A 44,762-nucleotide genomic window follows, 5' to 3' on the forward strand; every position below is an offset into this window, starting at 1 on the left:
CGCCGAGCAACGCGTCGTCGCCGCACCCGCTCGTACCGCCGCGCCCGACGAGACCGAGGCCACCGACCCCCACGACCCGTCGGCCCTGCCGGGCCCCCGTACCGCCACGCCCGCGCCCGCTCGTGGGACGGTCACGGCAGCACCGCCCCGAGCACGTACCGCCGCCCCCGGGGCTCGACCGACGGCCAGGGCCCCGCCGCTCTCCCGGTGAGTCCACCGACCACGTCCTCGTCCGCGCCCACGTGCCGCGCGGCAGGGGGCCGCCACGAGGCCACTGGAGAGAACCACCGATGTCACGTCCCACCGAACCGACCACCGAGGGGAACCTGCGCAAACCCCTCGTCATCCGAGCCGTCCTGTCCCTCGTCGTCCTCGTCGGGGCGACCATCGCGGTCCTGACGACCGCCCCCACCCTGGGGCTGGACCTGCGCGGGGGCACCCAGATCGTCCTGGAGACCCAGGACTCCCCCACCGTCGAGGCCGACGCCGAGGCGACCGACCGGGCCCTGGAGGTCCTGCGCCGACGGATCGACGCCCTCGGCGTGGCCGAACCCACGGTGGTGCGCTCCGGGGAGCAGCGCATCGTCGTGGAGCTGCCGGGCCTGCAGGATCCCTCCCAGGCGCTGGACGTGATCGGGCGCACCGCCCAGCTGACGTTCCACCCCGTGCTCGGCCCCGGGACCCAGGCGGACGTGGAAGGCGACGTCACCGACGACATCGACACCACCGACACCAGCCTGGACGAGATCGTCCTGCAGACCGAGGACGGTGAGGTCCTGCGCCTGGGACCGTCGCGGCTGACGGGTGAGGGCGTGGACAACGCCTCCGCCCAGCTCGACACCCAGATGGCCGGCGGGTGGTTCGTGACGATCGACTTCCGGGGGGATGCGGGTCGCGCCTGGGCCACCCTCACCGGCGAGGCCGCCTGCATGCCCGTCGGTGACCCGCAGCGGCGGGTCGCGATCGTCCTGGACGGCGAGATCATCACCTCCCCGCAGGTCAACCAGGGTGTGCCCTGCAACGTCGGCATCACCGGCGGCAGCACGCAGATCACCGGGAACTTCGGTCAGGAGGAGGCGCGCGAGCTGTCCGCCCTCATCCAGGGTGGCGCCCTGCCGGTGCCCGTCGAGGTCATCGAGCAGCGCACCGTCGGCCCCACGCTCGGCGCCAGCGCCATCGAGGCCAGCGTCCAGGCCATCATCCTCGGCATCATCGCCACCGGGATCTTCATCATCGTCGTGTACCGCCTCATGGGCCTGCTGTCGGTGGTGGCGCTGCTGTGCTACGCCATGATCGCCTACGCCGCCCTCATCACGCTGGGAGCCACGATCACCCTGCCCGGCCTCGCCGGGTTCGTCCTCGCGGTCGGGATGGCCGTGGACGCCAACGTCCTGGTCTACGAACGGGCGCGGGAGGAGTGCGCGATCCGGGGCCGGACCCCACGAACCGCCGTCCGCGAAGGTTTCCGCCGGGCCCTGCCCGCCATCGTCGACTCGAACGTCACGACACTGATCTCCGCGGGTCTGCTGTTCATGCTCGCGTCCGGGCCCGTGCGGGGCTTCGGCGTCACGCTGACCATCGGTGTGCTGGCCTCGTTCTTCTCAGCGCTCGTCATCACGCGGGTCCTGGCAGAGATGGCTGCCGCGAACCGGGCCGTCGCCGCGCGCCCCGGGATCACCTCGCTCAACACGCTGGGGCGCCTGCGCGAACGGCTCAGCGCCACCGAGCCGCGGTTCATGGACGCACCGAGACGCTGGCTGATCGTGTCGCTCGTCGTCGTCCTGGTCGCAGGTGCCGGCGTGGTCGTCCGCGGCCTGGAGCTGGGTGTGGAGTTCACCGGCGGACGAAGCATCACGTACACCACGCAGGCTCAGGACGTCGACGTGGACGCCGCGCGTGATGCCGTCGGCGCCGCCGGCTACCCGACCGCGGTCGTGCAGGAGTCCAGCGACGGGATCACGGTCCGCACCAGCCCGATCGGTGAGGAGGACCAGCGGAGCATCCGGGACGCGATCGCGTCCGTGGCCGGTGACGCCGAGGTGCTGAACGACGAGCTGATCGGGCCCAGCCTCGGTGCCGAGCTGCGGCGCAACGCCCTGATCGCGCTGGGCATCGCGTTGCTGGCACAGCTCACCTACCTGGCGATCCGGTTCCGGTGGACGTTCTCCTCCGGCGCGGTGGCAGCCCTGGCGACCAACGTGGCTGTCGTCATCGGCGTGTTCGCGTGGGCGGGCAAGCCCCTGGGTGGGGTGTTCCTCGCCGCGCTGCTCACCGTCATCGGTTACTCCGTGAACGACTCTGTCATCACCTTCGACCGGATCCGAGAACTCAGACGCACCAGCGGCGACGAGCCGTTCTACCGGACGGCCGCGCAAGCGGTACTGCAGACGCTCCCCCGGACCGTCAACACCAGCGTGAGCACGCTGTTCGTGCTCGTGGCGCTGCTGGTGCTCGGTGGCGACTCGCTGGGTGACTTCGCGCTCGCGCTCGTCCTGGGTGTGATCGTGGGGACGGTCTCGACGGTGGCGGTCGCAGTGCCGCTCACCACAGGTCTGGAGCGCCGCTACCCTGCTCCCCCGCCCCGGCCCAAGGTCCCCGCCGGGGAGCGTCGGGACGACGGGGCTGTCGTCTAGCCCTGCACCGAGCAGGTCGTCGGGTGCCCCGAACGCCTGGGCACCCGACGACGGGGCCGGTCCTGGACGGTCACCGGGTTGCACGCGCACGGGCCTGGGCGCACGGTGAGCAGATGAGCGCGCACCCTCCTCGCGGCAGACCGGACCACCACGACCCGACATCCGGGTGGGGTGGTGCCCCACCCGCGTACAGCGCACTGACCCTCAGGATCGTCCTCGCAGGCTTCGGTGTGGTCCTGGGCGCAGGGCTGGTGGCGTGGGCGCTGCTGACGACCGCGCCGGTGGCGTTCGCCCTGCTGGGGGTCGCCGTGCTGCTCCTGGCCCTGGTCAACCTGGTGGTCGTGGTGCGCCGCAAGACCCGCGGGGAGCCCGGGTGAGCACGCAGGCCGACGTCGACGTCCTGGTGGTGGGCGCCGGACCAGCCGGACTCAACGGTGCGCTGGTGCTCGCCCGGTCACGCCGGACGGTCCTGGTGGTCGACGCCGGTGCCCCACGGAACGCGCCGGCCCCCCACATGCACGGCTACCTGGGCCTGGAGGGCGCTTCACCCGCGGACCTCATCGAGCGCGGGCGGGCCGAGGTCACCGGGTACGGGGCCGAGGTCCGCTCCGGGACCGTGTGCACGCTGACGCTCGACGACGGCGGCGGCCACGTCAGGGCGACCCTCGCGGACGGGGACGTGCTCACGGCGCGCAGGGCCCTGGTGACCACGGGCCTCACCGACGTCCTCCCCACGGTCCCCGGGCTCACCGACCGATGGGGGCTCGACGTCCTGCACTGCCCCTACTGCCACGGGTGGGAGGCCCGCGACCAGGCCGTCGCGGTGCTCGCCACCACCGCGGCCGAGGCGGACAAGGCGCTGGTCATGCACCAGTGGTCCGACGACGTGGTCCTGGTCCTGCACGGCCCTGGACCCTCCGATCTCACCGAGCGGACCAGGGCAGCGCTCGAGGCGCTGGGTGTCCGCCTGGACACCGGTCCGGTCGAGAGGCTCCAGGTGGAGGGCGGGCGCCTGACAGGCGTGCGCATGCGGGACGGGCGGTCACTCCCCTGCGACATCCTCGTGGTCCAGCCCACGGTCCGGGCCCGGGACGACCTGCTCACCGCACTTGGCGCCCAGGTGCGCTCGGGTCCGTACGGCGAGCTCGTGGTGACCGAGACCGACGGCTTCACCGGCCTGCCCGGGGTGTGGGCCGCGGGGAACGTGACAGACCCGGCCGCACAGGTCGTCACCTCCGCAGCCGACGGGTACCGCGCGGCGCTCAGCATCGACGCGAGTCTCATGACCGAGGACGTCGACGCGGCGATAGCCGCCTCGTCACGCACGTGAGGCGCCGCTGACGCACGACAGCCCCGGGGCGCGAACCCCGGGGCTGTCGTGTGACGTCGCGGTGGTCGGTGGACCAGCCGGTCAGCGGTTGGAGAGCTCGGTGCCGATCTTGTGGACCAGCAGCGAGTTGGTCGTGCCCGGGACACCCACCGGCGCACCGCACACGATCACCACGCGGTCACCTTCCTCGGCGAGGCCGTTGGCGCGGAGCATCTGGTCGACCTGCATGACCATCGCGTCGGTGTGCTCGACCTTCGGCACCTCGTAGGTGCTGACGCCCCAGGAGAGCGCCAGAGTGTTACGGACCGCCGTCTCGGGTGTGAACGCGATCAGAGGGATCGACGCCCGCAGGCGGGACATGCGGCGCGCGGAGTCACCGGTCTGGGTGAAGGTGACCAGGTACTTCACCCCGAGGGTCTCACCGACCTCAGCGGCGGCACGCGTGATCGCGCCACCGCGGGTCTGCGGGCTCCAGCCGAGGGGCGCGATGCGGTCGCTCCCGTGCTCCTCGGTGTTCTCGATGATCCGGGCCATGGTGCGGACGGCCTCGATCGGGTAGTCGCCCACGCTCGTCTCGCCGGAGAGCATGACCGCGTCAGCACCGTCGAGGACCGCGTTCGCGCAGTCAGAGGCCTCGGCGCGGGTGGGCCGCGGCGCGGAGATCATCGACTCCAGAACCTGGGTCGCGACGATGACCGGCTTGGCGGACCGACGGCACAGCTCGATCGCGCGCTTCTGGACCAGGGGGACCTGCTCGAGCGGCAGCTCCACACCGAGGTCGCCACGAGCGACCATGACACCGTCGAACGCGTCGACGATCTCGGCCAGGTTGTCGACCGCCTGCGGCTTCTCGACCTTCGCGATGACCGGGACGGTGCGCCCCTCCTCGGCCATGATCGCAGCGACGTCGTCGTAGTCCACGGCGCTGCGGACGAACGACAGCGCGATGAGGTCTGCACCGAGGCGCAGCGCCCACCGCAGGTCCGTCTCGTCCTTGTCCGACATGGCGGGCACGCTCACGGCCACGCCCGGGAGGTTCAGGCCCTTGTTGTTCGAGACCGGGCCCGGGACCTCGACACGCGTGACGACCCGCTCGCCCTCGACGGCCGTGATGCGGACAGCCACCCGGCCGTCGTCGATGAGGATCCGGTCCCCGACCTTCGCGTCACCGGGCAGGCCCTTGTACGTGGTGGAGACGAGCTCCTTGGTGCCGGGGACGTCCTCGGTCGTGATGGTGAAGATGTCACCGACGGCGAGCTCGTGCTTGCCCTCCACGAAGCGACCCAGGCGGATCTTGGGGCCCTGCAGGTCGACGAGGACCGCCACGGCCTTGCCGGACGCCTTCGCCGCAGCGCGCACCCGGTTGATGACTGCCTCGTGCTCGGAGGCGTCACCGTGGCTGCGGTTGATCCGCGCCACGTCCATCCCCGCGTCCACGAGGGCTTGGATCTGCTCGGGCGACTCGGTAGCCGGTCCGATGGTGCACACAATCTTGGCTCTACGCATGTCTCCAGCCTATGTCCTCGAAGCCGGGACCTTCAGGTCCACGGCGGTCGTTGTCGTGCGGTACACCCCCGGAAGAGCGACGAACCGCCGGGCTTGGGGGGTTTCTCCCGACGGGTCGTGGGGTTGTGGTTCAGGGGCGCATCGCGCGGGTGCTCGGCGACACCGGCACCGGGAGCTCGGTGCTGCCGCGCAGGTAGGAGTCCACGTGGGCGGCCGCCGCGCGTCCCTCGGCGATCGCCCAGACGATCAGCGACTGGCCGCGACCGGCGTCCCCGGCGACGAACACGCCGGGCAACGACGTGGAGTAGTCCTCGGCGCGGGCGATCGATCCTCGACCGGTCAGCGCCGCGCCGGTCTGCTCCACGAGGGTGAACGTGTCCGGACCGGTGAATCCCATGGCCACCAGCACGAGGTCGGCCCGGATCAGGTTCTCGCTCCCGGGCTCCGGCACACGGCGCCCGTCGGGCAGGTACCGGGTGCGCGCGACGCGGAGGTGGCGCACGTTCCCGTGCTCGTCCCCCTCGAACCCGACGGTCGAGGCCAGGTAGGCGCGCTCCCCGCCCTCCTCGTGGGAGGTGGACACCTCGTAGAGCACCGGGTCGGTGGGCCACGGCTGGTTCGGCGGGCGGTCGACCGGCGGCTGGATGCCGATCGCCAGGGTGGTGACGGATGCCGCCCCCTGGCGCAGCGCCGTACCCAGGCAGTCCGACCCGGTGTCACCGCCACCGATGACGACCACGTGCTTGCCGGCGGCGCTGATCTGGTCGGGGACGTCCGTCCCCGCGACGACGGCGTTCGCCTGCCGCAGGTAGTCCATGGCCGGGTGAATTCCGTGCAGATCGGCACCGGGCACGTCGAGGACGCGGGGTACCGGCGCGCCGGTCGCGACCAGGACCGCGTCGTAACGGGCGCGGAGCTCCTTCCACGTGATGTCCGTGCCGATCTCCACGCCCGGGCGGAACCGGGTCCCCTCGGCCTCCATCTGGTCGATCCGGCGGTCGATGTGGGACTTCTCGAGCTTGAAGTCGGGCACTCCGTACCGGAGCAGACCCCCGATGCGGTCGTCCCTCTCGAAGACGGCGACGGTGTGGCCGGCACGCGTCAGCTGCTGGGCCGCGGCGAGCCCGGCGGGCCCGGAACCCACGACAGCGACGGTGCTCCCGGTGAGGAAGTACGGCACCTGCGGCGTGACCAGGCCACGTGCGAACGCCTCGTCGATGATCGAGACCTCGACGTTCTTGATGGTCACCGGCGGTTCGGAGATCCCGAGCACGCACGACGTCTCGCACGGTGCCGGGCAGATCCGGCCCGTGAACTCCGGGAAGTTGTTGGTCGCGTGCAGCCTGTCCGCTGCCTCGGCCCACTGCCCCTTCCACACCAGGTCGTTCCACTCGGGGATGAGGTTCCCCAGGGGGCAGCCGGTGTGGCAGAACGGGATCCCGCAGTCCATGCACCGTCCGGCCTGCCGGTGGAGCATCGCACCGTGCCCGGGGTCCGACGACGCGGCACGGTGCTCCACGACCTCCCGCCAGTCCATGAGCCGGACCGGCACGGGCCGGACCGGCGGGAGCTCGCGGTCACGGACCTTGAGGAACCCACGTGGATCAGCCACGCGAGCCCTCCAGGATCTTGTCCCAGACCCCGGGCGCGGCAGGGTCGAGCCCGTCAGCCTGGGCCTTGGCCAGGGTGGCACGCATGCGCTGGTACTCGACCGGCATGATCCGCGTGAACCTGGCGAGGGCTGCAGGGAGGTCCTGCAGCAGCTCGGCCGCACGGGGGGACGCCGTCTCCTCGTGGTGGGCACGCAGGAGCCGCTCGATCAGGGCCGCGTCCTCGTCGTCCGGTGCCGTGAGCAGGACGTCGCCCTGGGCGAGCGCGGGGCCGTTCAGGGCCTCACGTCGCAGGTCCAGGACGTACGCCTGCCCGCCGGACATGCCGGCTGCGACGTTCCGGCCGGTGCGACCGAGGACCAGGACGGTGCCACCGGTCATGTACTCGAAGCCGTGGTCGCCCACGCCCTCCACCACGAGCGTCGCACCGGAGTTGCGCACCGCGAAGCGCTCCCCCACCACACCGCGCAGGAAGATCTCGCCGGACGTCGCGCCGTAACCGATCACGTTGCCCGCGATCACGTCGCGGTCCCCGGCCAGGACGGAGGCGTGGTCCGGTCGGACCACGACACGACCACCGGACAGGCCCTTGCCGACGTAGTCGTTCGCGTCGCCGAACAGACGGAGCGTCACGCCCCGCGGGAGGAACGCGCCGAGGGACTGCCCGGCAGACCCGGTGAGGGTCACGTCGATGGTGTCGTCCGGGAGGCCGTCCGTGCCGTGGGCCTTGGTGACCTCGTGCCCCAGCATCGTGCCGACGGTGCGGTTCACGTTCCGGATGGGCAGGGAGATCCGTACCGGCTCACGGTCGGTCAGGGCCGCGGCCGACATCGCGATCAGCTGGTTGTCGAGCGCCTTGTCCAGGCCGTGGTCCTGGGACTGGGTGTGCCGCAGCGAGGAGCCCTCGAGCGGCTCGGGGCGTGCCAGGACGGGCCCGAGGTCAAGGCCCTCGGCCTTCCAGTGCGCGACCGCGGCACGGGTGTCGAGGGACTCTACGTGCCCGACGGCCTCGTCGATGGACCGGAACCCGAGCGCCGCGAGGTACTCACGCACCTCCGTGGCGATGAACTCGAAGAACGTCTCGACGAACTCGGGCTTGCCGTTGAACCGGGCACGGAGCTCGGGGTTCTGGGTCGCGACCCCGACGGGGCACGTGTCCAGGTGGCACACACGCATCATCACGCAACCGCTGACCACGAGGGGTGCGGTCGCGAACCCGAACTCCTCCGCGCCCAGGAGCGCGCTGACGACCACGTCCCGGCCGGTCTTCAGCTGACCGTCGACCTGGAGGACGATCCGGTCGCGCAGGTCGTTCAGGACCAGGGTCTGCTGGGCCTCGGCCAGGCCGATCTCCCACGGCGTCCCGGCGTGCTTGAGGGAGGTCAGCGGGCTCGCGCCGGTGCCCCCGTCGTGACCGGAGATGAGGACCACGTCGGCGTGCGCCTTGGACACGCCCGCCGCGACCGTCCCGACGCCGAACTCACTGACCAGCTTCACGTGCACCCGGGCGGACGGGTTCGCGTTCTTGAGGTCGTGGATCAGCTGGGCCAGGTCCTCGATCGAGTAGATGTCGTGGTGGGGCGGTGGCGAGATGAGGCCGACGCCGGGCGTCGAGTGCCGTGTCGACGCGACCCACGGGTAGACCTTGGTACCGGGGAGCTGTCCACCTTCGCCGGGCTTGGCCCCCTGGGCCATCTTGATCTGGAGGTCGTCCGCGTTGGTGAGGTAGTCCGACGTCACACCGAAACGCCCCGACGCGATCTGCTTGATCGCGCTGCGGCGCTCAGGGTCGCGCAGACGGTCGGTGTCCTCGCCGCCCTCGCCGGTGTTGGAACGGCCACCCAACCGGTTCATCGCGATCGCGAGCGTCTCGTGGGCCTCCGCGGAGATCGACCCATACGACATCGCCCCGGTGTTGAACCGCTTGACGATCTCGCTGACGGGCTCGACCTCCTCCAGCGGGACGGGGGTCCGGACGCCCTCGGCGAAGGTCAGGAGGCCACGCAGCGTCATGAGGCGCGAGGCCTGGTCGTCGACCCTCCTGGTGTACTGACGGAAGACGTCGAGCTGGCGGGTCCGCGTGGAGTGCTGGAGCCGGAAGACCGTCTCGGGGTCGAACAGGTGCTCCTCGCCGTCACGACGCCAGAGGTACTCACCACCGACGTTCAGGCGCCGGTGCGCCTGCGGGTTCCCGCTCTTGGGGTAGGCGTCCTGATGGCGTGCAGCAGCTTCGGCCGCCAGGACGTCGAGGCCGACCCCGCCGAGCCGGCTGGTCGTCCCGGTGAAGTACTTCTCGACCAGCTCGTGCGACAGCCCGAGCGCCTCGAAGACCTGCGCGCCGCGGTAGGAGGCGATGGTCGAGATGCCCATCTTGCTCATGACCTTCAGCACACCCTTGCCGAGGGCCTTGATGAGGTTGGCCACCGCCTGCTCGGGGGTGACGTCGCCGAGCGAACCGTCCCGGGCAAGACCCTCGACGGACTCCATCGCGAGGTAGGGGTTGACCGCGGCCGCGCCGTAGCCGATCAGCAGGGCCACGTGGTGGACCTCGCGCACGTCCCCGGCCTCGACCACCAGGCTCACCCTGGTCCGGGTGTGACGCCGCAGCAGGTGATGGTGCACAGCGCTGGACAGCAGCAACGACGGGATCGGGGCCCGGTCGGCGTCCGAGTGGCGGTCGGACAGGATGAGGAAGCTCACGCCGTTGTCGATCGCGCGGTCGACCTGCTCGAAGATCTCCTCCAGGCGGGCCGCGAGTGCCTCCTGGCCACCGCTCACCTGGTAGAGGCCACGCACGATCTCAGAGCTGAAGACACCTTCGAGCGTGGGGTCACGGTCGATGCGCACGATCTTGGCGAGCTGGTCGTTGTCCAGCACCGGGAACGGCAGCACCAGCTTGCGGGCGTGCTCGGGCAGGTCGGCCAGAAGGTTGGGCTCAGGACCGATCGCGCCACCGATCGAGGTGACCAGCTCTTCGCGGATCGCGTCCAGCGGCGGGTTGGTGACCTGGGCGAACATCTGGGTGAAGTAGTCGAACAGGAGCCGGGGGCGCGCCGAGAGCGCCGCGATCGGGGTGTCGGTCCCCATCGCCCCGAGCGGCTCGCCACCCGTCTTGGCCATCGGCGTGAGGATGACCTTCAGCTCCTCCTCGGTGTACCCGAACGCACGCTGACGTCGACGGACCGAGGCCGGGCTGTGCTGGACGTGCTCACGCTCCGGGAGCTGGTCCAGGAACACCTCGTGCTCGGCGATCCACTGGGCGTACGGGCGCTGCGCGGCGAGCTGGGACTTGACCTCCTCGTCGTCGATCACCCGGCCCGCGCCGGTGTCGACCAGGAACATGCGCCCCGGCTCCAGACGGCCCTTGCGGACCACCGTGGAGGGGTCGATGTCGAGCACCCCGGCCTCGCTGGCGAGCACCACGAGGCCGTCGTCGGTGATCCAGTAACGCCCCGGGCGCAGGCCGTTGCGGTCCAGGACCGCCCCGATGAGGGTGCCGTCGGTGAACGTGAGGGCGGCCGGCCCGTCCCACGGCTCCATGAGGTTCGCGTGGTACTCGTAGAACGCCCGCCGGTCGGGGTCCATCTCGGCGTGGTTCTCCCACGCCTCGGGCACCATCATCAGGACGGCGTGCGGAAGGCTACGGCCCCCGAGGTGCAGCAGCTCGAGCACCTCGTCGAACGTGCCCGAGTCGCTCCCGCCGGGGGTACAGACGGGAAGGAGCGGGGACAGGTCCCCCAGGACCTCGCTCTGCAGGGTGCTCTGGCGCGCGGCCATCCAGTTCCGGTTGCCCCGGACGGTGTTGATCTCACCGTTGTGCGCGAGGAGCCTGAACGGCTGCGCCAGGGGCCAGGACGGGAACGTGTTGGTCGAGAACCGGGAGTGGACCAGCGCCAGCTCGGAGGCGTACCGCGGGTCGGACAGGTCCGGGAAGAACGGCTCGAGCTGGGCGGTGGTGAGCATGCCCTTGTAGGTGAGCGTGCGTGAGGACAACGACGCGAAGTACACGCCGAGCTCGCGCTCGGCGCGCTTGCGGACGCGGAACGCCCGGCGGTCCAGCTCGAGGCCCTCCAGGCGCCTGGACGGGTCGGTCACGACGAGCTGCCGGAACACGGGCATCGTGGACCGCGCGGTGGGACCCACCAGCTCGGCGGTCACGGGGACCTCCCGCCAGGCGAGCAGCTCCAGTCCCTCGTCGCCGACGAGCGTCTCGATGCCCTCCACCGCGCTGGCCCGTGCGTCGTCGTCGGTGGGCAGGAACGCCATGCCGATCGCGTAGCGCCCGGCGGGCGGCAGCTCGGCCTGCACGACGTCCCGCAGGAACGCGTCGGGGATCTGGGTGAGGATCCCGGCGCCGTCGCCGCTGTCGGTCTCGGCACCGACCGCTCCGCGGTGGTCGAGGTTCAGCAGGGCCGTCAGACCGGCGTCGACGATGTCCCGACCGGGGGTGCCGCGCAGCGTCGCGACGAACGCCACACCACAGGCGTCGTGCTCAGCAGCAGGGTCGTAGAGCCCTTGCGCAGGCGGGGTGGCGACACCGTGAGCTGCCCGGTCCATGAACACCGTCCTCGAGCGGTCCACATGGGACCTTGGTCGTAGTCAGCAGGAGACATGGGACACCGTTGGCCCAAACGTGGCGACGATACAAGGCGCCAACCCGGTTGAGGAGGGGGTGCAGGGTGACATATCTCACCTGCGCCCCCTGGGGTCAGAACCTCAGGGTGAGTCTGGCGAATCGGGGGCCGGGTGGGCCTGTTCGTCCGCAGCCGTCGCCTGCTGCACGGTGGTCTCGCGTCCGGGGTGTCGACGTCCCACGACGACGAACGCTACCAGCGCCACGACCCCCAGGATCAGCGAGGTCCAGACGTTGAGTCGGAACGGTCCGATGACCTCGGCCGGGTCGATGCGCAGCGCCTCGATCCACCCCCGCCCTGCGGTGTACGTCAGGACGTACAGCCAGAACACGCGGCCGTGCCCGAGGCGGAAGCGGCGATCGGCCCAGATGATCAGGGCCGCGGCGGCGAGGTTCCAGAGGATCTCGTAGAGGAACGTCGGGTGGAACAGGGTGTCGGGCGGGAGACCGTCAGGAAAGGTGGGGCTCGCGGGGTCGATCTGCAGACCCCACGGGAGCTCGGTGGGTGACCCGAAGAGCTCCTGGTTGAACCAGTTCCCCAGGCGCCCGATCGCCTGCGCGACGAGCAGTCCTGGTGCGACGGCGTCGGCGAACGCCGTGAACCGTACGCCGGCCCGGCGTGCACCGATCCAGGCCCCGACCGCGCCGAAGCCGATGGCGCCCCATACCCCCAGTCCGCCCTCCCAGACGGCGAACGCGGCCATCGGGTCCCCACCCTCACCGAAGTACCGTCCGGGGCTGGTGAGCACGTGGTAGGCCCGTCCACCGACGATCCCGAACGGCACCGCCCAGAACACGATGTCCAGGACGGTGTCGGGGTTGCCTCCGCGGGCGGCCCACCGTCGCCTGGTCATCCACACGGCGACGGCGATCCCGGCGAGGATCGACAACGAGTAGGCGCGCAACGGCACCGGGCCCAGGTACCAGACCGCCTGGGGCGGGCTGGGGATCCCTGAGGCGAGCACCGCAGCGGTGAGGCTCATGCCGACTCCTTCACCGCGCGTCGCACGCCCTCCGCGAGGTCGGCCGTCACCCGTGCCAGACCGTCCAGGCCTGCGGCGGCCGTGTCGGCCTCGACCAGCTCACGCACGAGCGCGCTGCCGACGATCACACCGTCTGCGAAGCGGGCGACCTCCTCGGCCTGCTGCCCGTCACGCACGCCGAGGCCCACGCACACCCTCTCGGCGCCGGCCGCGCGGGTGTCGGTGACCAGCCGCTCGGCGTCCGAACCGACGGTCGCGCGCGTGCCCGTCACGCCCATGGTCGACGCCGCGTACACGAACCCTCGGGTGGCGTCGGCCGTGAACGCCAGTCGCTCCGGGGTGGAGCTGGGCGCGACGAGGAAGACCCGGTCGAGGTCGTGGGCGTCGGACGCCTCGAGCCAGTCACCGGCCTCGTCCGGGATGAGGTCCGGGGTGATGAGACCTGCGCCGCCGGCGGCGGCGAGGTCGCGCGCGAACCGCTCGACGCCGTACCGGACCACCGGGTTCCAGTAGGTCATGACCAGGACGGGGGCGCCGACGGCGGCCACGGCCTCGACGGCGCGCAGCGTGTCGCTCACGCGCACCCCACCCGCGAGGGCGTGCTCGACCGCCTTCTGGATCACCGCTCCGTCCATGACGGGGTCGGAGTAGGGCAGGCCGAGCTCGACGACGTCGACGCCCTCGGCGACCATGCGGCGGGCCGCGGCGACCGAGCCGGCGACGTCCGGGAACCCGACGGGCAGGTAGCCGACGAGCGCTGCGCGTCCCTCGGCGCGGAGCTGGTCGATGCGCGGACCGGTGCGGGCGACGCTCATGAGGGCTCCTCCAGCAGCGAGAACCAGCGTGCGGCCGTCTCGACGTCCTTGTCGCCCCGGCCGGAGAGGTTCACCAGTACGACCGGCTGGTCACCGGACCGGCCGGCGAGCTCGCGACCGAGCTGCATCGCACCGGCAAGGGCGTGCGAGGACTCGATCGCGGGGATGATGCCCTCGGTACGGCACAGGAGCCGGAACGCCTCCATCGCCTCGGCGTCCGTGATCGCCCGGTACTCGGCCCTGCCGATCGTCGACAACCACGAGTGCTCGGGCCCGACGCCCGGGTAGTCCAGCCCGGCGGAGATCGAGTGGCTCTCGACCGTCTGCCCGTCCTCGTCCTGGAGCAGGAACGACCGCGCCCCGTGCAGGACACCCGGCGCTCCTCCGCCGATCGTGGCGGCGTGACGACCGGTACCGATGCCGTCACCGCCGGCCTCGAGGCCGACGAGCCGCACGTCCGGGTCGTCGAGGAAGGCGTGGAAGATCCCGATGGCGTTCGACCCGCCCCCCACGCAGGCGGCGACGACGTCGGGCAGGCGGCCGGTGAGGTCCTGGACCTGCTGCCGTGCCTCGACGCCGATGATCCGCTGGAGGTCTCGCACCATGGCCGGGAACGGGTGGGGTCCCCCGACGGTCCCGAAGACGTAGTTGGTCGTGCGGACGTTGGTCACCCAGTCCCGCAGCGCCTCGTTGATCGCGTCCTTGAGCGTGCGGGAGCCGGTGGTGACGGGGACGACCTCGGCCCCGAGCAGGCGCATGCGGGCCACGTTGAGGGCCTGCCGTCGCGTGTCCTCCTCGCCCATGTAGATCACGCACTCGAGGTCGAACAGCGCCGCCGCCGTCGCCGTCGCGACGCCGTGCTGGCCGGCGCCCGTCTCGGCGATGACGCGCGACTTGCCCAGCCTCTTGGTGAGCAGCGCCTGACCCAGCACGTTGTTGATCTTGTGTGAGCCGGTGTGGTTGAGGTCCTCCCGCTTCAGCACGACGCGCACGTCCCCGCAGTGCCGGGCGAAGCGTGGGACCTCGGTGAGGATGCTCGGCCGGCCGGTGTACGTCCGGTGCAACCGCACCAGGGCCGCCTCGAACTCCGGGTCGGCCTTCGCCTTGGAGTACTCGGTGTCGAGCTCGTCGAGGGCCTCGATGAGGGCCTCGGGCACGAACCTCCCGCCGAAGGCGCCGAAGTACGGCCCGCTGCCGGCCTCCGCCGCGAGCGGACCGAGGACGTCGTGGGCGCCCGCAGGGTCCGGACCGGTCACTGGCGCACCGCCCTGAGCGAGGGGTGCGCGCCCGCGGCGACCAGGTCCGCGACAGCAGCACGCGGGTCTCCCCCGGTCACCAGGCTCTCGCCGACCAGGACGGCGTCCGCACCGGAGCGCGCGTAGTCCATGACGTCGTGCGGCCCCCGGACACCGGACTCGGCGATCCGCACCACCGAGCTGGGGATCATGGGCGCCAGGCGGGCGAACGTCGTCCGGTCGACCTCGAGGTTCTTCAGGTTCCGGGCGTTGACACCGATGCAGCGCGCGCCGGCGTCCAGGGCACGGGTGACCTCGTCGGTGTCGTGAACCTCGACCAGGGCCGTCATGCCGAGCGAGTGCACACGCTCGACCAGGGAGGTCAGGACCGTCTGCTCGAGTGCCGCCACGATCAGCAGGACGAGATCGGCGCCGTGCGCCCGCGCCTCCCACACCTGGTACGGCGTCACCACGAAGTCCTTGCGCAGCACCGGGACGTCGACGGTGGCCCGCACGGTGTCCAGATCGGCGAGGGACCCGTGGAACCGGCGCTGCTCGGTCAGCACCGAGATCGCTGCCGCACCACCACGCTCGTAGTCACCGGCCAGGGCGGCAGGGTCTGCGATCGGGGCCAGGGCGCCCTTGCTCGGGCTGGACCGCTTCACCTCCGCGATCACGTTGACCGCCTCGTCGTCCTGCAACCGGCCCAGGCACTCCTTGGCCTCCGGCACCCGGGAGGCCCGCTCCTTCACGGCCTCCAGCGGGGTCCTTGCCTCACGCTCGGCGAGGTCCTGACGGACCCCGGCGATGATGTCCTCCAGGACCGTCACGTCGCCCACCTCCACTCTGGTCCGCCCCCGCAGACTCGTCCGACCCATCGTAGGGCCGCCCCGCGGTGCCCCCCGCCACGCCCATCTGGTGGAACAGGAAGGGGCGGGACCGTGCCCTCGGAGCACGGCGTCACGGCCAGGGGCCGAGCACGGGCGTCAGCGCAGGGACGTTGCGCAGGACCGCGAAGGCGAGTGCCAGCACCAGGACCGCCCACGGCAACGCGTTCCGCAGACGCCGAGGCAGCGCGGGCGGTCGAGGCGACCCGCGCAGGTTGAGCACGAGCCACCAGCACCAGACCACCACCGCGACCGGAGCGCCGAGCACGACCAGCGGATTCATCGACCAGGCCGCTGCAAGGTCGAGCCAGGTGAGCTCGTGCACGGCGCGCAAGCCACCGCACGCCGGGCAGTACCAGCCCGTGACCAGCAACGACGGACAGATCCCGTAGCTTCCAGGCGCGTGGGGTGATCGCATCGCGAGCGCCCCGGTCGCAGCGACCACCGGCGCCGCGACCACCAGTGGCCAGCGCGCGTTCGTCATGGCGCGACGGAGGCGCCGCAGGCTCGCGTCCGCCTGCGGCGCCTCCGTCGCGCCCATGTGCTCAGTAACCGGTGGTGTCCCAGATCGTGGGGTCGCCCAGGACGGCGAGTCCGCCCATGGCGAACGCCCAGATCGCACCGAGAACCGTGAGGGCGATACCGATCCACCCGAGGATGACGCCGGCGCTGCCGAGGCCGCCGTTGTTGGCCAACCCCTCTGCGGCCGCCTGCTTGGACTTCTGGCCGACGATGATGGCCGGGATGGCGGTGAAGATCCCGCAGCACACGAGGCCGAGGATGCCCAGGATCAGGGCCCACACACCGAGGGAGTTCTTCTCGGTGCTGCCACCGGGGACGGACCCGTAGCCGGGCGGGGGCGGCGGGGCGCCGTAGCCCCCGCCGGGAGGCTGCGCGCCGTAGCCGCCGCCCTGAGGGGGCTGGGCGCCGTAGGGGTCCTGCGGACCCGTGGGGTTGCTCATGATTCTCCTTCACACGTACGTGCTCACCGTGACCGCGGCGCGGCCCGGTAGATCGACGGACGACCCAGGTCACCGGTCAGGCGACCCACCTCAGTCGTCGACGGCCCCCTCTGACGCCTTCTCCCGACGCTGCGTCGGCTGACCGAACCCCAGCATCTTCAGGACGTAGCCGGCGATGACACCGACCACGACCACGCCCATGCCGGCCCAGAACATCCACACCTGGGAGACGATGAACGCCAGCGAGGAGATGACGCCGCCCAGAAGGACCAGGGTCACGGTCACCCACGCCGCCCGGGTGTGGCCGTGGTTGGTCGGCGGCGCCGCGACGGGAAGGTATGCCCGCTCGGTGCCAGTGTCGTGGGTCTCTTGGCCCATGGTGGTACGCCTTTCGTGGACTACGCGGCAGACCTTATCGAATCCCACGGTCACCGGTCCGCGCATGTCAGGCCCGCGGCGCGCCGATGACGGTCAGGTGGGGTCCTCACCCCGGGTGAGGGTGTCCCAGACGTCCGCCTCGTCCGCCGGCCCCCCATGAGGTGCCTGCGACGGGGCCCCGACACGGCCGGGGCCTGCGGCACCGTCGTGCCGCCCCGGACGGGACCAACGGCCACCCCCCGCGAACGTCAGCACCGCGAGCACGGCCAAGCCGACCGCGCACACCAGGACCGCCCACGGGACGAGGGTCGTCGCGACCCGCTCGGTGACCCCCACCCCGACGGTCTGCTGCACCGCCGACGCCGCCAACGAGGTGGGGTCCGTCAGGACCCGCGCCGTGGAGGCCCCGGTGAGGAACGCCCCACCCGCGAGGACCAGGGCGATCAGACGCGCACCCACGCGGCCCGCGAGGCTCAGGGCGAGCCCGGCGGCCGCGGCCACGAGCCCTGCAGCGGGTACCACCGGCGCGATCGTGGTGCCCGTGACCCCCACCTCGAGCGCCGGGTCCAACGGCGTGGGTGTCACGGCCACCACCCAGGTCGCGGCACTGAGCACGACCGTGAGGAGCCCGGTCACGACCGAGCCCACCACCACGACCCGACGGGGCGGGGCGGGGCGGGACGCCGTCATGCCCTGCCGAGGCGCGAGGCGACCTGGACCGCCCGCACCGCCGCAGCCGCCTTGTTGCGCGACTCGGCGTACTCGAGCGCCTCGACGGAGTCGGCCACGATCCCCCCGCCCGCCTGGACGCTGGCCCTGCCGTCCCTGATGAGAGCGGTGCGGATCGCGATCGCCATGTCCATGTCGCCCGCGAAGTCGAAGTACCCGACGGTGCCCCCGTAGATGCCCCGCCGTGCCGGTTCGAGCTCGTCGATCAGGGCGATCGCCCGAGGCTTGGGGGCACCGGACAAGGTGCCGGCGGGGAACGTCGCGACGAGCGTCTGCAGCGCTGTCGCGCCCGCGCGCAGGCGCCCGACCACGGTCGAGCAGATGTGCATGATGTGGCTGAACCGCCGGACCGCCATGAACTCCACGACCTCGACGGTGGTGGGCTCGCACACCTTCACCAGGTCGTTGCGCGAGAGGTCCACCAGCATGATGTGCTCCGCGCGTTCCTTCGGGTCGGCGAGGAGCTCCTCGACCAGGCGGGCGTCCTGGTCGGGGGTGGCGCCCCGGGGACGGGAGCCTGCGATCGGGTAGGTCACGACGTGACCGTCGGTCACCTTCACGAGCGTCTCGGGGCTGGACCCCACGACCGAGAAGTCCGAGCCGTCGCCGTCCTGCAGGTGGAACAGGTACATGTAGGGGCTGGGGTTGATGGTCCGCAGCACCCGGTAGACGTCCAGGGGGTCTGCCGGGCAGTCCAGGTCCAGCCGCTGGGACAGGACGACCTGGAAGACCTCGCCGTCGCGGATCGCCTCCTTGCCGAGCCGGACGGCGTCCTCGAACTCACCCCGGGTGGAACGGAACCGCAGCTCGGGCTCCGGCGCCTCGACCAGGGTGCCCACGACCGGTGACCGCGGTGCGGCGAGGGCGGTCTCCATCGCGTCCAGGCGGGCGACCGCGTCGGCGTGGGCCTCGTCGACCCGTTCGTCGGAGTCGTCGAAGTTGATCGCGTTGGCGATCAACCACACCGACCCGTCGACGTGGTCCACGACCGCCAGGTCGGTCGCCAGGCACAACGTGACCTCCGGCACGCCCAGCTCTTCCGGGGCCTTGGCCGGGAGCGTCGGCTCCCAGTGGCGCACGACGTCCCACCCGAGCGCACCGACCAGACCCCCGGTCAGTGGCGGCAGACCCGGCACGGTGGGTGTCGCCAGCGCCTCCAGCGTGCCCTCCAGGACGTCGAGCACGTCCCCGTCGCGCGGGACCCCGGCGGGCACGTCGCCCGTCCAGTGCGCGGCCCCGTCGAGCACGGTCAGCGTGGCCCGGGACCGTACCCCCACGAACGAGTAGCGAGCCCACGTCCCGTCGACCTCGGCGGACTCCAGGATGAACGTCCCGGCACGGCCCTGGGCGAGCGTGCGGTACAGCGCGACGGGGGTGACGTCGTCCGCCAGGAGGCGCCGCACGACAGGGACGACCCGACGGTCGGTCGCCAGGGTGCGGAACCCCTCGAGGGTCGGCCACGTCCGACCCCAGGCCAGGTTGGTGGGGTCCCCCACCGGGTCCGTCGCCCCGCGCCGGTCCTCGTCGTGCTCCTGCCCGTTCACCCCTGCTCCTCCTGGTCGTCGTCGCCGGTCACCGCCGCGAGGTCCCCACCCGCCTCGAAGCACGTGCGGGTGCCCGTGTGGCACGCGGCGCCGACCTGGTCCACCCGGACCAGGACCGCGTCACCGTCGCAGTCCAGCGCGACGGACCGCACGTGCTGCACATGACCCGACGTGTCGCCCTTGCGCCAGTACTCCTGCCGGGAGCGGCTCCAGAACGTCACCCGCCCCGTTGTCAGGGTGCGGTGCAGGGCCTCGTCGTCCATCCAGCCCACCATCAGGACGTCCCCGGTGTCGTGCTGCTGGACGACCGCGCACACCAGGCCCGACGCGTCGCGCTTCAGGCGGGCGGCGAGTGCAGGGTCCAGCGGGGTGGGCGTCAGTGGGGTCGGCACCCGCCGATCCTGCCACGGACCGGGACCCGCACGACGACGGTCATCGCGTCTGGGCCACCCACGCGCCGTGCATCGTGGCGTACCGCCCACCGCGGGCCACCAGGTCGGTGTGGGTCCCGACCTCCACCACCCGGCCCTCGTCGACGACCACCACGAGGTCGGAGGCCTCGGCCGTCGAGAGCCGGTGCGCGATGGTCAACGTCCCCCGCCCGGACGTCAACCGGTCCAGGGCCTGGGCGATCCGCACCTCGGTGGCAGGGTCCACGGCGCTGGTGGCCTCGTCCAGGACCAGGTAGTCGCCGTCGGCGAGGTGGGCACGGGCCAGGGCGACCAGCTGTCGCTCCCCCGCCGAGAGGCTCTCGCCCCGTTGACCCACGTCCGCGTGCAGCCCGCCGGGCAGGTCGGCAAGCCAGTCCTGGAGGCCCAGGTCGGCGAACGCCGAGCGGACCCGGTCCTCGTCCAGCACCGCCCCGCGCCCGTCGACCCGGGCGGCTGGACCGTCGACCCCGTCCCTGCCGTCACGGATGCCGTACGCGACGTTCTCCAGGAGCGTCCCGTCGAACAGGAAGCCCTCCTGCGGCACCAGGACCACCCGTCGGCGCAGGTCCGCGCGCGGGACGTCACGCAGGTCCACACCGTCGAGCAGGACCCGCCCCCGGGCCGGGTCCACGAGCCGGGTCACCAGCTTCGCCAGGGTCGTCTTGCCCGAGCCCGTGGCGCCGACCACCGCCACCTTGGTGCGGGCAGGCAGGGTGAGGTCGACGTCGTGCAGCACCGTCGGGCCGCCCGGGTAGGCGAACGACACCCCCTGCAGCTCGACGGTGGCCGCACCCCGAGGGCTCCGGGTGCCGTCCTCACCGGCGTCGGGCACGTCGATCCGGGTGTCGACGACGCCGATCACGCGGCGCCACCCCGCCAGCGCGTTCTGCAGCTCGTTGAGGATCTCGGTGGCCATCTGGACCGGGCCGGTGAAGAGCTGGACCAGGAACAGGAACGCCAGGACCCGTCCCACCGTCAACGTCCCGTCGATACCCATCAACGAACCGACCACCACCACGGCGGACAGCACCAGGTTCGCCACCAGGACCCCGCTGGAGAACACCACCGCGACGCGCACCTGGGCGCGCACCATCGCGTCCCTGGTCGCGCGGACGGCCGCGTCGATGCGGCGCTGCGTGCGCGCACCCACCCCGTACGCCTTGATCGTCTCGGCGCCGACGACGGCCTCGGACACCGCACCGAGCATGGCCCCGACCCGCTGCCGCACCGCGGCGTAGGCGTCGCTCACGCGGCGCTGGGCCGGGCGCAGCACCAGGATCAGCGGGATGAAGCAGGCCCACACCACGATGGTGAGCTGCCAGGAGTACACCAGCATCAGGCCGGTCGCGACGACGATCTGCAGCACCGAGACGAGCAGCATGATGCCGCCCCACTGCACGAACAGCGAGATGGTGTCGACGTCACTGGTGACCCGGGAGACCAGGCTCCCGCGCCGTTCGGTGCTCTGGGTGAGCGCGGACAGGTCGTGGATGTGACGGAACGCCCTGACCCGAAGCGCGGCCAGCCCGGCCTCGCTGGACCGGAAGAGCCGGATGTTCACCAGTGCGGCGCTCGTCCCCGCGATCCCCAGGCCCACGGCTGCGAGGACCACCAGGAGCACGACCCTGTCGGTCCGCGGGCCGTCCGGGGCGAGGATCCCCGTGTCCATCGTCTGCTGGACCGCCACCGGTACGACCACCCTGCCGACGGCCGCCAGCACCGCCAGGGCGAGCGTCACCCAGATGCCCTGCACGATCTGCGGGGAGAGCTGCACCCCGCGCCTCAGGGTGGCCCAGGCCCCCAACGCACTCGTGCCCTCCAGGCGGACGCCGTCCTGGGTGCTCATGGTGCCTCGCCCTCAGCATCGGCGCTGCGACGCGCCGACTCCTTCTCGTACGCGGTCGCCAGCTCCCGGTAGCCCGGGTCACGCACCAGCAGCTCCGCGTGTGTGCCCTGGTCCACCACCCGCCCGGCGCGCAGGTGCACGACCGCGTCCGCCAGCAGCACCGAGGACATCCGGTAGGCGATCATCAGGACGGTGGGGCCCTGGGTCCCGTCCTCACCTTCGCGGAAGCCCTCGAGGATCTCCTGCTCGATCCCCGGGTCGACCGCGGACGTCGCGTCGTCCAGCACCAGCACCCGCGGACGTCGCACCAGGGCGCGGGCGATCGCGATGCGCTGGCGCTGCCCCCCGGACAGGTTCGCCCCCCGCTCCCCCAGCGGGGCGTCCAACCCACCGGGCAGCCGCCGCACCACGTCGTCGACCCGGGCCAGGCGCAGCGCCTCCCACACGTGCGCGTCGTCCGGGGCGCCGGGGTCGTCCGCGTCGGCCAGTGTCACGTTCGCGCGCACGGTGTCCTCGAACAGGAACGTCTGCTGCGACACCAGCGCCACCTGCCCCGTCAGGTCCTCCTCCCGGACGTCACGTACGTCGAGCCCGTCGACGTGGACGTGCCCCGACGTCGGGTCCTGGAGGCGGCTGAGCAGACCCGCCAAGGTGGTCTTGCCCGCACCCGTCGGGCCCACGAGCGCGACCGTCCGCCCGGGCGGGAGGTCGACGTCCACCCCGTCCAGGATCGTGTGGCTGCCGACACGTACCGACACGCCCCGCACCTGCACGTGCGCACCCTGCGGCGCCGACGGCAGCGACGTCGTGCCCGGGGCGAGCGTCCCCCGGGCGTCCAGGACGCGGGCGATCCGGTCGTAGCCGACCAGCCCCCGGGGGAGCTCGCCCAGCACCCAGCCGAACGCGCGCACCGGGACCGCCATCAGCGTCAGCAGGTAGGCGGCGGCCACGATCCCACCGGTCTCCACAGCACCCGCCGCCGCCCGGTGTGCGCCCACCACCAGCACCAGCAGGGTGCCGAGGTTCGGCAGGAGCTCGATGACCGGGTCGAACACCGCACGTACCTTGCCGACGCGGACGTTGGCCGCCCGGAGCTGGTCGGCACGTGCCGCGAACCGTGCCTCCTCACGGTCCTCGGTGCCCAGGGACTTGACGAGCAGCGCCGCTTCGAAGCTCTCGTGGGCCACGTCCGACACCTCGGCGCGCAGCTGCTGCGCCCGGGTGATCGCCGGGGACATGTACCGCTGGAAGACCAGGTTCGCGACGACCGCGACGGGCAGCACCACCAGGGCCGTGACCGCGAGCCACACGTCGACCCGGAACAGCGCCACGGCGGCCACACCGATCATGACCACGACGCCCAGGGCGAACGGCAACGGGTTGAACACCCCCGTCGCCGCCTCGACGTCGGCGTTGGCGTTCGACAGCAGCTGGCCCGTCGGGTGCTGCCGGTGCCACGACATGGGCAGCCGCAGGTACTGCCGGGTGACCGCACGTCGGTGGTCGGCCTGGATGTCGGAGACACCGATCCCGGCGAACACGCGGCGGGCCGCGACCGACGTCGCCAGGCCGAGCGCGACCGCGGCCAGGGCGGCCCCGGCGAGCCACACCGGCCGGGTCCCGTCCAGCTCACCGAGGGCACCGGGCACCACCACCCGGTCGGTGACGGCCCCGAGCACCTGGCTGACCGCTACCGTCAACGCGCCGAACAGCCCTGAGGTGAGGATCGCCACGGCGTAGGTCCGCGGCTGGGACGCGATCCCGCGGGCCATGAGGCGGACCGAACGGGTGGTCACCGAGCCGGTCAGGGCGTGCGCGGGTGCGCGCGGGCCCGACGGCCGGTCAGGGTCCACGTCGTCGCCGTGACGACGTGGCCGCAGAGGACGCGCAGGCACGCCGTTCCTCTCGTCACAGGGGGAGCCCGGCGGCGGTCGCGCCGGTCGGCTCAGCATCTCATGCGGTTCTGACGTGACCGTCACCTGGTGGTCGGCCCGGCGAGGCGTGCGACGATGTGGCATGCCCTGGCACATGGACGAACGCCACGCCCTGGTCACGGCGCTGCGCGAGGCCGGGCCGGGGGCTGCGACGCTCTGCGAGGGCTGGGCCACCGAGGACCTCGCCGCGCACGTGGTGCTGCGCGAGAGCACCCTCGTGGCAGCCGCGGGGATCGTCGTTCCGCCCCTCGCCGCCAGGACCGAGCGGCAGACCAAGCGCCTGGGCGCCCGCGCCAACGACCAGCAGGGCTACGAGGCGCTCCTGGGCCGCGTCGCGCGTGGGCCGGCCCGCCTGCACCCGTTGGCGTTCGCCGGGGACGCGGCCCAGCTGGTCGAGATGCACGTCCACACCGAGGACGTGCGACGGCGACCGGGCCAGGACCCAGACCCGCGCCCGCTGCCGGACGCGCACGTGGAGGCGTTGCACGCGCGCCTGGTGACGATGGCGAAGATGCTCTACCGCAACGTCCCGGCGGGCGTGGTGCTGCGGGACCCCTCGGGCCGCACCACCCGGGTGCGTCGGGTGCCCCGCCCGGGCCGCGACGCGACCCCGGAAGGCCTGGACGTCGTCGTCGAGGGCCCCGTCGGAGAGCTCGTGCTGCACGCCTTCGAACGCTCGACCGTGGCCCGGGTGACCGTGCGGGGTCCGGACCAGGCGGTCGCGGCCGTGCACGCCGCACGGCCGCCGCGCGTCACCTGACCGAGACACCCGCCTGCCGCAGGCGGGCCTTCACGTCCCCGACCGTCAGCACCCCGAAGTGGAACACGCTCGCCGCCAGCAACGCGTCCGCACCCGCGCGCGCCGCCTCCACGAAGTGCTCGGGGGTGCCGGCACCACCGCTGGCGATCAGCGGGACGTGGACCTCGGCCCGCACCGCACGGAGCATCTCCAGGTCGAACCCGTCGGTCGTGCCGTCCGCGTCCATCGAGTTGAGCAGCACCTCGCCCGCCCCGAGCTCCACCGCGCGGCGCGTCCACCCGACCGCGTCGATGCCGGTGCCCCGTCGACCACCGTGCGTGGTGACCTCGTACCCGGACGGGGTGGGTGGCCCGTCGACCACGCGCCGGGCGTCGACCGACAGCACGAGCACCTGGCTGCCGAACCGGGCTGCGATCTCGGCCACCAGCTCCGGGCGCGCGATGGCGGCGGTGTTGACGCCGACCTTGTCCGCGCCGGCACGCAGGAGCCGGTCCACGTCGTCGGTCGACCGGACCCCCCCACCGACGGTCAGCGGTACGAAGACCTCCTCCGCGGTGCGCCCCACGACGTCGTAGGTGGTCTGCCGGTCGCCGGAGGACGCCGAGACGTCGAGGAACGTGACCTCGTCCGCGCCCTCCGCGTCGTACCGGCGCGCCAGCTCCACGGGGTCCCCCGCGTCCCGGAGGTCCCGGAAGTTCACGCCCTTGACCACACGGCCCGCGTCGACGTCCAGGCACGGGATCACGCGCACGGCAGCACTCACAGCAACCCTCTCACTCGGTCGGTTCAACGCGGTCGCGGGGTTCGCCCCGCACCGCGAGGATGTCCACCACGAACACCAGCGTCTCGTCCGCGAGCTCGGTCTCGGTACCCCCGTACCCCCACTGGGGCGGGGCGACGAGCAGCACCTGGGAACCGACCGTCTGCTCCACCAGCCCCTCGTCCCACGCGGGGACCACGAGGCCCACCGCGATCGGGAACGGCGCCGGGAGCTTGCCGTTGCCCCACGTGGTGTCGAACACCTCGCCGTCGGACCAGGTCACGCCGGTGTACTGGACGGTCACCACCTGGCCCGGTGAGACCTGCTCGCCCGTGCCCCGCAGGAGCGGCTGGACGACCAGCTCCTGGGGCGGGTCGACGTCCTCGGGGATGGTGACCGACGGGGCCCCGTCATCGGCCAGCTCCACCTCGGGCAGGCCCTCCCGCACCTCAACGGGCTCACCGTCGGCCCGGGTCGGGAGGATGTCGTACACGGCGACCGTCCGGGGGTAGGTCGGGCCCTCCGGGACGACGTGCAGCACCCGCGACCCCACCGGCCGTCCCACCAGGGCCTCGAAGATCTCGACGCTGACGCTCTCCGGGCTCAGCATGTGCGGCTTGGGATCAGAGGTGTACGTCTCGTTCACGAGACTGCCGTCCCGGCCGTCCTCGGCGTAGAAGTCGACCAGCACCGGCTCGTCCTCGCGCAGGACGGGGCCCTGACCCTCCCACAGGAGCTCGGACCACGCCTCGGAGACCTCCAGCGGCTTGTCGTACTCCAGCTCCGGCACCGCACCGTACTCGCCGGTCACGGTGACCTCGGTCTGCGGCGCGCCGTCGGGGCCGCACCCCCCGAGCAGTCCTGCGACCAGGGTCACGGAGACGGCGCCAGAGGCGGCGAGTGCGGTACGACGACGCACGAGGATCCCTTCGACGAGCTGACCCACCCGGCGGGGACGGGCAGGGGCCACGGTGCAGGAAGGCCACCGCGTCCGCCTACTGTACGGGTCCGACGGAGGCGTTCGACCCGTCCGCGGCCACACGCCGGACGACCTTCACACCGGCCTCACCAGGCCCTCACCGGTGTGGTCACATGGACTCCAGGAGCCGATCCACCCTCTCGTCGACCGACCGGAAGGGGTCCTTGCACAGGACCGTCCGCTGGGCCTGGTCGTTGAGCTTCAGGTGCACCCAGTCGACCGTGTAGTCCCGGCGCGCCTCCTGGGCCCGGCGCACGAAGTCTCCGCGCAGCTTCGCCCGGGTGGTCTGCGGGGGCCGGGCCGTCGCCTCGAACACCTCGATGTCCTCGACGACCCTCTCAACCATGCCGCGGGCGGCCAGCAGGTTGTACAGGCCCTCGGTGCGGGAGATGTCGTGGTAGGCGAGGTCCAGCCGCGCGATGCGGGCGTCGTCCAGGGCCAGGCCGTGCTTGGCCTGGTACCGCTCGATCAGGCGCCACTTGATCACCCAGTCCAGCTCGCGTTCCACCGACGCGAGGTCACCCGAGCGCACGGCCTTCAGCCCCCGCTCCCACAGGTCCATCACCTGCTGCACCACCGAGGTGAGCTCCACCCCGTCGGCGACGAACGCCTGCACCCGCCCGAACAGCTCCTCCTGGACGTCCAGGGCCGACGCCGTGCGCCCCCCGGACAGCTGGACGGGCGCCGTGCCGGTCATGTCGTGGCTGATCTCCCTGATCGCCCGCATCGGGTTCTCCAGCCCCAGGTCACGCATCGGGACCCCGGCCTCGACCATGCGCAGCAGCAGGTCCGTCGAGCCGACCTTGAGCAGCGTGGTCGTCTCCGACATCGAGGAGTCGCCGACGATGACGTGCAGGCGACGGTAGGTCTCGGCGTCCGCGTGAGGCTCGTCGCGCGTGTTGATGATCGGGCGGGACCGGGTCGTGGCGCTCGACACCGACTCCCAGATGTGGTCGGCGCGCTGGGACAGGCAGTAGCGCGCCCCACGCGGGGTCGGCAGCACCTTTCCCGCACCCGTCAGGACCTGACGGGTGATGAGGAACGGCACCAGGACCTCGGCCAGGCGGCCGAAGTCGCCCTGCCGACGGATCAGGTAGTTCTCGTGGCACCCGTAGGAGTTGCCCGCCGAGTCCGTGTTGTTCTTGAACAGGTGGACGCGCCCGGGAAGACCGTCGTCCTCCAACCGCTGCTGGGCGTCGACGACCAGACCTTCCAGGATCCGCTCCCCGCCCCGGTCATGGGCGATCAGGTCCCGGACGTCGTCGCACTCGGCTGTCGCGTACTCGGGGTGCGAGCCCACGTCGAGGTAGAGCCGGGACCCGTTGCGCAGGAACACGTTCGAGGACCTGCCCCACGCCACCACCTTGCGGAACAGGTAACGCGCGACCTCGTCGGCCGACAGACCCCTCCCCGAGCTGACCGCGCACGTGACCCCGTACTCGGTCTCGAGCCCGAAGATCCGCCGGTCCACGTCACGCCCGCCCGAGCAGCTCGGCCAGCACCGGACCGGTCAGACGTCGGAACGCCCGCCGCGGCCGGGCACGGTCCAGGACGGCGACCTCCAGCTGGGCTGCGCCGATCTCCCGTGCCTGGCCCTCGGGCTGGGTGCCCAGGACGTCCACCGCCAGCCGGACCGCGCCCTCCAGGTCCATACCCGGTTCCCAGCGCTCGGCACAACGCTGCGACAGGTGCTCGGCCTGCCCGCCCATCACCACGTGACCGCGCTCGTCGGCGACGGACCCGTCGTAGGAGAGTCGGTAGACCTGGTCCTCGTCCTCCGTGGTGCCCACCTCGGCGACGACCAGCTCGACCTCCAAGGGCTTGGACTCCGTGGTGAACACCGTGCCCAGGGTCTGGGCGTAGGCGTTCGCCAGGCCCCTGGCATTGACGTCGGCACGGTCGTAGGAGTAGCCGCGCAGGTCGGCGTACCGCACCCCTGCCACCCGCAGGTTCTCGAACTCGTTGTACTTGCCGACCGCGGCGAACGCGATCCGGTCGTAGATCTCGGAGATCTTGTGCAGCGCCCTCGAGGGGTTCTCGGTCGCGAACGCGATACCGCCCTCGTACGCCAGGACCACCACGGACCGTCCACGGGCGATGCCCTTGCGCGCGTAGTCGGCACGGTCCTTCATCAGCTGCTCGGGCGAGACGTAGAACGGCATGCTCATCGCTGGTCACCCCCCACGCCCCGGGTGGCCCGGCGCACGCCCTCCACCTCGCGGTGCGCCGTGGCGAGCGCCTCGTCGTCGACGCGTCGGTAGCCGGTCGCCGTCACGGTGGCGACCACCGGCCAGATCTGGCGGGTGGCGTCGGGCCCACCGGTCGCCGAGTCGTCGTCCGCGGCGTCGACGAGGGCGTGCACGGCCGTCCGCACGGCGTCCTGCTGGTCCATCCCCGCCCACCAGAGCTTCTTCAGCGACCCTCGGGCAAACACCGAACCGGACCCCACCGCGTGGAACTCGGCCTCCTCGTACCGGCCGCCGGTCACGTCGTAGGAGAAGATGCGGCCCTCGCCGCGCGCGAGGTCGTACCCACCGAACACCGGCACCACCGCCAGCCCCTGCATCGCCAGGGGGAGGCTGCTGCGGATCATCGTCGCCAGCCTGTTGGCCTTGCCGTCGAGCGACAGGAGCGTTCCCTCGATCTTCTCGTAGTGCTCCAGCTCCAGCTGGAACAGGCGCACCAGCTCGATCGCGAGCCCGGCGGTGCCGGCGATGCCCACCGCGGAGTACTCGTCCGCGGGGAACACCTTCTCGATGTGGCGGCTGGCGATCATCGAGCCGGCGGTCGCACGCCGGTCCCCCGCCATGACCACACCCCCGTCGAAGGTCAGCGCCACGATCGTGGTCGCCGTGGGCGCAGCCGGGACCTCACCTCCCGGCAGATCCCGTCCCGGCAGCAGGGACGCGTCGTGCGCGGCGAGGAAGTCGAGGAACGAGGACGTGCCCGGCGTCATGAACGAGGGCGGCAACCGGCCGTGATCTGCCATAGAAGGTCACTGACCGCCCTTCTGGACGAAGCCACGGACGAACGACTCGGCGTTCGACTCCAGCACCTCGTCGATCTCCTCCAGGAGCGAGTCGACCTCGGCGTCCCGCCCCTGCGCCGCGGGCGCAGCGGGGGCCGGCTCGGGGAGGTCGTGCGGGTCCTCGTCCTCGCGACGGTGCTGGCGCTGGTCCTGACCGGCCATGATGCCTCCCCGGTGTCGTACGTGCCGATGCTGTGATCCTAGGGTGTCAGCCCACACCCAGCCGGGCGGCCAGGGTCGCCGCGTCCGGGCACTGCTCCAGCAGGGCACCGACGTGGGCGCGCGACCCACGCCACGGGTCCCGCAGCGGCACCCGCCGCAACGTCGGCAGCTCGGGCACGTCCAGGACCACCGAGTCCCAGCTCGCGGCACGGACCGCCGAGCCGAAGCGGGCGACGACGGTCCCCCGGAAGTAGGCGCGGGTGTCCTCAGGGGGCTCCACGACAGCGCGTGCCACGTCCTGGTCGTCGACGAGCAGCTCGACCGCGCCCGCGGCGCGCAGCCGCTGGTAGATGCCCCGCTCCGGGCGCACGTCGGACCACTGGATGTCCATCGCCGCCAGCCGCGGGTGGTCCCAGCGCAGGTCGTCACGGCGGCGCATCCCCTCCAGGACCCGCAGCTTGGCCACCCACTCGACCTCTCGCGCGCACGACGTCGGGTCGACGGCCAGGCGCGCGAGCACCGAGTCCCACCGGTCCAGGACCTCCCGCGACGCGACGTCGATGTCCGCCCCGAGCGCGGCACCCACCGCCTCCAGGTACGCCTGCTGGATCTCCAGGGCGGTGAGCCGGCGGCCGTCGGCAAGGTCCAAGGGCTCGGCCAGGGTCAGGTCCCTGCTGACCTGCTGCACCGCCGACACCGGGTCGGCCAGGCGCAGGTCGACCAACGACTGCACCGCCTCGGGGTGCCGGCCGGCGTGCTCGGCGAGCCACAGGACCAGTGACGTGGTGCCCACCCGAAGGAAGGTCGCGACCTCCAGCGACGTCGCGTCCCCGATGATCACGTGCAGGCGCCGCCACCGGTCCCGGTCCGCGTGCGGCTCGTCGCGGGTGTTGACGATCGGGCGGCGCAGGGTGGTCTCCAGGCCGACCTCGGCCTCGATGTAGTCGGCCCGCTGCGACAGCTGGAACCCCGCACCCTGGCCCGTGGGCCCGCGCCCCACGCGGCCCGCCCCGGTGAACACCTGCCGGGTCACGAGGAACGGGGTGAGCAGCGCGACGAGGTCCACGAACGGCACCTGACGGTCCACGAGGTAGTTCTCGTGCATGCCGTACGACGCGCCCTTGCCGTCGACGTTGTTCTTGTAGAGCACCACGTCCGGCATGGCCGGGTTCTGGGCCAGGGCCCGCACCGCGCGGAGCATCACCTGCTCCCCCGCCCGGTCCCACAGGACCGCGTCCCGGGGGTTGGTGACCTCAGGGGTGGAGAACTCGGGGTGGGCGTGGTCGACGTAGAGGCGCGCACCGTTGGTGAGGATCGAGGTGGCGGCACCCGGGTCGTCGTAGGGCTCGACACCCGGACGGTCCACATCGGTCGCCGAGAGGTCCGCGTCCGGGCCGGGCGGGGCCGGACGCGCCGGGTCGTCGGTCAGGAGCGACGGGTGCGCCGAGGCACGGTCCAGGCGGAACCCGCGGGCATCGGCGAGCGGGTCCTCGTCCTCGTAGTCCCACCGTGCCCGACGCCCCTCGCCGGGTTGCCCCCCGGCCACCGCCGCCGCGTAGGCGGCCACCACGTGGCTGGACAGCAGCATCGGGTTCGCCCCGGGCCGCCCCGGCTCGACGATGCCGTACTCGGTCTCGATCCCCATCACCCGGCGCACGCTCACCGGGTCAGGCTAGTCGGCTACAGGTACTGCCCCGTCGGCGTCATCGTCTCGATCGTGCGCCCGCTCTCCTTGCCGCCCTTGCCCTGCACGATCGTGCGGATGAACACGATGCGCTCACCCTTCTTGCCCGAGATCCGGGCCCAGTCGTCCGGGTTGGTCGTGTTGGGCAGGTCCTCGTTCTCCTTGAACTCGTCCACGCAGGCCGTGAGCAGGTGCTCGACCCTGATCCCCCGCTGCCCCGTCGACAGGAGCTCCTTGATCGCACTCTTCTTGGCGCGGTCCACGACGTTCTGGATCATGGCCCCGGAGCTGAAGTCCTTGAAGTACAGGACCTCCTTGTCACCCGAGGCGTACGTCACCTCGAGGAACTCGTTCTCGGGCGTCTCGGCGTACATGCGTTCCACGACCGAGCGGATCATCGCCTCGACGGTCGCCACCGGGTCGCCCTCGTGCTCGGCGAGGTCCTCCGGGTGCAGGGGCAGCTCGGACGTCAGGTACTTGGCGAAGATGTCCCGTGCGGCCTCCGGGTCCGGCCTCTCGATCTTGATCTTCACGTCGAGGCGACCGGGCCGCAGGATCGCCGGGTCGATCATGTCCTCGCGGTTCGAGGCACCGATCACGATGACGTTGTCCAGGCGCTCCACACCGTCGATCTCGCTCAGCAGCTGGGGCACCACCGTCGTCTCCACGTCCGAGGACACCCCCGTCCCGCGGGTACGGAACAGCGACTCCATCTCGTCGAAGAACACCACCACCGGGTTACCCTGCGACGCCTTCTCCCGCGCCCGGGCGAAGATCAGGCGAATGTGCCGCTCGGTCTCCCCCACGTACTTGTTCAGAAGCTCGGGGCCCTTGACGTTGAGGAAGTAGCTCTTGGCCGCCCGGCCGTCCGACCCGCGCCGGCCCCGCGTCTCGGCCAGCGACCGTGCCACGGCCTTGGCGATCAGGGTCTTGCCGCACCCGGGCGGACCGTACAGCAGGACACCCTTGGGCGGCCGCAGCCCGTGCTCACGGAACAGCGCCGGATGCGTGAAGGGCAGCTCCACGGCGTCCCGGATCTGCTCGATCTGCGAACCGAGCCCCCCGATGTCCCGGTAGTCGATGTCCGGGACCTCCTCCAGGACCAGCTCCTCGACCTCGGACCGCGGGACCCGCTCGAACACGAATCCCGTCTTGGCGTCCACGGTGAGCGCGTCACCGATCCGGACCGGCGCGTCCAGGACGGAACCCGCCAGGCGGACCACACGCTCCTCGTCCGCGCGCCCCACCACCAGGGCGCGCTCGTCGTCGACCAGCTCCTTGACCGACACGACCTCCCCGACCACCTCGTACCCGCAGGCCTCCACGACCGCGTACGCCTCGTTGAGCCGCACCTCCTGCCCGGGGCGCAGGGACTCCACGTCCACTCCGGGCGCCGCGGTCAGGTGCATCTTGCGCCCGGAGGAGATGACCTCGACGGTCCCGTCCGGCCTCGCGGTGAGGAACGTGGCGAACGTCGCCGGGGGACGCCCCAGCTCGGCGAGCTGCTCCTGCATCTCGGCGATGCGCTCACGTGCGGTGCGCAGGGCGTCGGCCAGCCGCTCGTTCTTGGTGGCGAGGATCTGGACCTCGCGTGCGGTCGCGGACGCGCGACCCTCGTCGTTGTCGGACATGTAGGTCATGGCGCCTCCCGGGGTCCGCGGCCGATGCCGCCCGGGTGCGGTCCCGGTCGACGTCGTGCTGACCCGACCCTATGCGGGGCGGGGTGACCTGCGCAGCCTCAGGTCGCCGCGGGTGGGGTGGTGTCGCCCCCCTGCGGGGGCACGGCACCCAGGTCCCGGCGCACGCGCCGGATCTTCTTGTCCGAGACCGGGCGCTCGCCGAGGTCGTCCGGCGTCCACTCGTGCTCGGGGTAGGCGCCCTTGGCCGGGCGTCGACGACGCTCGGGGGCAGGGACGCCGTCGGCCATGCGCCGGGTCGTCAGCAGGAAGCCCGTGTGACCGATCATCCGGTGCTCGGGGCGGACGGCCAGACCCTCGAGGTGCCAGCCGCGCACCATCGACTCCCACGCCTGCGGCTCGGTGAACCGCCCGTCGTCGCGCAGGTCCTCGGCGAGCCTGGACAGCTGGGTCGTGGTCGCCACGTACGCGACCAGCACACCGCCGGGAGCCAGGGCGTGGGCGACGGCGTCGATGTTCTCCCAGGGCGCGAGCATGTCGAGCACCACCCGGTCCACCTGGCCAGGCCCCTCGACCTGCGGCATGACGTCGCTGAGGTCACCGATCGAGAGGTTCCACGCCGGGTGCGGGCCGCCGAAGAACGTCTCGACGTTGGCCCGGGCGATTGCGGCGAAGTCCTCGCGCCTCTCGATCGAGTGCAGGTACCCGTGGTCCCCGACCGCCCGCAGCAGGGACATGGTCAGGGCACCCGAACCGACGCCCGCCTCGATGACCCGTGCGCCGGGGTAGATGTCGGCCATCGCGACGATCTGGCCCGCGTCCTTGGGGTACACGACGGCCGCGCCTCGAGGCATCGACAGCACGTAGTCCGACAGCAGGGGGCGCAGCGCCAGGTAGGCGACCCCACCGGAGCTCGTCACCACCGATCCCTCGGGCCCACCGATGAGCTCGTCGTGACGGAAGTAGCCCTTGTGGGTGTGGAACGTCGCGTCGGCAGCCAGAGTGATGGTGTGGAGGCGTCCGCGCGGGTCGGTGAGCTGCACCCGTTCTCCGACGCGCAACGGGCCGCGGCGCAGCGTCGCACCGGTCGCGCCGACCGCACCGGGGACCGAGTCGCGGGGGGCACCTCCAGGTGCGTCGTCTGCGGGGCCAGTGGTGGCACGCGGTCCGGGGGCGCTGCTGGAGGTGGTCACGACGGACGAGTCTAGGAGACCCCCGACGGTCAGCGGCGCGCCGGCGGTCGGCGGAGCGCTCGTACCACGTCGGGGGTGTGCAGGACGCCGACCACCCGACCCTGCCGGTCCAGCACAGGCATGAGGGCCGCGTGGCGCGAAGCACGGGCGATGGCCTCGACCGCAGGGCTGCCGGTGAGGTCCGCCGGGACGCACGCCTGGGGCGGTGCCGGGACGCACACCGCGTCCAGCGGTGTTCCGGCACGGTGGGTCGCAGGAACCGCGGCGACCGCCTGCGGATCGACGCAACCCGTCGTGGCCCCGGCCTCGTCGAGGACGACGACGCCGATCCCGGTCGGGAGGGCACGGTCGGCCAGCTGGTGGAGCGTGGTGCTGCGTGGCAGTCCGACGGCAGGACGCATCAGACCGGTCACGGTCAGTGCCTCGACGGCACCGGCCGCTCGCGCGCCGCGGATCGCCTGGGTGGCCCCGCTCCACAGGAACGCACCGATCAGCGCCCCCCACACGACGCTGGTGAGGCTGGGGGTGGTGCCACGCGCCAGGGGCAGCAGGAGGATCCAGGCGACCACACCCACGGCCACGGCCTTGCCGACCCACCCGGCGGCGGCGGTCCCGGTCGATCGTCGACCGGTGCCGGCCCAGACGGCCGCCTCGAGGACGCGGCCTCCGTCCAGCGGCAGGCCGGGCAGGAGGTTGAACACCCCGACGAACCCGTTGGCGACCGCAGCGGCGGTGACGACCAGTGTCGCGATCCCGTCCGGGACCCACGACGAGGCAGCCCACGCGACCAGGCCGAGCGCGATGTTGGTGGCCGGACCGGCAACCGCGATCAGTGCGCTCGTCGCCGGGGTCGGTGCGGCCGCACCGAACTGGGTGTGCCCCCCGAGCAGGGTGACAGCGAGCTCGCGGACCTCGACACCGCGACGGCGGGCGACCAGGGCGTGGGCGAGCTCGTGGAGGAACACCGAGGCGAGGAGCAGCGCCACGAACACCCCGGCGACGGCGTAGGCACCGGACCCGGTGCCGGGGACGAGCCTCTGGACGGCGGGCCCGAAGACCGCGACGAGCACGACGGCTGCCACCACCCAGCCCGGTGACACGACGACCGGTGCCCCGGCCACCCTGCCCACGACCCACCCACGTGTTCGGCCGTGGTCGGTCGCTCTGCTCACGCCCGTCACCTTATGCGGTGGTCACCCGGGCTCCTCGACGGGTGTCGGGGCGCCCGTCGGCCGTGTCACCGATGCCACGTAGCCTGGTCCCGTGACTGCGAGCCCCGTCCCCGAGACGACGAGCCCTCGCGACCCGAAGGTGCGCAGGTCGTCCCCGGGCCTGTCCCCCTCCCGCGCGAACGACTTCCTGCAGTGCCCGCTGCTGTACAGGTTCCGCGTGGTAGACCGGTTGCCGGAGCCTCCGAGCGCCGCGGCAGTTCGCGGCACCCTGGTGCATGCGGTGCTCGAGCGCCTGTACGACGCACCTGCACCGCAGCGGACCCCCGAGGCGGCGAGGGCGCTGCTGGGCCCGGCGTGGGAGCAGATGGTGGCGGACCGCCCCGACTGCGTGGAGGTGCTGACCGACCCGCAGGACACCACCGGGTGGTTCGAGGAGGCCGGACGCCTCATCGACACGTACTTCACGTTGGAGAACCCGACGCGTCTGGAGCCCGCGGACCGTGAGCTGGCGGTCCGCACCGAGCTCGAGGACGGCCCGCTGCTGCGGGGGGTGGTCGACCGGGTGGACGTCGCCCCGGACGGCGCGATCCGGGTCGTGGACTACAAGACGGGTCGGTCACCCCGACAGGGCTACGAGAGCGGCGCACTGTTCCAGATGCGGTTCTACGCCTTGGTGCTGGAGCGCCTGCGGGGACGGCTGCCGGCGATGCTGCAGCTGGTGTACCTCGGGGACGGGAAGGTGCTGCGTCACGTCCCGACACGCCAGGAGCTCCGCAGCACGGAGGAGCGGGTCAGGTCGATCTGGTCGGGCATCCGGTCCACCGCTGAGCGAGGGGCGTGGCAGCCGCGGACGTCCCCGTTGTGCGGGTGGTGCGCGCACAAGCCGTTGTGCCCGGCCTTCGGTGGTACGCCTCCCCCGATCCCTGACGGTGCGGTGGAGGTGGCGATCGGTGTGCGGCCGCTCGGGCAGGAGGTCGTCGCGCCCGCGGTCGTACCTGGTGTCGGGGCAGGACGGGCCGGTCAGCCGGGTTGACCGTCGAGGTGGTCGATCTGCCCGCCGGACCGCAACACCGCGAGGTCCCGGAGGCCGATGCGTGCCAGGGAGTCGGTCCGGCTCAGCCCCGGTTGGGCGTCCACGGGGACGATGTGCTGGACACCGAGGGTGCGGGCGCCGGAAGCCAGCGCGGAGGCGATCCCGGGCCGTGAGTCCTCGACCGCCACGCACTCGGTGACGTCGACACCCAGCAGGTCGGCGGCTCGCAGGTAGGGCTCGGGGTCGGGCTTGCCATGGGTGACCTCGTCGCCGGTGACGAGCACGTCGAACACCCCGCCGGGTGCTCGGGCGACGACAGCCTCGGCCAGCACCCGGTAGGACATGGTGACCAGCGCGCAGGGAACCCCGGAGTCACGCAGTGCGGTGAGGAGCTCACGGGCACCGGGCTGCCACACGAGGCTCTCGCTGATGGCGCGGGCCACGCCCTGGACGAGGCGTGACGCGATCTCCTCGACGTCCAGCGGGACCCCGTGGTCGCGGAGGATCGCGGCGGAGTCCAGGAGTGGCAGGCCGATCATCTGGACGGCGTCCGCGGGGGCCCATGTCCCGCCGAACTCCTCGACGAGGGCGATCTCGGCACCCATCCAGGCGGGTTCGGTGTCGACGAGCGTCCCGTCCATGTCCCACAGGACCGCAGCCGGCAGCGGTCCCGTGGTGCGGGGGTCCCGGCTGGTGCTCCTGAGCGGTACGTCCGGTCGTGGGGATGTGTGCGGCACGGCCGCAGTCTAGGCATGCGGGGCGCCGACGGTGCGTGCGGGTGTCACGGGGCCACGGCGTCACCTCTGCCTGGTGCCACCCGCCTGTCCTGCACGCGAAGCGACGTGGGCGGGTCTGGGGCCCTCAACCGAGGATGAACCGGGCGAAGGTCACGGTGTTGGAGAGACCTGCGAGGACGAGGCCCGCCCCGAAGACGATCATTGCGACTCCGGCGAAGCCGCTTGCGCTGCCGACGGGGCCGAGGTTGACGTCGTGGGGCCGCTTCGGGTCGACGTAGACGGTGATCCCGTCGCCGGGCCGGACGAGGAGCCCTCGGGTCTGCATCTGGGCGATCCCGGTCATCCGCCGGGCGCGGATCCAGGTGCCGTCCGGCGCCGGGTAGTCGAACACGACCCGCTTGGGGCTGCTCCAGTTCGAGTACTCCACCACGACCGCCTGTACCGGCACACGAGGCACGCTCGTCGTCTGTCGCTGCAGGCGCAGCCCGACCACGACGAGAACGGCACCCGGCACGGCGAACAGGACCAGGGGGAGGATGGCCGCGACAAATCTCATGATCACCCGATCGTCGGGGTTCGTGACGGGGTCAGCGCCGGGAGCGTCCTTGTGCACGCGCGGAGGCACCCCGACCTGACGCCAGGGCGGGCCCGAGACTACATGACCGATTTGCCGGTTTTCAGGGTCGTGGGCTCCGGTGGTCCACGGACCGGCCGACGGCGCTGCACGTCCGGGAGTCGTTCGGGGCTCCGTCCTCGCCCCGGGCGGGCCCGTCCAGGGTGAGCGCCTACGCTGAACGTCATGACGGATGTACGTGGTCCTGGCCCCTTGCACGGCCCGGTGATGATCGCGGCCTTCGAGGGCTGGAACGACGCGGGGTCGGCGGCCACCCAGGCCCTGGCACACCTGCACGAGGTCTGGGGTGCGCAGACGGTCGAGGAGCTCGACCCGGAGGAGTACCACGACTTCCAGGTGAGCCGCCCCACCATCACGGCCGAGGACGACGGAACACGGACGATCACCTGGCCCAGCACGTCCGTGGCGGTCGGCGAGCCCGGTGGCACGTCCGTGGTGCTCGTGCACGGCGTCGAGCCGTCGATGCGGTGGCGGTCCTACTGCACGGAGCTCCTGGACGCCGCGGAGCGTCTCGGTGTCTCGACCGTGGTGACCGTGGGGGCCCTGTTGGCGGATGTCCCGCACACCCGACCCATCCCCGTGTCGGCGACGTCCGACGACGCCGAGGTACGCGCCGAGCTGGGCCTGGAACCCAACACGTACGAGGGACCCATCGGCATCGTCGGTGTGCTGCAGCACGAGGCAGCGCGCCGTGGCATGCACGCCCTGTCCGTCTGGGCGGCGGTGCCCCACTACGTCGCGCACCCGCCCTCACCGAAGGCGACCGCCGCGATCGTCGCCAGGCTGGAGCAGCTCGTCGGGCAGCCGGTCCCCCTCGGCGACCTCGCCGAGGAGGCCGCCGCCTGGCAGCACGGCGTGGACGAGCTCGCGTCCGAGGACACGGAGATCGCCGAGTACGTCGCCCAGCTCGAGGAGGCGAAGGACACCGCCGACCTGCCGGAGGCCTCGGGCGAGGCGATCGCCCGGGAGTTCGAGCAGTACCTACGGCGCCGCGACGGAGGGCCGGGGCCCGGCTGACGCCGGCCGGCACTGGGCACCACTGGGCCGACCAGCGACCGACCATCGGCCAGTCAGCGGCCAGTCACATGCGCACACCCAGGAGGGCATCGATGGCGCGCGCCATCACGCCAGGCGCGCCCTCGACCTCGCCGCCGATGCTGAGCGCCGCGTCCACCCACGTGTCCACTGCGGCGAGGGCTGCAGGCGCGTCGAGGTCATCGGTGAGGGCCGCACGGACCGCCTCGACGGTCGTCCCGGCGTCCGGTCCACCGTTGCCCGACAGTGCGGTGCGCCACCGGGTCAGGCGATCGCGCGCCTGGTCCAGGACGCCGTCGGTCCACTCCCAGTCGGAGCGGTAGTGGTGGGCGAGGACGGCGAGCCGGACCGCCATCGGGTCCACGCCCGCATCCCGGAGCGCGGAGACGAGCACCAGGTTGCCCTTCGACTTGCTCATCTTCTCCCCGTCCAGGCCGACCATCCCGGCGTGCACGTGCACGCGGGGGGCGTGGGCCCCGAGCGCGACGGAGTGCGCGGTGCTCATCTGGTGGTGGGGGAACAGCAGGTCCCGGCCACCGCCCTGCACGTCCACCTGGTCACCGAGCGAGTGCCGGGCGATGACCGTGCACTCCACGTGCCACCCGGGGCGGCCCGGACCGAGCGGCCCCCCGTCCCAGGACGGCTCCCCCGGGCGCTCGGAGCGCCACAGCGCGGGGTCCAGGGCGTCACGCTTACCGGGCCGGTCAGGGTCCCCACCCCTCTCGGAGAACAGCGCCAGGGACTGCTCCCGGTCCAGGTCCGAGATCGGCGGGGCGTCCGGGACCGCTGCGAGGTCGGCGTACACGTCGCCGGACGTGGCGTCCCCGCCCCCGGTGCCGTCCTCCGCGGGGACCCGGTAGGCCTGACCCCGGTGGACCATGCCGCTCACCGCCTCGACCACGAGCGGGATGGTCTCGACCGCGCCCAGGTAGGTGTGGGGGGGGATGACGCCCAGGGCCGTCATGTCCTCGGCGAACAGGGCGCTCTGGTCGGCCGCGAGGTCCTCCCACCGGACCCCGGTCTGCTGCGCCCGCTCCAGGAGGGGGTCGTCGACGTCGGTCACGTTGGAGGCGTGCTCCACGAGCAGACCGGAGTCCAGCCACGCCCGGTGCAGCAGGTCGAACGCGATGTACGTCGCCGCGTGCCCGATGTGGGTGGCGTCGTAGGGCGTGATGCCGCACACGTACATGCGACCCACGGGGCCGGAGGCGGCCGGGACCAGCCGACCGGTCGCGGAGTCCAGGACGTGCACCTCCCCACCGCGGCCGGGGACCTGAGGGATCTGCGGGGAGGGCCAGGTGCGCACCCGCGAAGCCTAACCGGGCAGGCGCCGACGCTAGTGCAGCACGCCACCTTCAGGGGTGAGGACACCCGCGACGAGCAGCGCCACGACCACGGCGGCCAGGACCAGCCGGTAGATCACGAACGGCTGGTAGCTGTAGGTCGAGACGATCCTGAGGAACCAGATGATCACGCCGTAGCCGGCCACGAACGCGACGAGGGTCGCCAGTGCCGTGGCGGCGAGGCTCGGCGTCCCCGGGAGCGCGAACTCATCGAGGCTCGCGAACAGCTGCTGGAACCCCGAGCCCATGACGGCGGGGATCGCGAGCAGGAACGAGTACCGCGCCGCCGCCTCCCGGGTGTACCCCATGAGCAGCCCCGCGGTGATGGTGCCCCCGGAGCGTGACACCCCGGGAATCAGTGCCATGGCCTGCGCGAAGCCGTAGATGATCGCGTGCTTGCCGGTCAGCTGGTCCAGGCGTCGCCGCTTGGCCCCGAACTTGTCGGCGAAGCTGAGGAAGATCGCGAAGAGCGCGAGGGTCATCGCCACCAGGTACAGGTTCCGGAACGGTCCCTTGATGGAGTCCTGGAACGTGAGTCCGAGCACCACGATGGGCACAGAGCCGAGCGCGATCCACCAGCCCATGCGCGCGTCGGCGTCCTGCGACCCGAGGCGCTCGCGCCAGCTGGTGCCGGTCGCGCCGGTGATCGCGCGCCACCACGCCACGCAGATGCGCGCGATGTCCTTGCGGAAGTAGAGGATCACGGCCGTCTCGGTGCCGATCTGGGTGACGGCGGTGAACGCGGCACCGGGGTCGCCTCCCCCGGGCAGCAGCTCGCCGACGATCCGCAGGTGCGCGCTGGAGGAGATCGGCAGGAACTCCGTCAGAGCCTGGACAAGACCAAGGAACACGGCTTCCCACCACGTCATGGCGCGCAACGCTACCGTGCCCGGACGGGTAGCCTGACCAGCCATGGAGGAGCGACTGCTCGGCAGCACGGGACTACGGGTCTCGTCGCTGGCCCTGGGCACCCTGACGTGGAGCAGGGACACCGACGAGCACGAGGCGTCCGAGCAGCTGCGCGACTTCGTCGACGCCGGTGGGACGCTGGTCGACACCGCCGCCCACTACGGCGACGGCGGCGCCGAGGAGCTCATCGGTGCGCTGCTGGGCGACACCGTCTCGCGTGAGGACGTCCTGCTGTGCACCAAAGCGGGAGTACGACGGACACCTGACGGTGGTGTGGTCGACGCCTCCCGCGGGAACCTCCTGGGCACCCTGGAGGCGTCACTGCGCCGGCTGGGCACCGACCACGTGGACCTGTGGCTGGTCCAGGCCCCGGACCCACGCACACCCCTGACCGAGACGGTGACGGCGCTGGAGCAGGCCCTGCGGTCGGGCAAGGCACGCTACGTCGGCCTCTCCGACCACCCGGCGTGGCAGGCCGCCAGGGTCGCCACACTTCTGGGCCCGGGCGGGATGGCAGCGGTGGAGGTGGAGTACTCGCTGCTCCAGCGGGGAATCGAACGTGAGCTCGTGCCTGCCGCGACGGATCTGGGGACCGGGATCCTGGCGTGGTCGCCCCTGGGCCGCGGGGTGCTGACGGGCAAGTACCGGCACGCGATCCCCTCGGACTCGCGAGCGGCGTCGGCGCACCTGGCCGGCTTCGTCGAGCCGTACCTCGGCCGGACGTCCAGCCCGGTCGTGGAGGCCCTCGTCACCGCAGCCCAGGGACTGGAGCGCAGCCCCCTGGAGGTGGCCCTCGCGTGGGTGCTGAGCAGGCCGGCCGTGAGCTCGGCGGTGGTGGGCGCCCGGACCGCAGCACAGCTGCGGGAGTCCTTGGCCACGGACGTGGAGCTCCCCGAGGCGATCGTGGCCGCACTGGACGAGGTCAGCGCGCCCCACCTCGGGTACCCCGAGCGCCGGTGAGGACGGCCGTGGACTACCGCGCGTCGGCGTCGGGGTCCTCGTCCTCCTCCAACGGGGTCAGGTCGTCCTCGTCGTCGAGGTCCACGTCGAGGTCCGCGCCGTCGAGGTCGTCCTCGTCCAGGTCGTCCTCGTCCAGGTCCTCGGTGTCGTCGTCCTCGTCGTCGGTGTCGTCGTCGGCGAGGTAGAACGGCAACGTCTCCCCGTAGACCTTGACCAAGGCGTCGTCGTACACCTCGAAGGCGTCGGCGAGGACGTCGTAGGCGTCGTCCACGGCGGGGTCGTCGTCACGTCGTCGGGTGCTGACGGCATGATGATGGCCCTCGAGCGCGGCGAGCAGGCGGTCGAGCGCGGCACGCGGGTCAACGGTCATGGGTCGACCGTAGCGCCGTAGGAGGCACAATGGCACTCGTTCGGAGCACCGGCAGCGGGGAGGACCACGTGGCGACCAGCACCATCCGCAGGCGTGCCGAGCAGGGGGCCTACGAGTTCAGGGTGGTGACGATCGACCCGGGGACCACGCGGGGTGAGGCGCGCCGCCGCCTCACAGAGGAGGCCGAGTACGGCCGGTGGGAGCTGGCCCGGACGCGCCTGTACGCGGGTGGGACCCGCAAGGTGTGGTTGCGCCGCAAGATCATCCGGGTGCAGAGCACGCTGTAGGCACCCCGCCACCGCCTCAGCAGGTGGCGAGCAGACGGTCCAGGACCCGCACACCGAACGTCAGGGACTGCACCGGCACACGCTCGTCGACGCCGTGGAACATGGCCGCGAAGTCCAGGCTCGGGGGCAGCTGCAAGGGGGCGAAGCCGTACCCGGTGATCCCGAGCCGCGCCAGGGACTTGTTGTCCGTCCCCCCGGACAGCGTGTACGGCAGCACCGTCGCCCCGGGGTCCTCGGCGTGCAGCGCCGAGACCATCGCATCGACGAGGTCTCCCGCGAACGGGACCTCCAGGGCACGGTCCCGGTGCAGGTCCTCGATGCGGACGTGGTCCCCGGCGAGGCGCTCGAGGGTGGCGCGTGCCTCGTCCTCGTACCCGGGCAGGAAACGGGTGTCGAGGACCGCGTGCGCGGTCCCGGGGATCACGTTCGACTTGTAGCCGGCCTGCAGCTGGGTCGGGTTCGCGGTGTTGCGCACCGTCGCACCGACGAACCTCGCGGCCGGGCCGAGGGCGTCCACGAGCCGGTCGACGGCATCGGGGTCCTCGGGGTCGAACGGCAGGCCCGTGAGGTCCGCCACCCCGCTGAGGAGGGCGTGGACGGTGGGGGTGAGCTGCAACGGCCAGGGGTGGTTGCCGATGCGCGCGACCGCCGCCGCCAGGTGCGTCACGGCGTTCTCGGTGTTGACCTGCGACCCGTGCCCGGCCCGTCCGTCGGCGACCAGTCGCAACCAGCCGATGCCCTTCTCCGCGGTCTGCAGCAGGTACGTCCGCCGGCCGGCGACGTCGACGGAGAACCCGCCCACCTCGCTGATCGCCTCGGTGGCGCCCTCGAACAGGTCCGGACGGTGGTCGACCGCGTACCGTGCCCCGAACCTGCCGCCGGCCTCCTCGTCGGCGAAGAACGCGACGACCAGGTCACGGGCGGGTCGACGCCCCTCCCGCACCATCTGGCGCACGACCGCCAGGATCATCGCGTCCATGTCCTTCATGTCCACCGCGCCACGGCCCCAGAGCAGGCCGTCGATCTCCTCGCCCCCGAACGGGTCGACGGTCCAGTCCTCGGCGGCCGCGGGTACCACGTCGGTGTGGCCGTGCAGGACCAGCGCGGGCCGGGCCGGATCGACCCCGGGCATGCGCACCACGACGCTCGCGCGGCCGGGTGCGGACTCGAAGATCTCCGGGTCCAGGCCCACCTCGCACAGGGATCCCATGACGTACTCGGCGGCGTCCCGCTCCCCCGGCCCCGACCCGTCACCGTAGTTCGAGGTGTCGATCCGCAGCAGGTCCTGGCAGATGCCCACGACCTCGTCCTCGGCGGTGGGGTGGGCGGCCTGGGTGCCGGGGTCGGTCGCGGGGGTGGTCATGACGGCCACGGTACCCGGCTGGAGGTCAGGCCAGACCGCGACGGGTGAGCAGCGGCTGGAGGTCCGGACCGCGCCCGCGCAGCTCCGTGAAGGCCTCCATCACGTCGCACGAGCCGCCCCGGGACAGCAGTGCCCGGCGGAAGCGGTCACCGTTGCTGCGCTTCAGGCCGCCGTTCTCGGTGAACCAGGCCACGGTGTCGGCGTCCAGGACCGCGGACCACAGGTAGGAGTAGTACTCCGCGGCGTACCCCCCGCCGAACACGTGCTTGAAGTAGGTGCTGCGGTACCTGGGCGTCACACCGGGTACGTCCAGGCCCGCAGCCTGCAGGACGGCACGCTCGAAGTCTGCGACGGCCTCCGGGGTGGTGGGCAGGTCCTCGGGCGTGTGCCGGTGCCACGCCTGGTCCAGGAGCGCGGCACCCAGGTACTCGGTGGTGGCGTGCCCCTGCCCGAACCGTTGCGAGGAGGCCAGGGTCTGCACCCACTCGGAGGGCATCGGCTCACCGGTGACGTGATGCACCGCGAACCGGGCCAGCACCGCGGGGTCCCACGCCCACATCTCGTTGACCTGCGAGGGGAACTCCACGAAGTCCCGGGGCACCTCGGTACCGGACTGGGAGGGCAGGCGGACGTCGGACAGCAGCCCGTGCAGGGCGTGGCCGAACTCGTGGAACGCGGTGATCACCTCGTCCCAGGTCAGCAACGTCGGCCGCCCGTCGGCCGGGCGGGTGATGTTGAGGTTGTTCACGACCACGGCCTTGTGCCCCAGCAGGTGGCTCTGGTCGACGAGGTTGTGCATCCAGGCCCCACCCTCCTTGGTGGGGCGGGCGTACCAGTCGGCCAGGAACAGGCCCGCCGGGGACCCGTCCGCGTCGTGCACCTCGTAGACCTCCACGTCCGGGTGGTAGCCGCGCAGGTCCTCCCGGCGGGTGAAGGTGAGTCCGTACAGCGCGGTGGCCGCGTGGAAGACCCCGTCGTGGACGACGCGCCCGAGCTCCAGGTAGGGGCGCAGGACCGCGTCGTCCAGGGCGTAGCGCTCCTGCATGAGCAGCCGCGAGCAGTACGCCCAGTCCCAGGGTTCCACCGTCGCGTCCGGGTGCTCCCGGCGCAGGACCTCGGTCAGCTCGGCGGCCTCGGCGCGGGCGTTCGCCGCGGCGGCGGGGCCCACACGGTCCAGCAGGTCCTGCACCGCCGTGGCGGTGCGCGCGGTGGAGTCCTGGACGACGTGCGCGGCGTGGTGCTCGTCGCCCAGCAGGCGGG

The 44,762-nt window shown here is 72.1% G+C and carries 40 protein-coding genes and 1 pseudogene; 9 read left to right on the forward strand and 32 right to left on the reverse strand.

Going from position 1 to position 44,762, the window contains the following annotated elements:
• The 4 genes and pseudogenes from N869_RS18350 to N869_RS01145 form a co-directional block, all read left to right on the forward strand.
• Positions 1-211, forward strand: a pseudogene (locus N869_RS18350) (hypothetical protein); the annotation flags it as partial.
• A gap of 79 nt (positions 212-290) precedes the next feature.
• Entirely contained in the window at positions 291-2,633 is a 2,343-nt protein-coding gene (secD, locus tag N869_RS01135) for a protein translocase subunit SecD (RefSeq protein ID WP_052104820.1), read from the forward strand.
• Between the two features lie 113 nt (positions 2,634-2,746).
• Positions 2,747-3,010, forward strand: a complete 264-nt coding sequence (locus N869_RS01140; RefSeq protein ID WP_035056730.1) for a hypothetical protein — start codon at positions 2,747-2,749, stop codon at positions 3,008-3,010.
• Complete coding sequence (locus N869_RS01145) at positions 3,007-3,963, forward strand: NAD(P)/FAD-dependent oxidoreductase (protein ID WP_035056678.1); 957 nt, start codon at positions 3,007-3,009, stop codon at positions 3,961-3,963. Before N869_RS01140 ends, N869_RS01145 begins: the two co-directional genes overlap by 4 nt.
• Positions 3,964-4,044: 81 nt before the next feature.
• On the opposite strand, the gene pyk is transcribed toward N869_RS01145, so the two are convergent.
• The 15 genes from pyk to N869_RS01220 form a co-directional block, all read right to left on the reverse strand.
• Positions 4,045-5,469: a pyruvate kinase gene (pyk, locus tag N869_RS01150; protein WP_035056679.1), complete on the reverse strand. Its 1,425-nt coding sequence runs from the start codon at positions 5,467-5,469 to the stop codon at positions 4,045-4,047.
• Positions 5,470-5,599: 130 nt separating this feature from the next.
• Entirely contained in the window at positions 5,600-7,081 is a 1,482-nt protein-coding gene (locus N869_RS01155) for a glutamate synthase subunit beta (protein WP_035056680.1), read from the reverse strand.
• Positions 7,074-11,636 (reverse strand): glutamate synthase large subunit, encoded by a 4,563-nt coding sequence (gene gltB, locus N869_RS01160; RefSeq protein ID WP_035056733.1) that lies wholly within the window; start codon positions 11,634-11,636, stop codon positions 7,074-7,076. The genes N869_RS01155 and gltB overlap by 8 nt, the downstream gene beginning before the upstream one ends.
• Positions 11,637-11,795: 159 nt before the next feature.
• Positions 11,796-12,695: a prolipoprotein diacylglyceryl transferase gene (gene lgt / locus N869_RS01165; RefSeq protein WP_035056681.1), complete on the reverse strand. Its 900-nt coding sequence runs from the start codon at positions 12,693-12,695 to the stop codon at positions 11,796-11,798.
• The gene (trpA, locus tag N869_RS01170; protein WP_035056682.1) at positions 12,692-13,510 is read right to left on the reverse strand and encodes a tryptophan synthase subunit alpha; all 819 of its coding nucleotides are present in this window, start codon (positions 13,508-13,510) and stop codon (positions 12,692-12,694) included. The genes lgt and trpA overlap by 4 nt, the downstream gene beginning before the upstream one ends.
• Positions 13,507-14,766, reverse strand: a complete 1,260-nt coding sequence (gene trpB, locus N869_RS01175) for a tryptophan synthase subunit beta (RefSeq protein WP_035056683.1) — start codon at positions 14,764-14,766, stop codon at positions 13,507-13,509. The genes trpA and trpB overlap by 4 nt, the downstream gene beginning before the upstream one ends.
• Entirely contained in the window at positions 14,763-15,575 is an 813-nt protein-coding gene (gene trpC / locus N869_RS01180; protein WP_035056736.1) for an indole-3-glycerol phosphate synthase TrpC, read from the reverse strand. The genes trpB and trpC overlap by 4 nt, the downstream gene beginning before the upstream one ends.
• 130 nt (positions 15,576-15,705) lie before the next feature.
• Positions 15,706-16,116, reverse strand: a complete 411-nt coding sequence (locus N869_RS01185) for a DUF2752 domain-containing protein (RefSeq protein ID WP_035056739.1) — start codon at positions 16,114-16,116, stop codon at positions 15,706-15,708.
• A gap of 61 nt (positions 16,117-16,177) precedes the next feature.
• Entirely contained in the window at positions 16,178-16,594 is a 417-nt protein-coding gene (locus N869_RS01190; protein WP_052104821.1) for a DUF4190 domain-containing protein, read from the reverse strand.
• Between the two features lie 90 nt (positions 16,595-16,684).
• The gene (locus tag N869_RS01195; RefSeq protein ID WP_035056684.1) at positions 16,685-16,972 is read right to left on the reverse strand and encodes an HGxxPAAW family protein; all 288 of its coding nucleotides are present in this window, start codon (positions 16,970-16,972) and stop codon (positions 16,685-16,687) included.
• 93 nt (positions 16,973-17,065) lie between these two features.
• On the reverse strand, positions 17,066-17,662 hold the full coding sequence (locus N869_RS01200) for a Trp biosynthesis-associated membrane protein (protein WP_035056686.1): 597 nt from the start codon (positions 17,660-17,662) through the stop codon (positions 17,066-17,068).
• Complete coding sequence (locus N869_RS01205) at positions 17,659-19,197, reverse strand: anthranilate synthase component I (protein ID WP_035056744.1); 1,539 nt, start codon at positions 19,195-19,197, stop codon at positions 17,659-17,661. The genes N869_RS01200 and N869_RS01205 overlap by 4 nt, the downstream gene beginning before the upstream one ends.
• 44 nt (positions 19,198-19,241) lie before the next feature.
• Positions 19,242-19,637, reverse strand: a complete 396-nt coding sequence (gene hisI, locus N869_RS01210; RefSeq protein WP_035056688.1) for a phosphoribosyl-AMP cyclohydrolase — start codon at positions 19,635-19,637, stop codon at positions 19,242-19,244.
• Between the two features lie 40 nt (positions 19,638-19,677).
• A complete protein-coding gene (locus N869_RS01215; protein ID WP_035056690.1) occupies positions 19,678-21,522 on the reverse strand; it encodes an ABC transporter ATP-binding protein in 1,845 nt (614 codons plus the stop codon).
• Positions 21,519-23,294 carry an ABC transporter ATP-binding protein gene (locus N869_RS01220; RefSeq protein WP_052104828.1) on the reverse strand — a complete coding sequence of 592 codons (1,776 nt, stop codon included), beginning with the start codon at positions 23,292-23,294 and terminating at the stop codon, positions 21,519-21,521. Before N869_RS01220 ends, N869_RS01215 begins: the two co-directional genes overlap by 4 nt.
• A gap of 244 nt (positions 23,295-23,538) precedes the next feature.
• Between N869_RS01220 and N869_RS01225 the strand changes: the two genes are divergently transcribed.
• Positions 23,539-24,216, forward strand: a complete 678-nt coding sequence (locus N869_RS01225) for a TIGR03085 family metal-binding protein (protein ID WP_035056692.1) — start codon at positions 23,539-23,541, stop codon at positions 24,214-24,216.
• Here the strand turns inward: N869_RS01225 and hisF are convergent.
• The 10 genes from hisF to N869_RS01275 all read right to left on the reverse strand — a co-directional run bounded on the left by hisF (position 24,209) and on the right by N869_RS01275 (position 34,831).
• Positions 24,209-24,979, reverse strand: a complete 771-nt coding sequence (gene hisF, locus N869_RS01230) for an imidazole glycerol phosphate synthase subunit HisF (RefSeq protein ID WP_035056694.1) — start codon at positions 24,977-24,979, stop codon at positions 24,209-24,211. The two genes, N869_RS01225 and hisF, sit on opposite strands and share 8 nt — an antisense overlap.
• Before the next feature lie 10 nt (positions 24,980-24,989).
• On the reverse strand, positions 24,990-25,946 hold the full coding sequence (locus N869_RS01235) for an FKBP-type peptidyl-prolyl cis-trans isomerase (RefSeq protein ID WP_232229550.1): 957 nt from the start codon (positions 25,944-25,946) through the stop codon (positions 24,990-24,992).
• A 118-nt stretch (positions 25,947-26,064) separates the two neighbouring features.
• Complete coding sequence (pafA, locus tag N869_RS01240; RefSeq protein ID WP_035056697.1) at positions 26,065-27,426, reverse strand: Pup--protein ligase; 1,362 nt, start codon at positions 27,424-27,426, stop codon at positions 26,065-26,067.
• 1 nt (position 27,427) lies between these two features.
• A complete protein-coding gene (gene prcA, locus N869_RS01245; RefSeq protein ID WP_035056699.1) occupies positions 27,428-28,123 on the reverse strand; it encodes a proteasome subunit alpha in 696 nt (231 codons plus the stop codon).
• On the reverse strand, positions 28,120-28,944 hold the full coding sequence (gene prcB, locus N869_RS01250) for a proteasome subunit beta (RefSeq protein ID WP_052104823.1): 825 nt from the start codon (positions 28,942-28,944) through the stop codon (positions 28,120-28,122). The genes prcA and prcB overlap by 4 nt, the downstream gene beginning before the upstream one ends.
• 6 nt (positions 28,945-28,950) lie before the next feature.
• Entirely contained in the window at positions 28,951-29,145 is a 195-nt protein-coding gene (locus N869_RS01255) for a ubiquitin-like protein Pup (RefSeq protein ID WP_035056701.1), read from the reverse strand.
• Between the two features lie 46 nt (positions 29,146-29,191).
• Positions 29,192-30,808, reverse strand: coding sequence for a depupylase/deamidase Dop (gene dop, locus N869_RS01260; protein ID WP_035056704.1), 1,617 nt, complete (start codon positions 30,806-30,808; stop codon positions 29,192-29,194).
• A 17-nt stretch (positions 30,809-30,825) separates the two neighbouring features.
• A complete protein-coding gene (gene arc / locus N869_RS01265) occupies positions 30,826-32,460 on the reverse strand; it encodes a proteasome ATPase (RefSeq protein ID WP_035056755.1) in 1,635 nt (544 codons plus the stop codon).
• A gap of 107 nt (positions 32,461-32,567) precedes the next feature.
• Complete coding sequence (locus tag N869_RS01270) at positions 32,568-33,659, reverse strand: tRNA (adenine-N1)-methyltransferase (RefSeq protein WP_035056707.1); 1,092 nt, start codon at positions 33,657-33,659, stop codon at positions 32,568-32,570.
• A 29-nt stretch (positions 33,660-33,688) separates the two neighbouring features.
• Positions 33,689-34,831 carry a site-2 protease family protein gene (locus N869_RS01275; RefSeq protein ID WP_035056710.1) on the reverse strand — a complete coding sequence of 381 codons (1,143 nt, stop codon included), beginning with the start codon at positions 34,829-34,831 and terminating at the stop codon, positions 33,689-33,691.
• A 91-nt stretch (positions 34,832-34,922) separates the two neighbouring features.
• Here N869_RS01275 and N869_RS01280 point away from each other — a divergent pair, with 91 nt between their 5' ends.
• Positions 34,923-35,864, forward strand: coding sequence for a RecB family exonuclease (locus tag N869_RS01280; RefSeq protein ID WP_198025919.1), 942 nt, complete (start codon positions 34,923-34,925; stop codon positions 35,862-35,864).
• Here the strand turns inward: N869_RS01280 and N869_RS01285 are convergent.
• Together N869_RS01285 and N869_RS01290 are read right to left on the reverse strand one after the other, a co-directional pair.
• Positions 35,852-36,601 (reverse strand): HAD family hydrolase, encoded by a 750-nt coding sequence (locus tag N869_RS01285; protein ID WP_232229552.1) that lies wholly within the window; start codon positions 36,599-36,601, stop codon positions 35,852-35,854. The genes N869_RS01280 and N869_RS01285 overlap by 13 nt on opposite strands.
• 124 nt (positions 36,602-36,725) lie before the next feature.
• Positions 36,726-37,157, reverse strand: coding sequence for a DUF3592 domain-containing protein (locus tag N869_RS01290; protein ID WP_156968275.1), 432 nt, complete (start codon positions 37,155-37,157; stop codon positions 36,726-36,728).
• A 243-nt stretch (positions 37,158-37,400) separates the two neighbouring features.
• Here N869_RS01290 and N869_RS01295 point away from each other — a divergent pair, with 243 nt between their 5' ends.
• Positions 37,401-38,252 (forward strand): PAC2 family protein, encoded by an 852-nt coding sequence (locus N869_RS01295; RefSeq protein ID WP_035056715.1) that lies wholly within the window; start codon positions 37,401-37,403, stop codon positions 38,250-38,252.
• 64 nt (positions 38,253-38,316) lie between these two features.
• On the opposite strand, the gene mshC is transcribed toward N869_RS01295, so the two are convergent.
• Both mshC and N869_RS01305 read right to left on the reverse strand, forming a co-directional pair.
• Positions 38,317-39,576: a cysteine--1-D-myo-inosityl 2-amino-2-deoxy-alpha-D-glucopyranoside ligase gene (gene mshC / locus N869_RS01300; RefSeq protein ID WP_035056717.1), complete on the reverse strand. Its 1,260-nt coding sequence runs from the start codon at positions 39,574-39,576 to the stop codon at positions 38,317-38,319.
• 30 nt (positions 39,577-39,606) lie between these two features.
• Positions 39,607-40,482, reverse strand: coding sequence for an undecaprenyl-diphosphate phosphatase (locus tag N869_RS01305; RefSeq protein ID WP_035056720.1), 876 nt, complete (start codon positions 40,480-40,482; stop codon positions 39,607-39,609).
• 43 nt (positions 40,483-40,525) lie between these two features.
• On the opposite strand from N869_RS01305, the gene N869_RS01310 reads away from it, so the two are divergent.
• On the forward strand, positions 40,526-41,482 hold the full coding sequence (locus N869_RS01310) for an aldo/keto reductase (protein ID WP_035056723.1): 957 nt from the start codon (positions 40,526-40,528) through the stop codon (positions 41,480-41,482).
• Positions 41,483-41,495: 13 nt separating this feature from the next.
• Here the strand turns inward: N869_RS01310 and N869_RS01315 are convergent, their stop codons facing one another.
• Positions 41,496-41,852 carry a hypothetical protein gene (locus tag N869_RS01315; RefSeq protein ID WP_052104825.1) on the reverse strand — a complete coding sequence of 119 codons (357 nt, stop codon included), beginning with the start codon at positions 41,850-41,852 and terminating at the stop codon, positions 41,496-41,498.
• A 29-nt stretch (positions 41,853-41,881) separates the two neighbouring features.
• Here N869_RS01315 and N869_RS01320 point away from each other — a divergent pair, with 29 nt between their 5' ends.
• Positions 41,882-42,139 (forward strand): DUF5703 family protein, encoded by a 258-nt coding sequence (locus N869_RS01320; protein ID WP_232229553.1) that lies wholly within the window; start codon positions 41,882-41,884, stop codon positions 42,137-42,139.
• A gap of 16 nt (positions 42,140-42,155) precedes the next feature.
• On the opposite strand, the gene N869_RS01325 is transcribed toward N869_RS01320, so the two are convergent.
• Together N869_RS01325 and N869_RS01330 are read right to left on the reverse strand one after the other, a co-directional pair.
• The gene (locus N869_RS01325) at positions 42,156-43,502 is read right to left on the reverse strand and encodes a M20/M25/M40 family metallo-hydrolase (protein ID WP_035056769.1); all 1,347 of its coding nucleotides are present in this window, start codon (positions 43,500-43,502) and stop codon (positions 42,156-42,158) included.
• Between the two features lie 25 nt (positions 43,503-43,527).
• Positions 43,528-44,762: M3 family metallopeptidase (locus tag N869_RS01330; protein ID WP_035056725.1), on the reverse strand; the 1,235-nt coding region annotated here is incomplete at its 5' end.

This window comes from Cellulomonas bogoriensis 69B4 = DSM 16987 (assembly GCF_000767165.1).
GTDB lineage: Bacteria > Actinomycetota > Actinomycetes > Actinomycetales > Cellulomonadaceae > Actinotalea > Actinotalea bogoriensis.

Excerpts from the sequence above, each read along its gene's own strand:
- pyk (WP_035056679.1), bottom strand. The coding sequence starts at position 5,469 with ATGCGTAGAGCCAAGATTGTGTGCACCATCGGACCGGCTACCGAGTCG.
- prcA (WP_035056699.1), bottom strand. The coding sequence starts at position 28,123 with ATGAGCATGCCGTTCTACGTCTCGCCCGAGCAGCTGATGAAGGACCGT.
- N869_RS01325 (WP_035056769.1), bottom strand. The coding sequence starts at position 43,502 with ATGACCACCCCCGCGACCGACCCCGGCACCCAGGCCGCCCACCCCACC.
- prcB (WP_052104823.1), bottom strand. The coding sequence starts at position 28,944 with ATGGCAGATCACGGCCGGTTGCCGCCCTCGTTCATGACGCCGGGCACG.
- N869_RS01220 (WP_052104828.1), bottom strand. The coding sequence starts at position 23,294 with ATGGCCCGCGGGATCGCGTCCCAGCCGCGGACCTACGCCGTGGCGATC.
- N869_RS01305 (WP_035056720.1), bottom strand. The coding sequence starts at position 40,482 with ATGACGTGGTGGGAAGCCGTGTTCCTTGGTCTTGTCCAGGCTCTGACG.
- N869_RS01215 (WP_035056690.1), bottom strand. The coding sequence starts at position 21,522 with ATGAGCACCCAGGACGGCGTCCGCCTGGAGGGCACGAGTGCGTTGGGG.
- N869_RS01290 (WP_156968275.1), bottom strand. The coding sequence starts at position 37,157 with ATGAGATTTGTCGCGGCCATCCTCCCCCTGGTCCTGTTCGCCGTGCCG.
- N869_RS01320 (WP_232229553.1), top strand. The coding sequence starts at position 41,882 with ATGGCACTCGTTCGGAGCACCGGCAGCGGGGAGGACCACGTGGCGACC.
- N869_RS01295 (WP_035056715.1), top strand. The coding sequence starts at position 37,401 with ATGACGGATGTACGTGGTCCTGGCCCCTTGCACGGCCCGGTGATGATC.
- N869_RS01225 (WP_035056692.1), top strand. The coding sequence starts at position 23,539 with ATGCCCTGGCACATGGACGAACGCCACGCCCTGGTCACGGCGCTGCGC.
- trpA (WP_035056682.1), bottom strand. The coding sequence starts at position 13,510 with ATGAGCGTCGCCCGCACCGGTCCGCGCATCGACCAGCTCCGCGCCGAG.
- N869_RS01140 (WP_035056730.1), top strand. The coding sequence starts at position 2,747 with ATGAGCGCGCACCCTCCTCGCGGCAGACCGGACCACCACGACCCGACA.
- N869_RS01315 (WP_052104825.1), bottom strand. The coding sequence starts at position 41,852 with ATGACCGTTGACCCGCGTGCCGCGCTCGACCGCCTGCTCGCCGCGCTC.
- N869_RS01200 (WP_035056686.1), bottom strand. The coding sequence starts at position 17,662 with ATGACGGCGTCCCGCCCCGCCCCGCCCCGTCGGGTCGTGGTGGTGGGC.
- N869_RS01185 (WP_035056739.1), bottom strand. The coding sequence starts at position 16,116 with ATGACGAACGCGCGCTGGCCACTGGTGGTCGCGGCGCCGGTGGTCGCT.
- secD (WP_052104820.1), top strand. The coding sequence starts at position 291 with ATGTCACGTCCCACCGAACCGACCACCGAGGGGAACCTGCGCAAACCC.
- gltB (WP_035056733.1), bottom strand. The coding sequence starts at position 11,636 with ATGGACCGGGCAGCTCACGGTGTCGCCACCCCGCCTGCGCAAGGGCTC.
- arc (WP_035056755.1), bottom strand. The coding sequence starts at position 32,460 with ATGTCCGACAACGACGAGGGTCGCGCGTCCGCGACCGCACGCGAGGTC.
- N869_RS01190 (WP_052104821.1), bottom strand. The coding sequence starts at position 16,594 with ATGAGCAACCCCACGGGTCCGCAGGACCCCTACGGCGCCCAGCCCCCT.
- lgt (WP_035056681.1), bottom strand. The coding sequence starts at position 12,695 with ATGAGCCTCACCGCTGCGGTGCTCGCCTCAGGGATCCCCAGCCCGCCC.
- N869_RS01255 (WP_035056701.1), bottom strand. The coding sequence starts at position 29,145 with ATGGCCGGTCAGGACCAGCGCCAGCACCGTCGCGAGGACGAGGACCCG.
- N869_RS01195 (WP_035056684.1), bottom strand. The coding sequence starts at position 16,972 with ATGGGCCAAGAGACCCACGACACTGGCACCGAGCGGGCATACCTTCCC.
- N869_RS01310 (WP_035056723.1), top strand. The coding sequence starts at position 40,526 with ATGGAGGAGCGACTGCTCGGCAGCACGGGACTACGGGTCTCGTCGCTG.